Annotated in this window: 39 protein-coding genes; 25 read left to right on the top strand and 14 right to left on the bottom strand. The window is 39.4% G+C overall.

What is annotated here, in order from left to right; translation table 11 throughout:
• Positions 1 to 272 precede the first annotated feature (272 nt).
• From CXF64_RS05770 to CXF64_RS05750, 5 genes are all read right to left on the bottom strand, one after another.
• Entirely contained in the window at positions 273 to 932 is a 660-nt protein-coding gene (locus CXF64_RS05770) for a flagellar brake domain-containing protein (RefSeq protein ID WP_007584185.1), read from the bottom strand.
• A 44-nt stretch (positions 933 to 976) separates the two neighbouring features.
• Entirely contained in the window at positions 977 to 2428 is a 1452-nt protein-coding gene (locus CXF64_RS05765; RefSeq protein ID WP_007584186.1) for a TrkH family potassium uptake protein, read from the bottom strand.
• Between the two features lie 96 nt (positions 2429 to 2524).
• Positions 2525 to 3139 (bottom strand): YigZ family protein, encoded by a 615-nt coding sequence (locus CXF64_RS05760; protein WP_101216558.1) that lies wholly within the window; start codon positions 3137 to 3139, stop codon positions 2525 to 2527.
• Positions 3140 to 3227: 88 nt separating this feature from the next.
• Positions 3228 to 4550 (bottom strand): Xaa-Pro dipeptidase, encoded by a 1323-nt coding sequence (gene pepQ, locus CXF64_RS05755; protein ID WP_008171989.1) that lies wholly within the window; start codon positions 4548 to 4550, stop codon positions 3228 to 3230.
• Between the two features lie 149 nt (positions 4551 to 4699).
• A complete protein-coding gene (locus CXF64_RS05750) occupies positions 4700 to 6586 on the bottom strand; it encodes a transglycosylase SLT domain-containing protein (protein WP_101216557.1) in 1887 nt (628 codons plus the stop codon).
• Positions 6587 to 6778: 192 nt separating this feature from the next.
• Here CXF64_RS05750 and fadB point away from each other — a divergent pair, with 192 nt between their 5' ends.
• The 3 genes from fadB (at position 6779) to tusA (ending at position 10645) form a co-directional block, all read left to right on the top strand.
• The gene (gene fadB / locus CXF64_RS05745; protein ID WP_101216556.1) at positions 6779 to 8938 is read left to right on the top strand and encodes a fatty acid oxidation complex subunit alpha FadB; all 2160 of its coding nucleotides are present in this window, start codon (positions 6779 to 6781) and stop codon (positions 8936 to 8938) included.
• Positions 8939 to 8942: 4 nt separating this feature from the next.
• A complete protein-coding gene (gene fadA, locus CXF64_RS05740) occupies positions 8943 to 10112 on the top strand; it encodes an acetyl-CoA C-acyltransferase FadA (RefSeq protein WP_008171997.1) in 1170 nt (389 codons plus the stop codon).
• A gap of 293 nt (positions 10113 to 10405) precedes the next feature.
• Positions 10406 to 10645 (top strand): sulfurtransferase TusA, encoded by a 240-nt coding sequence (gene tusA, locus CXF64_RS05735; RefSeq protein WP_004335190.1) that lies wholly within the window; start codon positions 10406 to 10408, stop codon positions 10643 to 10645.
• On the opposite strand, the gene CXF64_RS05730 is transcribed toward tusA, so the two are convergent.
• The 8 genes from CXF64_RS05730 to dnaA form a co-directional block, all read right to left on the bottom strand.
• Positions 10646 to 11863, bottom strand: coding sequence for a hypothetical protein (locus tag CXF64_RS05730; RefSeq protein ID WP_101216555.1), 1218 nt, complete (start codon positions 11861 to 11863; stop codon positions 10646 to 10648).
• 83 nt (positions 11864 to 11946) lie between these two features.
• Positions 11947 to 12396, bottom strand: coding sequence for a hypothetical protein (locus tag CXF64_RS05725; RefSeq protein ID WP_101216554.1), 450 nt, complete (start codon positions 12394 to 12396; stop codon positions 11947 to 11949).
• A gap of 75 nt (positions 12397 to 12471) precedes the next feature.
• Positions 12472 to 14541 carry a glycine--tRNA ligase subunit beta gene (gene glyS, locus CXF64_RS05720; protein ID WP_007584196.1) on the bottom strand — a complete coding sequence of 690 codons (2070 nt, stop codon included), beginning with the start codon at positions 14539 to 14541 and terminating at the stop codon, positions 12472 to 12474.
• 2 nt (positions 14542 to 14543) lie between these two features.
• Positions 14544 to 15446 (bottom strand): glycine--tRNA ligase subunit alpha, encoded by a 903-nt coding sequence (glyQ, locus tag CXF64_RS05715; protein ID WP_007584197.1) that lies wholly within the window; start codon positions 15444 to 15446, stop codon positions 14544 to 14546.
• A 142-nt stretch (positions 15447 to 15588) separates the two neighbouring features.
• On the bottom strand, positions 15589 to 18015 hold the full coding sequence (gene gyrB, locus CXF64_RS05710) for a DNA topoisomerase (ATP-hydrolyzing) subunit B (RefSeq protein WP_008172005.1): 2427 nt from the start codon (positions 18013 to 18015) through the stop codon (positions 15589 to 15591).
• A 12-nt stretch (positions 18016 to 18027) separates the two neighbouring features.
• Positions 18028 to 19122: a DNA replication/repair protein RecF gene (recF, locus tag CXF64_RS05705; RefSeq protein ID WP_008138030.1), complete on the bottom strand. Its 1095-nt coding sequence runs from the start codon at positions 19120 to 19122 to the stop codon at positions 18028 to 18030.
• Between the two features lie 15 nt (positions 19123 to 19137).
• A complete protein-coding gene (gene dnaN / locus CXF64_RS05700) occupies positions 19138 to 20241 on the bottom strand; it encodes a DNA polymerase III subunit beta (RefSeq protein ID WP_010555149.1) in 1104 nt (367 codons plus the stop codon).
• 13 nt (positions 20242 to 20254) lie between these two features.
• Complete coding sequence (dnaA, locus tag CXF64_RS05695) at positions 20255 to 21643, bottom strand: chromosomal replication initiator protein DnaA (protein WP_010555148.1); 1389 nt, start codon at positions 21641 to 21643, stop codon at positions 20255 to 20257.
• A 518-nt stretch (positions 21644 to 22161) separates the two neighbouring features.
• Here dnaA and rpmH point away from each other — a divergent pair.
• The 20 genes from rpmH (at position 22162) to glmU (ending at position 41281) form a co-directional block, all read left to right on the top strand.
• Entirely contained in the window at positions 22162 to 22296 is a 135-nt protein-coding gene (gene rpmH, locus CXF64_RS05690; RefSeq protein ID WP_004335215.1) for a 50S ribosomal protein L34, read from the top strand.
• 7 nt (positions 22297 to 22303) lie between these two features.
• Positions 22304 to 22726 carry a ribonuclease P protein component gene (gene rnpA, locus CXF64_RS05685; protein ID WP_007584204.1) on the top strand — a complete coding sequence of 141 codons (423 nt, stop codon included), beginning with the start codon at positions 22304 to 22306 and terminating at the stop codon, positions 22724 to 22726.
• Positions 22727 to 22855: 129 nt separating this feature from the next.
• Positions 22856 to 23131, top strand: a complete 276-nt coding sequence (yidD, locus tag CXF64_RS05680) for a membrane protein insertion efficiency factor YidD (RefSeq protein WP_101216553.1) — start codon at positions 22856 to 22858, stop codon at positions 23129 to 23131.
• A gap of 8 nt (positions 23132 to 23139) precedes the next feature.
• Entirely contained in the window at positions 23140 to 24777 is a 1638-nt protein-coding gene (yidC, locus tag CXF64_RS05675) for a membrane protein insertase YidC (protein WP_024607967.1), read from the top strand.
• 135 nt (positions 24778 to 24912) lie between these two features.
• Positions 24913 to 26277, top strand: a complete 1365-nt coding sequence (mnmE, locus tag CXF64_RS05670; protein ID WP_007584209.1) for a tRNA uridine-5-carboxymethylaminomethyl(34) synthesis GTPase MnmE — start codon at positions 24913 to 24915, stop codon at positions 26275 to 26277.
• Positions 26278 to 27381: 1104 nt separating this feature from the next.
• On the top strand, positions 27382 to 27831 hold the full coding sequence (gene mioC, locus CXF64_RS05665; RefSeq protein ID WP_024591277.1) for an FMN-binding protein MioC: 450 nt from the start codon (positions 27382 to 27384) through the stop codon (positions 27829 to 27831).
• Between the two features lie 428 nt (positions 27832 to 28259).
• The gene (gene mnmG, locus CXF64_RS05660; RefSeq protein WP_007585991.1) at positions 28260 to 30149 is read left to right on the top strand and encodes a tRNA uridine-5-carboxymethylaminomethyl(34) synthesis enzyme MnmG; all 1890 of its coding nucleotides are present in this window, start codon (positions 28260 to 28262) and stop codon (positions 30147 to 30149) included.
• A 15-nt stretch (positions 30150 to 30164) separates the two neighbouring features.
• Positions 30165 to 30785: a 16S rRNA (guanine(527)-N(7))-methyltransferase RsmG gene (gene rsmG, locus CXF64_RS05655; RefSeq protein ID WP_101216552.1), complete on the top strand. Its 621-nt coding sequence runs from the start codon at positions 30165 to 30167 to the stop codon at positions 30783 to 30785.
• A 14-nt stretch (positions 30786 to 30799) separates the two neighbouring features.
• The gene (locus CXF64_RS05650; protein ID WP_004335235.1) at positions 30800 to 31585 is read left to right on the top strand and encodes a ParA family protein; all 786 of its coding nucleotides are present in this window, start codon (positions 30800 to 30802) and stop codon (positions 31583 to 31585) included.
• A 20-nt stretch (positions 31586 to 31605) separates the two neighbouring features.
• On the top strand, positions 31606 to 32529 hold the full coding sequence (locus tag CXF64_RS05645; RefSeq protein ID WP_024607965.1) for a ParB/RepB/Spo0J family partition protein: 924 nt from the start codon (positions 31606 to 31608) through the stop codon (positions 32527 to 32529).
• A 142-nt stretch (positions 32530 to 32671) separates the two neighbouring features.
• On the top strand, positions 32672 to 33052 hold the full coding sequence (locus CXF64_RS05640; protein ID WP_007585983.1) for an ATP synthase subunit I: 381 nt from the start codon (positions 32672 to 32674) through the stop codon (positions 33050 to 33052).
• A gap of 15 nt (positions 33053 to 33067) precedes the next feature.
• Positions 33068 to 33925 carry a F0F1 ATP synthase subunit A gene (gene atpB / locus CXF64_RS05635; RefSeq protein WP_024592268.1) on the top strand — a complete coding sequence of 286 codons (858 nt, stop codon included), beginning with the start codon at positions 33068 to 33070 and terminating at the stop codon, positions 33923 to 33925.
• 67 nt (positions 33926 to 33992) lie between these two features.
• Complete coding sequence (atpE, locus tag CXF64_RS05630; protein WP_007585980.1) at positions 33993 to 34235, top strand: F0F1 ATP synthase subunit C; 243 nt, start codon at positions 33993 to 33995, stop codon at positions 34233 to 34235.
• A gap of 41 nt (positions 34236 to 34276) precedes the next feature.
• Positions 34277 to 34747, top strand: coding sequence for a F0F1 ATP synthase subunit B (gene atpF / locus CXF64_RS05625; protein WP_004335264.1), 471 nt, complete (start codon positions 34277 to 34279; stop codon positions 34745 to 34747).
• Positions 34748 to 34763: 16 nt separating this feature from the next.
• Complete coding sequence (atpH, locus tag CXF64_RS05620; protein WP_007585978.1) at positions 34764 to 35297, top strand: F0F1 ATP synthase subunit delta; 534 nt, start codon at positions 34764 to 34766, stop codon at positions 35295 to 35297.
• Positions 35298 to 35311: 14 nt separating this feature from the next.
• Complete coding sequence (gene atpA, locus CXF64_RS05615) at positions 35312 to 36853, top strand: F0F1 ATP synthase subunit alpha (protein WP_007585976.1); 1542 nt, start codon at positions 35312 to 35314, stop codon at positions 36851 to 36853.
• A 60-nt stretch (positions 36854 to 36913) separates the two neighbouring features.
• Positions 36914 to 37774 (top strand): F0F1 ATP synthase subunit gamma, encoded by an 861-nt coding sequence (gene atpG / locus CXF64_RS05610; protein ID WP_007585974.1) that lies wholly within the window; start codon positions 36914 to 36916, stop codon positions 37772 to 37774.
• 33 nt (positions 37775 to 37807) lie between these two features.
• A complete protein-coding gene (gene atpD / locus CXF64_RS05605; RefSeq protein ID WP_007585971.1) occupies positions 37808 to 39193 on the top strand; it encodes a F0F1 ATP synthase subunit beta in 1386 nt (461 codons plus the stop codon).
• A gap of 13 nt (positions 39194 to 39206) precedes the next feature.
• Complete coding sequence (locus CXF64_RS05600; RefSeq protein WP_007377666.1) at positions 39207 to 39629, top strand: F0F1 ATP synthase subunit epsilon; 423 nt, start codon at positions 39207 to 39209, stop codon at positions 39627 to 39629.
• A 293-nt stretch (positions 39630 to 39922) separates the two neighbouring features.
• Complete coding sequence (gene glmU / locus CXF64_RS05595; RefSeq protein WP_101216551.1) at positions 39923 to 41281, top strand: bifunctional UDP-N-acetylglucosamine diphosphorylase/glucosamine-1-phosphate N-acetyltransferase GlmU; 1359 nt, start codon at positions 39923 to 39925, stop codon at positions 41279 to 41281.
• Between the two features lie 27 nt (positions 41282 to 41308).
• Here glmU and CXF64_RS05590 read toward each other — a convergent pair whose 3' ends face one another.
• Positions 41309 to 42151 (bottom strand): LytR/AlgR family response regulator transcription factor, encoded by an 843-nt coding sequence (locus CXF64_RS05590; protein ID WP_101216550.1) that lies wholly within the window; start codon positions 42149 to 42151, stop codon positions 41309 to 41311.
• A 144-nt stretch (positions 42152 to 42295) separates the two neighbouring features.
• On the opposite strand from CXF64_RS05590, the gene CXF64_RS05585 reads away from it, so the two are divergent.
• Positions 42296 to 43525, top strand: coding sequence for an acyltransferase family protein (locus CXF64_RS05585; protein ID WP_101216549.1), 1230 nt, complete (start codon positions 42296 to 42298; stop codon positions 43523 to 43525).
• Between the two features lie 83 nt (positions 43526 to 43608).
• On the top strand, positions 43609 to 45402 hold the full coding sequence (locus CXF64_RS05580) for a choice-of-anchor I family protein (RefSeq protein WP_101216548.1): 1794 nt from the start codon (positions 43609 to 43611) through the stop codon (positions 45400 to 45402).
• Positions 45403 to 45633: the final 231 nt, after the last annotated feature.

The following is a 45633-nucleotide window of genomic DNA, read 5'->3' as shown; positions in this document are numbered from 1 at the left end:
TTTAAAAGGTTTACATTTAAACCATTAAAAACCTAAAAGTTTGTTTTTATTAAAAGATACATTTTTAAATGTTAGGGTTTAAAAGGAGGGATTTAAAAGAATAATTGAGATAAATTTTAACGAGGAAGCTTTAATAACAAAAAATAAGCTGTAAAAAATAATACGTAATCATTTGTTTTATTTGAATAATAATTTTAATTATGAAAGAGAAAAAAACATTTTATAAATACTGACGTAAAATGCCTTTTTGTTGCAAATAAGCGAAAACCTATTTATTCAACGGTAGGCTCAAGCGCAGAAGGGTCTATAAAATGCTCTTTCATAAAGGCTTTCATTTCATCCTCGCTTGCTAGTAGCTTAATTCCACAGTGCACACCTGCGGCATGCTCTTTAACACTGCAAATTTCACCTTCAAAATCTTTATCACTGCTATTAAGTACGACAGTGCATTGCATATCTTTAATACTTTCAACTTGCTGATCGCCTCTAATATCAAACATTACACCAGTGAGTGAAATGTCTTTAATAAGGCCTTCAAGTACCCTATCGTCACTTAGCTTTAGCTTTGCAGGTAATAAGGTAGGTATGCGTGTTTGTGAGCGTAGCGCAAATAACTGCACTTGCTTTGGAAAGTTTATAAACACGAGTTTAGCGGGATGAGAGGCTACCGACATAATTTGCTGGCGAAACGCAATAACTTGCCCACCACTACCTTCAATAAGCGCTCTTACAACAACCATTACGCCATCACGTAAATAGTCACTCGCCGCAGGTAAACGCTTTGCATTGGGATAATTTAAAATAATAAACTGTTTATCGAGTAAACCAACTAATTCAGTTTTAACACGCTTACTGCTTGTAGGTGTTAATATTTCTAGGTCGACTAAGCTGCCTACACTTATATGCTTTAGCTTTTCTAAATTTGTTGGCATATCCCTTTCCCAATAGTTCGTAATTTAAAACTTAAGCCGCTCGTTTATCCACGCCAAAAAGTAGGCGTAAATAGCACTAATAAAGTAAATATTTCTAAACGACCAAACACCATTGCAATGGTAAGCAACCATTTAGCACCATCGGTTATAGCGCCATAATGCGATGCTACATCACCCAGACCTGGACCTAAGTTATTTAAACAAGCCGCAGTGGCTGAGAACGCAGTTATGTTATCCATACCCGTGCCCATAAGCGCTAACATAATAATAATAAACACCAACGCATACGCAGAGAAAAATCCCCACACGGCTTCTACTACTTTGTCTGGCAACGCCTTTCGACCCAGCTTGATTGAATATATAGCCCGTGGGTGCACCAAACGATTAAGCTCACGCACACCCTGCAAGTAAAGTAAGAACACGCGCACTACTTTCATACCACCACCGGTAGAGCCTGCACAACCACCAATAAAGCTCGAAAATATAAGTAAAATAGGTAAAAACAAAGGCCATGTTGAAAAGTTATCCGTAGCAAAGCCTGCTGTTGTACTCATAGAAACAGCTTGAAATAATGCCTGATCGAGGGTTTCATCGCCATTAGCAAATATTTCATTAGAGGAAAGTACGGTAAAACAAATAACCACCAGCGCTAATTGAATACACAAAAACACCTTAAACTCAGGGTCTCGAATATAAACTTGTATGTTACGACTGGCCACTGCGGCGTAATGCAGGGAGAAGTTAACAGCGGCAATAATTAAAAAGAACACACAAATAAAGTTAATTACAGGGCTGTCAAAGTGCCCCATAGAAGCATCGTAAGTAGAAAAACCACCTATCGCGACCGTTGAGAATGCATGACATATCGCATCAAACCACTCCATCCCGGCTGCCCAATAAGCCAGCATACAAGCAATAGTCAGTGACACATAAATATACCAAAGGTGCTTTGCTGTATCGGCAATTCGCGGGGTCATTTTGGAATCTTTTACAGGCCCAGGTATTTCAGCGCGATATAACTGCATACCACCAACACCTAGCATGGGGAGTATAGCGACAGCGAGTACGATTATACCCATACCTCCAAACCACTGGAGTTGCTGGCGATAAAACAACACCGACTTAGGTAAGTACTCAATACCGGTAAGCACTGTAGCGCCGGTGGTTGTTAAGCCAGAGAATGCTTCAAACACCGCATCGGCGAGCGATAAATTAGGTTCTTGTAAAAATATAAGCGGCAAGGACGCAAACGCCCCAAGTACCAGCCAAAACAAAACAACAATTAAAAAGCCTTCACGTGCTTTTAAGTCACCGTTTTCATGGCGGTTTGGGTAATAAGCCATCATGCCAATAACAACACTAAAGATAAATGCTAAAACAAAAGGAACACCACCACCGTCTTTATATATTAAAGACACCAGTGCCGGAGGCACCATGGTAATACTAAACAGCGCAACAAGTTGGCCAAGAATTTTTATGATGGTACGAAATTGCATTTAGCTTGTCGCTTTTATTATTAGTAAATTCAGGCTGAGTAGTATCAACCAAATTAAATAGGGTCAGTATGCATTACATGCAATTTGTGTAGGTTATTACTCTTTAATAGTTAACTCAACTGCGCCGTGACTTAAATCAAAAATATCTTTGATTGCTTGCTGAGCTTCGCGGCTATCTATTGTAATCACCCATTCAATATTAGCAGTAAATTGCTTATCAATATTAAGCACTTGATACTTTGTTTTTAATAACTGCTCAATCGCACCTTGCATGCTGTACTCGCTACTCCCTGTAATTTCAACACTGGGAACTTTAAGTACCGTTTGCAATTTTACTAATGCATTATTTAATGAGCCACCATAAGCACGTACTAATCCGCCCGTGCCTAATTTTATTCCGCCAAAGTAACGTGTGACTACAGCTGTGATTTCGCCAAGGCCTGAACCCACCAGCACATTTAACATAGGTTTTCCTGCAGTGCCATTTGGTTCACCATCGTCCGAAAAACCATAAACATGGCTGCCACCGGGGTTGCCTGCCACATGTGCCCAGCAGTTATGACGCGCATCGCTATACTTTTCTTCAATGCTTTTAATAAATGCTTTAGCTGAATTTAAATCGGGGGTATGTGCAATGTGAACTATAAACGTACTTTTTTTAATTTCTTCTTGATGAAAAACGTCAGCAGCGGGATATTTATATTCAGGCATATTTTAAACTTGTAAAAAGGGGGCCAAAAGGCCCCTTTAAATAATGTACGTATTTTAACGTGTATAAACTAATTAGTGTTAACTAGAATTAATCGAGCGCTAAATCTCGTGTCATATTCTCTAAGCTATCTTCGTGAACAATAATGTTATCTTCAATACGAATACCGCCAAATGGTTTAAATGACTCAATCTTTTCCCAATTAATAAACTGCTTATTATCGGTTTGCGCTAAATCACCAAGCAGTGAATCAATAAAATATAAACCTGGCTCAATAGTAAATACTTGGTTTTTTTCAATCAGGCGAGTACAACGCAAGAACGGATGCCCTTCAGGCGATGGCTGATGTGTGCCCTTTTCGTCACTCATAAAACCACCCATATCATGCACTTGTAAACCTAGGTGATGCCCTAGTCCATGCGGGAAGAAAGTAGAGGTAATTTTACGCTCAACAATTTCCTCAGCGGGTAGGTTAACAATTTTAAAGTCACTGAGTATTTGTGCAATACGGTTATGGCACTCAACGTGTAAGTCACCATAAAGCATACCCGGCTTTAAACCTTTACCTAACTCGATTTGTTGAACCGTCATCGCTTGTACAAGCTCAGCAAACTCACCCTGCTTTTTAAAATCATACGTACGAGTAATATCAGCAGCATAACCATTAAAGTTTGCACCGGCATCAATTAAAAATGAGTTATGAGTGTGTGGCGCTTTTGGATCAAAGTGCGTGTAGTGCAAAATAGCGCAGTTTTCGTTAAGCGCAACAATGTTGCCGTACGGCATTTCATTTTCGCTTTGACGTGTTGCCATTAAGTACGCTTGCTGAATATCGAACTCGCTACCACCATTAAAAAATGTGTCGCGTGCGGCTTTATGCCCATCTACTGCAATGCGGTTAGCGTTGCGTAAACATTCAAGTTCGTACTGCGTTTTATAAGCGCGGTGGTAATGAAAATAGTTAAGTACAGGCTCAGGGTTCATAATACTAAAACCAAGAGCTTGCGCTACTTCAATGTATTCACCCATGTAAGCATATTTAGCTTTATCGTATGGTAATAACTTTTCTACTTGATCAGGCTGAAGTAGTAGCTCTATATCAAAGTACTCAGCCCAAAAGTCGCGAGGCTCGTCTGGTACTTTATGCCAAAAATCTACTGGACGATAAAATATGAGTTTTGGCTTGTCGCTACCATTTACCACAATCCAGCAATGAGGATTATCAATAACCGGTAACCATGCTTTAAACTGTGGATTAACTTTAAATGGATAATACATATCATCTAAAAACTGGCGCTTAGCTTGGCCTGAATGAATTACTAATCCTTCTAACCCTTCGCTATTACAAATTGTACGAGTACGCTGTTGCAGTGTTGCAATATGTTCGGCGTATAAAACGGCTAATTTATCCATTGTTAATCCATCTGTTAAATTTAACTTGCTCTGAGTCTACCACTTAAACACTAAGCGCTCAAAAAAGGGGGATATTTAACATGTAAACATCCCCCTTATTAATACCTATACCTATCGTGTTAAGTTATTGGTCGATTGGTATCATATATTCAACCGCCCATTTTCATTTCGAGTAGCGGCGCTAATACATTACCTTCTCGGCCCATTCTTGTATGGTAAACCTGCCTGTACGCAAATACATTTTTTACGTAATCGCGGGTTTCGCGATACGGAATAAGCTCTACCCATAACTCAGCCGGAATAGCGTCATCAGGTAACCAACGCTTTATACGGTGATAACCCGCATTATAAGAAGCTGTTGCCAGCACCTCATTGCCATGGTTTTTCTTTTTTAAGTACTGTAAGTAACTAGTACCTAACCTAATATTTGTTTTAGGTTGATATAAACGACTACTTGTCACACTGCCTTTATTTACATATTCAGCAGTACTAGGTAATAACTGCATTAAACCACGTGCATTAGCATGCGAGCGTGCATCTGGCGCAAAAGAGCTTTCGCGCCTTGCAATAGCAATACTCCAGGCAACATCTATCTTGCTACGTTTACTGTAGCGCTCAAAAACATCTTGAAACGCAAACGGAAAACGTTGCTCTACGTTATCCCACGCTTTAATTTTTGCTAAAGTAAAAATAGTACTGTCGTGCCAACCTAAATCGGTAGATAGTTGTGATGCTGCTAGCTTTTCTTCATTGCTAGACGTATCCGTTAAATAATTCCACTCACGGCGCGCCGACGTAAAGCGCTCAATATCATAAAGTGCTTTTGCACGCTTAAAGCCAGGTGCATTACTTACTTTATCTACAAGCACCTTATCGACTGCTAAAGGTTGATTATTTAAATCAACGGGCAAACCTAAACGTGCTGCTGCTAAAAAGCCGTAATAATCACGATTAGCCGCTACTTTTTTCCAAATATCGTCTGCTTTTTGTTGCTCGCCACGTTTAGCATAGCTATAAGCTAACCAATATTGCTGGCCAAGGCTTAAATCCTCTTTTCCTGTAAAAAACGCAGCAATCCCTTCCCAATCTTGGGTTTTGAGCATATTGCCCAGTTGCCATTGAATAAGCTTGCTGTCTAGTCGCTCTTTCGGCACTTTATTTAGCCAAAAGCTCGCTTGCTTATGCCCGCTTGAAGCAAGTGACAACGCAAAGGTGTAATACACGTCAGCTTTATCTTCATCACTATACTTAAATATTTTTTCTAGTTTTTCCCATGCTTTTAAAGCAAGCTCTTTATCGCGCCAAACCAAACGTTTAACACCATAAATTGCTATTTGGCCTTCTTTAGCCGACTTATTTTTATATCGATATAATCCAGCTGCCGTGCTTGGATCTTTTCGCACTTTTAAGTATAAATCAGCTAAGTAACGCTCCTTACTTGGCAGTAAAGTTTTTAAGTAAGGCAATAAGCTTTGCGTCCCGCCTTGTGCAGCAAGTGTTACACGCTTCCAAACCGTTTCTTCTTTCATGTAGCCTTTTTTACGCCACGTAGAAAACAAACTATCACAGCCATTAGGTTGCGATTTACCAACGGCCCATAAGTCGGTCACCTGATTTAGAATCGCCTTTTCAGGCGCGCCCAAGTCGAGCTGAAAATCTAAATAAGTACAGGTAAGCCCAGTATTAGAAGTTTCACGGTAGTTGCGTATGTACGCCGCTTTTTCATTGTTCTCTTTTAAATACTCCAACCACGCTTTGCGCACCGGCCACTCAAGCGGTGTATGCTGATATATATTTAAATAGTCTTCTATCTCTGCCTGATGCTTAATACTCGGGTGACGTTGCCAATATGTTTTTTCAACATACGGTTTTAACGGATGATTTAGGTTACTAACCGCTTGTTTAAAGTCTTGGTAACTTCCGTACCTTACTTTTTTTTCGGCATCTAAAAAGGCATCGTTATCGATACTTGCCTCGGCAGAGTGAAGAGGGAAAATGAATGCAGCTGCCGCAACACTTAGTAAATATTTTTTCATAATGTCCTTTAATAAAAATTAAAGTAGTGAATAAAAACTTTTCAACCACCTTAGCACCAAACCAGCTATATTTTAACCAGTCGATTGTAACCGAGTTAAATTTTTCGTTGCATTTTTAATTTAAAGCAAGCACACTGATTGAAATGCAAACTCATCGTACCAGTCTTAGTTCGTCAACTAGGGAGAATAATAATGTTATATAAAAGCGATTCCTTTGAAGTTAGCTTCCTAAAGGAAAACATCGCCGAGTTTAAGTTTTGTGTTGCAGGTTCTGTAAACACATTATCTCAAAAAACTCTTTCAGATTGCGCAGCAGCATTAAAAGAATTAGCTGCCAATACTGATATCAAAGGCATGATTTTTACCAGTGATAAAGACCACTTTATTATTGGTGCCGATATCTTCGAATTTTTACCTACATTTACTAAACCTGAAGAAGAATTAGTAGTGTGGATCAAAAACGCAACCGACGTTTTTGATGCAATCGAAGATTTACCATTCCCAACTCTAAGCGCTATAAACGGTATGGCACTTGGCGGTGGTTGTGAGTGGGCACTTGCTACCGATTATCGTGTGGCAAGCGAAACAGCTAAAATGGGCCTACCAGAAGTTAAACTTGGCATAATGCCTGGTTTTGGTGGCACAGTGCGCTTACCACGTATCATTGGCGCCGATAACGCAATGATGTGGATTACCTCAGGCGCAGAAAATCGCGCTGCAGATGCCCTTAAAGTAGGTGCGCTTGACGCAGTAGTTAGTGCTGACAAACTTTTAGAGTCAAGTGTATCAACACTTGAGCTAGCGATTTCTGGCAAGCTAGATTGGCAAGCAAAACGTAACGTAAAACTACAGCCACTTAAATTAAACCGTGTTGAGCAAGGCATGAGCTTTGCTATGGCAGAAGGTATGGTAATGGGTAAAACCAAAGGCCACTATCCTGCACCGGTTATGGCTGTACGTACTATTAAAGCAGCGGCAAACTGTACTCGCGATGAAGCAATGGCAATCGAAAATGCTAACTTTGCTAAATTAGCACGTACACCAGAAGCAGCTGCACAGACAGGTATATTCCTAGCTGACCAATACATTAAAGGTAAAGCACGTAAATTTGCTAAACAAAGCGATGTAGAAATTAAACAAGCCGCTGTATTAGGGGCTGGTATTATGGGTGGCGGTATTGCATACCAGTCTGCTTATAAAGGCACACCTATTATAATGAAAGACATCCAACAAGATGCGCTTGATTTAGGTATGGGTGAAGCGTCTAAGTTATTAGGCGCAAAAGTTAAGCGTGGCCACATGCCAATGGAAAAAATGTTGGCAACACTTAGCAAAATTAAACCAACACTTAACGAGTCAGACCTACAAAGTGCCAACATTATTGTTGAAGCCGTTGTAGAAAACCCTAAAGTTAAGCAAGCAGTACTCGCTGATCTTGAAAAGACCATGCCAGAAGGTACGGTACTTACTTCAAACACATCAACTATTTGTATTGATTTACTAGCACAAGCGCTAGATAAGCCAGAAAACTTCTGTGGTATGCACTTTTTCAACCCTGTGCCAAAAATGCCATTAGTAGAAATTATCCGTGGCGCAAAAACCTCAGATAAAACAATTAATGCAGTAGTTGATTACGCACTTAAATTAGGTAAATCGCCAATTGTTGTTAACGATTGCCCAGGCTTTTTTGTAAACCGTGTTTTATTCCCTTACTTTGCAGGTTTTAGCAAATTAGTGGTTGAAGGCGCTAACTTTGCAAAAGTAGATAAAGTAATGGAAAACGTATTTGGCTGGCCTATGGGTCCGGCTTACTTACTTGATGTTGTAGGTATTGATACAGCATTCCATTGTACTGGCGTAATGGCTGACGGTTTCCCTGAGCGTATGGCGCGTGCTGATAAAGACCCTGTGACTATTTTTGCCAACGAAAAACGTTTTGGTCAAAAGAACAAAGCTGGTTTTTACAAATACGAAACAGATCGTCGCGGTCGTCTTAAAAAGTCTCATGACGAGACAGCAGTTGAGCTACTAAGCCCAATTACAGACGCACCAAAAGAATTTGATAAACAAGAAATCATCGACCGTTGTATGATTCCAATGATTAACGAAGTGCTACTGTGTTTGCAAGAAGGCATTGTTGCCTCTCCGCAAGAAGCAGATATGGCATTAGTTTACGGTGTTGGTTTCCCTCCATTTAGAGGCGGCGCGTTCCGTTACTTAGATCAAACTGGTTTAGCTAACTTTGTTGCAGCAGCAGACAAATACGCTCACCTAGGTGCGATTTACCAAGTATCTGAGCAAACTCGCAAGTGGGCCGAAGAAGGTCGTGTTTTCTATAAGGTGGAAGGTTAATATCATGAATAATCCAGTAATTGTAGATTGTATCCGCACACCAATGGGTCGCTCTAAAAGTGGTGTATTCAAACATAAACGTGCTGAAGACTTAAGCGCACATTTAATGAAAGGCTTACTTGATCGCAACCCAGCAGTTGATCCAGCATCAATTGACGATATTTATTGGGGTTGTGTACAGCAAACATTAGAGCAAGGCTTTAACGTAGCACGTAACGCAGCATTACTTGCCGGTATCCCACACAGCGTACCTGCTGTAACGGTTAACCGTTTATGTGGCTCGTCTATGCAAGCATTGCATGACGCAGCACGCGCAATAATGACAGGCGCTGGCGACACTTACCTAATTGGTGGTGTTGAGCACATGGGCCACGTACCTATGACTCACGGCAACGACTTTCATCCAGGCTTAGCAACATCAATTGCACAAGCGTCTGGCTCAATGGGTTTAACAGCAGAATACCTTGCAACGCTTCATGGCATTAGCCGTGAGCAACAAGATGAATTTGCTTATCGCTCACATCAACGTGCACAAGCGGCAACTGTTGAAGGCCGTTTTCGTCGCGAAATTTTAGCAATGGAAGGTCACGCAGCAGATGGTTCGCTTATATTAGTTGAAGACGACGAAGTAATTCGCCCAGAAACAACAGTAGAAGGCCTATCAAAACTTCGCCCTGTATTTAATCCTGCATCGGGTACGGTAACAGCCGGTACGTCTTCTGCACTTTCTGACGGCGCATCTGCAATGTTAGTAATGAGCGAAGAGAAAGCAAAAGAACTTGGCTTACCAATTCGTGCGCGTATTAAAGCAATGGCAGTCGCTGGTTGCGATCCATCAATTATGGGTTACGGCCCAGTACCAGCAAGTAAAAAAGCACTTGCACAAGCCGGTATTACAATTGATGACCTAGGCGTAGTAGAACTTAACGAAGCCTTTGCAGCACAATCATTACCTGTAATGAAAGATTTAGGGTTAATGGATGTTGTTGACGAAAAAGTGAATTTAAATGGCGGCGCAATCGCACTTGGTCACCCACTGGGTTGTTCGGGTTCGCGTATTAGCACATCGCTTATTCACTTAATGGAAGACAAAAATGTACGATACGGTTTAGCAACTATGTGTATTGGTTTAGGCCAAGGCATTGCAACTGTATTTGAACGTGTTCAAGACTAATTAGTTTAAACATGTAAAACCATCTTGGTGATTAAAAAGGCGAACTGATTTTATTCAGTTCGCCTTTTTTATTAACTTCAATTTATGAAAACGACCCTTTATGAAGTAAGTATGTAACAGCGTAATTATGTGATCGGGCGTATTATTAAATAAAGCATTTTGAAACTGCTAAAAGCATTAAGTAAAATAGTTAAATTACATTTGAAATTGCGTTAAACTGCCAAACTTATTAATTGCTATACCTAAGCACTCACGTACGCAGTAATCACTTTAATTAAACAGGCCAATTTATTATGAGCTTTGATAATCCCGATCACCAATTAGATGCCATAGGCCTTCGCTGCCCAGAGCCAGTAATGATGGTACGTGCTGCTATTCGTAAAATGAATGATGGTGAAACGTTATTAATAACTGCTGATGACCCATCAACAACTCGCGACATTCCGAGCTTTTGTACGTTTATGGATCATACGCTGGTGGCTAAAGATGCAGAAGAAGCACCGTATAGATATGTGGTGAAGAAAGGGTTGTAATTACAAACTTATTTTAATAGGTTGCTTATTTTTTATACTCCAATACTCTTGTTCTACTTTCGGCAACGCTTCATCAAAGCTAGTCTCGTTACTTATATCACTATGATAAATTAATACATCTAAAAACACCTTGCAAAGCTCTTGGCACATGTATTTAGCATAATCGCTTTTATAAGTATCGTGTGTAGAAATATTCCTAATAATACGCGCGGAGTGTAATAGCAATCCCTCATCTCGATTTATGCTTTTGCAACACCTCAAAATTGCACTTTTTGCCGTATTTTTTTCCTCAACCCCATTTTTACCAACAGTCTCTTTCGACACACCTTTTGGTCTCTCTTTTTTATTCAATAATTCAATAACAGCCCAAAGTTCATTCAGTAAGCACATGTTATTAAAAGCATTAGCAGCTGTTAGATAGTTACAAGTAGTGTTAATTATTTTTTGCGCATATTTTAGTTTATACAATTTGCGTTCTAAAATAATGCTTTCTGATAAAATTTTATTAGAAATGTTTGAGTAAGAAATTAACCATGGTGGCTTGGAAACGAAGTCTGGTTCAATATAATTACTTACTTCTTTACCACTACTTTTAATATGCAAAGTATGTAACTTGCCAAGCCCAAAGGGATTGAGAGATTTTTCATCTTCTAAGCTAAAAATACTTTTTGTATATAACAAACTCCATATAGCTATTTTAGTTAATAAGAATTGATGTGCTTTATGGAAGGCTATATCAGGTGAACCTGCATCTAAACATATAAGTACTTTTTTATAGCCATCTCCTTCTATTCTTCTAAATTTTTCTGGATATAGATTAACAAAACTGAATTTATACCCTTCAACAGTATCTAATTCATGCTGCTCAATTGGAAAGTCCTCCGGAATGTTTATAGCTGTTAAATAACAATAACTAATAATCCCATTTTCTAAATTCTCGAATTTATCTTTAATATCCTGATCCAATTGTTCAAAGCAACTACATTGGACCCTTTTATGTATGTAATCTCTTAATACATCCTCAATTAAATTCGATAAACAATATGATGGAACTTCTTTATTCGTGTCATAAAAAGCAGCTATTACACTAGCGGCTACTTTTAAATTTTTTTCACTATACTTTCCATCATAGATTGGTGTAGCTTTTTTAGCCCAATCTAAAACCAAAGCCTCTATATCTGATTTTCTCTCTCGCTCTATCGCTTTCAATTTAATCATTAAAAATTCCTTTTAGATAAGACTACGATACCAAAATACAATAGTCTCCGAAAAAGCTTTAAACACAAAAATAGGTAGCGAACTTACTTTTTGGTTATCGTCACTTGTGGCTTGTCGTAGTCACTATAATCAATACTTACTATGTATATGCCTTTTATTGCTGGTGTGAAACTAAAGTAGTTATAAATAGTATTACAGTCTGCGATAGCTGGTTGGCCGAGTGTTAGGCTTTGCCCTGCTGGTTGTGCGTCGCTGTAACCACAGTTGTAACCTTCACTAAAGTCGGCATCGGCTATTTTAAATTCGTACACTTTACCAGGCGTCGAAAATTTAACTTGTGCTTGATAAAGCGCTGGTCCAACTGGCGCAAACTGATACTGGGGCTCTGCATCCCACAGTGTAAAGTCGCCACGTAAGTAAATTGTGCGATCAAGCTCTTGCTGAGGTAATACATCGTTAATCGAAATTTGGCTTGTACAGGCAGTAAGTAAACCAGCAATTGCTAAGGTTAAAATTCGTTTCATAGAAATCATCAATGGGGTTTCCTTTGCATACAGTGAAAACTAAAAAGCCAGCAAAACGCTGGCTTTTAAAATTGTTAATCGGTGTTATTTTTGTAAAACAGAAATATCTGCAATACCTAAAAACAATCCGCTTAACTGGCTTAGCAGCGCAAGACGATTTTGCTTAACAGCTTCATCGTCGGCCATAACCATTACGTTGTCAAAAAAGTTATCAACACTTTCGCGAATACCTGCCAATTGGCTTAATGCTTCTTGGTAGTTTCCATCTGCGTAAAGTGGTGCAAGGTCAGTGGCAAATTTTGCTACTTGTGATGCTAATACTTTTTCAGCGTCGTCGCTTAATAAGCTCTCATCAACACTACCTTGGCTGGTAATGTCGTTTTTAGCCAGAATATTACCTACACGCTTATTAGCTGCTGCAAGCGCTTCTGCTGCGTCTAATGTACGGAAGTGGCTTACGGCTTTAACACGGCGATCAAAATCAACAGGTTTAGTCGGACGACGTGCAAGCACTGCTTGAATTACGTCTACTTCAATACCTTCGTCTTGATACCAAGCACGAAAGCGCCCTAGCATAAATTCAAATACGTCAGTTGATACATTTAAGTTAGTTAACTTGTCGCCAAACAATGTTTGCGATTTAGCTACTAGGTCTAAAATATCAAGTGGTAGTTCTTTTTCTACCATAATGCGAAGTGCACCAATAGCAGCACGACGAAGAGCAAATGGGTCTTTGTCACCTTTAGGTGCCTGGCCTATACCAAAAATACCCACCAGCGTATCAAACTTATCAGCAATAGCTACTGCACAGCTAATTAAGTTTGTAGGTAAGTTGTCGCCTGCAAAGCGTGGCATGTACTGCTCGTTTTGCGCTACGGCTACATCTTCGGCTTCACCATCGTGGCGAGCGTAATGCATTCCCATTACACCTTGCACGTCGGTAAATTCCATTACCATTTCAGTCATTAGGTCAGTTTTACTTAATAAGCCTGCACGCTGTGCTAGGTCTTTATCAGCACCTAATTGCTCAGCAATGTAACCCGCAAGTTCACTAATACGCTGAGACTTATCTTTAAGCGTACCAAGTTGCTTTTGGAACAATACGCTATCAAGCGATTCTAATCGGCTTTCTAGAGTTTTCTTTTTATCTGTTTCAAAGAAGAACTGTGCATCGGCTAAACGCGGGCGCACTACTTTTTCGTTACCAGAAATAACCACACTTGGATCTTTACTTTCTATGTTAGATACAAACAAAAATTTATTTAAAAGTTTGCCGTTTTGATCTAATAACGGGAAGTATTTTTGATCGTCTTTCATGGTATAGATTAACGCTTCGGCTGGTACATCTAAAAATGCTTCTTCAAATGTTGCCGTTAAAGTAACTGGCCACTCTACAAGTGATGTTACTTCTTCTAGTAAATCTTCATCCATAGCAACAATAGCGTTAACTGCTTTTGCAGCTTCTTCTATTTGTGTACGAATTTGCGCTTTACGTTGTTCGTAATCAGCAATAACGTAAGCAGATTTAAGTACGTCAAAAACGTCATCTGCATGGTTTATACTAATTTTTTCTGGGTGGTGAAAACGATGACCCTGAAGCTGGTTAGTTATTTTCTTACCAAGGATCTCACCTTCAAGTAACTCATCACCAAACAAAATAGTTACCGTATGCACAGGACGAATAAATTGTGTTTTATTCGCGCCCCAACGCATTGGTTTAGGAATTGGTAATTTAGCCAACGCTTTAGTAATTGCACCTGTCATTAGCGTTTTAGTTTCTTGCCCTGCAACTTTAGCAATGTGCAATAACCATGCGCCTTTGTCTGTTTCGAGTGTTTGTGCGTCTTTTACTTCAATACCACAACCACGTGCCCAACCCATTGCTGCTTTTGTTGGGTTACCGTCACCGTCAAATGCGGCTTTAGTTGCTGGACCGCGTTTTTCAACTTCTTTGTCTTGTTGCTTAGCTTCAAGCGCTTTTACTTGTAAACCTAAACGACGAGGCGATGCATACCAGCTTACGCCTTGATGTGCTAACTCTAGTGTTTCAAGCTCTGCAGTTAAGTTTGCAGCAAAGGCTTCTGCTAATTTACGCAGTGCTTTTGGTGGCAACTCTTCTGTGCCAATTTCTACTAATAAATTTTGTGCTGACATACTTACTTATCCTTACACAGCGGGAAACCAAGCGCTTCGCGTTTGTCATAGTAACTTTGTGCACACGCTTTTGATAACGCACGAACGCGTAAAATATAACGTTGACGTTCGGTTACCGAAATTGCGTGGCGTGCGTCTAGTAAGTTAAATGCGTGCGATGCTTTCATTACTTGCTCGTAAGCCGGTAGTGGTAAGTTTGCTTCAATTAACTTTTGGCTCTCTGCTTCACATTTATCAAACTGAGCAAATAAGTCTTCTACGTTTGCGTGTTCAAAATTGTAAGTAGACTGCTCTACTTCATTTTGATGGAACACGTCGCCGTAGGTTACGCGCCCTAGTGGACCGTCTGCCCATACTAAGTCGTAAATACTATCTACGCCTTGAATGTACATTGCTAAACGCTCTAGGCCGTAAGTGATCTCACCCGTTACTGGTGAACACTCAATACCACCAACTTGTTGGAAGTAGGTAAACTGCGTTACTTCCATGCCGTTTAACCAAATTTCCCAACCTAGGCCCCACGCACCTAACGTAGGTGATTCCCAGTTGTCTTCTACAAAGCGAACTTCGTGAGTTAGTGTATCGATACCCATAGCCGCTAAAGAGCCTAAATAAAGCTCTTGGATGTTATCTGGCGATGGCTTTAAAACTACCTGAAATTGGTAGTAGTGTTGTAAGCGATTTGGATTTTCACCGTAGCGACCATCGGTAGGACGACGACACGGTTGCACGTATGCACTCGCCATTGGCTCTGGACCAATAGACTTTAAAAAAGTTTGCGGGTGAAATGTCCCTGCGCCCACTTCCATATCAAGTGGTTGAATAATGACACAGCCTTGCTGCGCCCAATAATCCTGTAAAGCCAGGATCAAACCTTGAAAGGTTTTTACGTCATATTTTTGCATATTTGGCTTTTTACTATCTAAGAAGTAGCGTGAAAATTACCCTTAGTATACCGTGTGTACACTCAGGTTTTAAGCAGTTTGTGTAATTGAAGAAAATAAAAAAGGAGCCATTAGGCTCCTTTTTCTATGTAAGCAATATTTTTTACACGTCTAAGTTAACTACACGTAGTGCGTTCTTTTCAATAAACTCACGACGAGGCTCTACTTGGTCACCCATTAAGGTCGCAAATAATTGATCCGCGCCAACAGCATCTTCGATCGTTACTTGTAACATACGGCGAGCACTAGGATCCATTGTGGTCTCCCAAAGCTGGCTTGGGTTCATTTCGCCCAGTCCTTTATAGCGTTGAATATAGATCCCGCGCTTCGATTCTGTGATCAACCATTCCAAAGCATCCACAAAGTTATCAACAGGTTTTGTTTTCTCACCACGTTGAATATATGCACCTTCGCTAAGGATGTTTGCGATGTTAGTACCAGTCACAGCAATGCGTTGGTAGTCACGTGACGCAATAAAGTCATAATGAAGTACGTGTGCTTTATCTACACCGTGCTGACGAATATTCACAACCGGGTAATACATATTACGCTCAGCATCATGCTCTGTACCAGCATGGAAAATAGTCGCATCTTCATCACGTGCAATCAGGTCGTCAACCAACACTTTAGTCCAAGCAATTACTTTAGCTTCATCTGAAAGGTCATCAGTTTTCAATTCTGTTTGATAAATTAAGCGTTCCATTACCGTGTTAGGGTATTTACGCTTTAAACGCTCAATTACTTTAACTGTGTTTTGATAATCGTGAACGATTTCTTCTAGCGCCTCACCTTCAAGAGCTGGTGCATCTGTACTTGCATACAACGCTGCACCATTAAGAGCAAGCGATGTTAGGTATTCAACTAATGCAGGGTCATCTTTAATATAACGCTCTTGCTTACCTTTTTTCACTTTATAAAGTGGTGGTTGAGCAATGTAAATATAGCCGCGTTCTACAATTTCAGGCATTTGGCGATAGAAGAATGTTAATAGTAACGTACGAATGTGAGAACCATCCACGTCCGCATCGGTCATGATTATAATGCGATGGTAACGTAATTTCTCAGGGTTATATTCGTCACGACCAATACCACACCCTAATGCAGTAATTAGTGTTGCTACTTCTTGCGAAGATAACATTTTATCAAAACGTGCTTTTTCTACGTTTAAGATTTTACCTTTAAGCGGAAGAATAGCTTGGTTTTTACGGTTACGTCCCTGCTTGGCTGATCCGCCAGCAGAGTCCCCTTCCACTATATATAGTTCAGATTGGGCAGGATCTTTTTCTTGGCAATCAGCTAGCTTACCAGGTAAGCCTGCTAAGTCCATTGCACCTTTACGACGTGTCATTTCACGGGCTTTACGCGCCGCTTCACGAGCACGTGAGGCATCAATAATCTTACCTACAACAATTTTGGCATCAGTTGGGTTTTCTAATAAAAACTCAGTGAATTTTTCAGCCATTGCTTGTTCAACTGCAGACTTAACTTCACTTGAAACAAGCTTGTCTTTAGTTTGCGATGAGAACTTAGGATCAGGAACTTTAACACTAACAACAGCCGTTAAGCCTTCACGGGCATCATCACCGGTAGCATTGCTGGTTGTTTTAGCTTTTTTGTTAAAGCCTTCTTTTTCCATGTAGTTATTAAGTGTACGTGTTAGCGCTGATCTAAAACCGGCTAAGTGAGTACCACCATCACGTTGTGGAATATTATTTGTGAAACAGTAAATATTTTCTTGGTATGCATCATTCCACTGCATTGATACTTCAACGCTAATACCATCTTCTTCACGTTCGTGAGTAAAATGGAATACACCTTTATGTATAGGTGTTTTATTACGGTTTAAGTATTCAACGAAAGCTTGAATACCGCCTTCGTATTTAAAGTGGTCAGATTTATTTTCTTCACGTTCATCATTTAAAATGATGCTCACACCTGAATTTAGGAATGAAAGCTCGCGTAAACGCTTAGCTAAAATTTCGTAATGAAAATCTAAGTTTGTGAATGTTTCACCACTTGGCCAAAAACGCAGTTCTGTACCAGTCGTGTCTGATTCACCAATAACAGCTAAAGGTGCATCTGGAACACCCATAGTGTAAAACTGCTCATGAAGTTTACCTTCACGGCGAACTGTAAGTTTTAGCTTTTCTGAAAGTGCATTTACAACAGAAACACCAACACCGTGTAAGCCACCAGATACTTTATAAGAGTTATCATCAAACTTACCACCGGCATGAAGTACCGTCATAATAACTTCGGCTGCTGATACGCCTTCTTCTTCATGGATAGAAGTTGGAATACCACGACCGTTATCTCGTACTGAGACAGAACCGTCTAAGTGAATCGTTACATAAATATCATCACAATGACCTGCTAAGGCTTCATCGATCGAGTTATCAACGACCTCAAACACCATGTGGTGTAAGCCTGTGCCATCATCGGTGTCCCCAATATACATTCCAGGACGCTTTCTTACTGCGTCTAATCCTTTAAGTACTTTAATACTCGACGAGTCATAATTCTCAGACATGGTTAATCCCACTTATCTTGTTATTAGGTTGCCATGTTTCACGTGGAACATTTGTAGTTCTCGTTGCATGGGTTCCACCACAGCAGAAATACTTTCAGACAAAATTGAAGAGATAAAAATTTGAGAACTGCAGTGAGCAAGTAATTGTCCCACTTTCTCTTTTGTATCTTCGCCTAACTCTGAAGGTAGATCATCTATTAGCAATATAGATTGCTTATCTGTCTCTGACTCAATTAAGCTATTTTGCGTAACTTTTAACGCATATAATAGTAACTTCAATTGACCGCGTGAGAATGTATTCTCCACACTGTTGCCAGCGACACTAAAACTAAAATCGGCCTTATGAGGGCCTTTACTTGTAAATCCTTGGCGAGCATCTCGCTCAAAGTTTTGCTCTAACGCATCTGCAAGAGATTCGGTCTCTTTCCAGCCTGCGTTAAAGGTCATTTCTAAATCACGTACAAGCGTTAATTCTGCACACATTTTATCAAAAAACTGCTGCTTAAACCTACTTATATACGCCAATCTTAATTTATTTATTTCTTCAGCCAGTCTAACAAATTCTTTGTCCCAAAACTTAATTTGGTCAAAATAATTCTTGGGCTTAGTTTTTAACAATGCATTACGTTGTTTAAGTACTTTATTGAACGATTGCCATAAAAAAAAGAACTCATGTTCCACGTGGAACAAACCTAAATCTAAAAACTTTCTGCGCTCTTTAGGCCCACCAAAAAACAAAGAATAGCTCTCTGGTGTAATAATTTGCACTGGCATGAGTTGAGCTAGTTCGGATATTTTACGGCTCGCCTTACCTTGAATTTTTAAATTAGTTTCACCCGTTTGGGTTTTACTAATACCAATTGGAATAGATAAGTCGTGTATTGTTTTGCGCCCGTGAATTACAAACTGCTCTTGCTGATGCGCGATAATACTTTTGTGTTTTGGAGTACGAAAAGATTTGCCGTGAGAAAGGTAATAGATAGCCTCTAAAAGGCTGGTTTTTCCGCTGCCATTTTCACCATATATTATATTAACGCCGTTAACTGGTTCTAGCGTCAGCGCCTCAATATTGCGAAAATATTTGAGGCTCAAATGACTTAAGCTCATTATGTATTTATAGTCTTATAAACGCATAGGCATAACAACGTACATTGCTTCTTCATCGCCTGCACCTTCAATTAATGCACTGCTGTTTGAGTCGGCTAATGTAAATAGTACGTCTTCTGTTTTTAATGTGTTTAGTACGTCTAATACGTAAGACACGTTAAACCCTATTTCTAGGTCGGCACCTTCGTAACTTACTTCAACAACTTCTTCAGCTTGTTCTTGCTCTGGATTGTTGGCCGTAATTTTTAATAAACCATTTGATAAGTTTAAGCGTACGCCACGAAACTTTTCATTAGATAAAATAGACACTCGTTGGAACGCATTACGTAACCATTCTCGGTTAGCTGTAATTACTTTGTCGCCACCACGTGGTAATACACGACGGTAATCTGGAAAACGCCCATCAACCAGTTTACTTGTAAATGTAAACTCAATATCAATAATACGGATATGGTTAGCACCAAACTGAATTGTTACCAATTCATCGTCAGCTACCATAAGGCGCATAATTTCTTGCACACCTTTGCGAGGTATAATTAATTGACGTTGTGTATTAAGCGATTGCGTTAATTGCTTTTGCGCTATAGCTAAACGGTGACCATCTGTTGCTACTGTTTTTATATCGGTATTATCTACTTCAAACGACATACCATTTAAGTAATAACGTACGTCTTGATTTGCCATCGAAAAATGCGTGCTTTCGAGTAACTTACGAAGCTCTAAACGAGTTAGTTGAAATTCAACCTCTCCGTCCCACTCTTCTAAATTAGGAAAATCATCAGCAGATAAAGTCGTCAATGAAAAACGGCTTTTACCACTGGTTAAAAGTAATTGATGCTCTTGCAAGCTTAAAGTAATGTCTGAACCATCTGGTAGACTTTTACAAATATCGAGTAACTTTTTAGCGGGTAACGTTAGTTTTGTATCGGCAATATCATCACCTACAAATACGCCAGAAACTAGTTCAATTTCAAGGTCAGTACCCGTCATTGAAAGTTGTCCGTTTTCTACCACTAACAAAACGTTAGATAAAATTGGCAACGTGTGTTTGCGCTCTATTGCGCCCGACACTTGCACCAATGGCTTTAAAAATTGTTGTCTTGATATTGTTATTTGCATAATAAAGTCAGCCCTAAGATGACAATGTTCTTATTAAGTTTTGGTAATCTTCTTTAATTTCGTGGCTTTCGTCACGTAGTGATTTTATCTTACGACATGCATGTAATACGGTCGTATGATCGCGTCCACCAAATGCGTCACCAATCTCAGGTAAGCTGTGATTAGTTAATTCTTTAGATAACGCCATAGCTACCTGGCGCGGCCTCGCTATAGAGCGGCTGCGGCGCTTAGATAACAGGTCTGATATACGAATTCGATAGTACTCAGCAACAGTGCGCTGAATATTGTCTATGGTAACCAGTTTATCTTGCAAGGCAAGTAAATCGCGTAGCGCTTCTTTTACAAAATCGATTGAAATAGGACGACCGGTAAAGTTCGCATTAGCGATTACACGGTTAAGTGCACCCTCTAGTTCACGAACATTTGAACGTAATTTTTTGGCAATAAAAAAAGCAACTTCGTGTGGTAAGTTAATCTTACTTTGCTGGGCTTTTTTCATTAAAATAGCAACGCGTGTTTCAAGCTCTGGTGGCTCAATCGCAATTGTTAATCCCCAACCAAAACGTGATTTTAGCCTGTCTTCAACGCCTTCAATCTCTTTAGGGTAACGGTCAGAGGTTAAAATAATTTGTTGGTTGCCTTCAAGCAATGCATTAAAGGTATGAAAAAATTCTTCTTGTGAACGCTCTTTGTTAGCAAAAAATTGAATATCATCAATCATTAATGCATCAACACTGCGGTAATAACGCTTAAATTCTTCTATCGCATTATTTTGAAGTGCCTTTACCATGTCTTGAACAAAGCGTTCTGAATGCATGTAAACAATTTTAGCATCTGGCTTGTTTGCCATAATGCCATTACCTACTGCATGTAATAAGTGAGTTTTACCTAAACCAGTGCCACCGTATATAAATACAGGGTTAAAAGCAGAGCCAGGATTGTCGGCAACCTGTGTGGCCGCAGCTTTTGCTAATTGGTTTGATTTACCTTCAACAAAGCTATCAAAAGTATAGTTTTCTTTAATGTTAGATTTGTAACCTGACTTAGGTGCAGGTTCAACAACTGGCTTTTGCTCGCGAGGCTGTTGTTTTGCTGAAGCGTGTGCACTTGGTGCCGATTGAGTTTCTATAACCGGTGCAGCTTGTGCATTTAATAAAGGTTTACTACCTACATCAAAACGTAGTTTTGGTGCTTCAACACCACAAATCTCTACTAGTAATTCGTTAATTCTATTTAGGTACTTTTCTCTCACCCAATCAAGCACAAAGCGATTAGGTGCATAAATCGTCAAGGTATCTTCGGTACTTTCTGCTTGTAGCGGTCTTACCCACATACTGAATTGCTGCGAAGGCAGCTCATCTTGCAATACATATAAACAACTTTGCCAAACCGACAGATACACAGTTAAACTCCCAGAGATATAATTTTTATTCCCGCACATCATTAATGATTATAAATCATACATTTATTGCGTTCAAATGGTCCAATAAGCGACCCAAGACCGCGTATTATGAAGACACTTTATCCACAAGTAAAAGATTGATTTTTATAAAATTGTTGATATCGATGTATAAAATCATTAACAAGCTGATTTAAAACAGTTTTTATTTTAGATCCTGAGAGGAGATCATAACAAAATAACACCAATATCGCGAACCAAATTTACGATCCAATTTACTTTTCCCCCGCTTTTATTCACTTTTTATACAGGGGCTGTGGAAAACTTCTTATTTATGATGATCCTAACAGATCGCCTTATATGATCTCTTATATAGTAGTAGGTCGGTTATATACCCTTAACGTAATTATGATTGACTTTACATTACTTACTCTATAATATCTCGCGCTCGCAATGGCACCTATGCCAGGATCGCGACCTGTATAGGATGTTTTAACTTTAACCGATCGGATGAGATTGTTATGAAAAGAACTTTTCAACCTAGCGTTTTAAAACGCAAACGTGCACACGGCTTCCGTGCTCGCATGGCAACTGTAAATGGCCGTAAAGTATTAGCACGTCGCCGCGCTAAAGGCCGCAAAGTTCTTTCTGCTTAATTTATAAGTGGAAGACTTTAGCTTTGGCAGGGAGTTACGTCTGTTAACTCCCTCGCATTACTCTCGCATATTTAATGAACCCGCTCGGGCTGCAACTCCTTTCTTTACTCTATTAGCTAAACCAAATGACCAAGAAAAACCTCGGTTAGGTCTTACTGTTGCTAAAAAACGTGTAAAAAAGGCATGCCAACGAAACCGTATTAAACGTCTCGCTCGCGAAAGTTTTCGTTTAAATCAACACAGCATCGATAATATTGATATTGTGCTTATGGTTAAAAATGGTATTGATGAGCAGTCTAATGAAGAAATAACCAAACAACTTACTAAATTATGGCGAAAAATTAACGAACGCTGTAAACCAGGTGCACCTAAACCGCCACCTTTTAAGAAACGCCCAAACAAATCAGCTAAATCTAACAAACAAACCTAATTGCAATAGAATTGCAGGGTTAATTAATGTATCTTTAGCTCACCTTTTAATCATGCATTTAAATTTTCTAATTGAGTCTTTAAATACATGATATCTATCTCACTAAACTTAAGTAGGGGCATAAACATCATGAGGTTACTTAAACCACTTGTTGCTTTACCAACTTTTTGTTTAGTGTTATTTATCCGCGGTTATCAAAAGTGGATTAGCCCGCTGTTAGGTCCGCATTGTCGTTTTAATCCAACCTGTTCTAGTTATGCTATTCAAGCAATTAAATTGCATGGATCGGTAAAAGGTAGTTGGTTAGCTTTAAAACGCATATTAAAATGCCATCCTTTACATTCAGGCGGAAACGACCCCGTTCCTGAAAAATTAACCCATATTAACCACCAACACGAGAAATAAGAGCTGTTATGGAATCGCAACGCACGTTTTTATTAATTGGCCTAATGCTAGTGTCGTTTTTATTGTTCCAAGAATGGGATAATGATTACAACAAGCCTAAAGTCGATCCAAGTGCCACAACACAAACACTACAAGCAAATTCACCAGAGTCGGATGATTATATTCCTTCATCGTCAGATTCAGAGTTACCTGCTTCAGCAACTTTAGCTAAGCGTTCAGTTATTGAAATTACAACTGACGTTTTTAAAGTTAAAATTGACACCAAAGGCGGTGACATTGTTGAAACAGACCTTCTTCAATACGAAGAGACAAAAGGCAGTGACACGCCTTATATGCTTCTTGGTCAGCTTGATGGTGGCAAACAATACTTTTCACAAAGTGGCTTAATTGGTTTAAATGGCCCTGACGGATCAGCTAATGGTCGCCCTACTTATAGTACCGAACAAAAATCATATACCTTAACGGGTGATGAGCTTCGCGTTCCACTTCAGTTTACTGATAGTAATGGTGTTAGTTTTACTAAAACGTATGTATTCAAAAAAGGTCAGTATGACGTAGGCTTAGAATACAAAATTAACAACACTACCAGCGCACCTCTTCAAGTACAGCTATACACGCAAATTAAGCGTACCGTACAAGAAAAAGGTAGCATGGTTGATCAAAACTATTTAGGTGCTGCATACGGTACTGATGAAGAAAAATACGAAAAGTATAGTTTTTCAGATATGGCTGATAAAAACCTAAATAAAAGCACACAAGGTGGTTACGTTGCCTTTATTCAACATTACTTTGTAAGTGCTTGGGTCCCAATGCAGGATCAATCAAATACACTTTATAGCTTAATTACAAAAAGTAATGCCGCTATTATTGGTGCTAAAGATCCCGCTGTAAATATTCAAGCTGGTAGTGAGCAAACACTAACAGCTACTTATTATATGGGCCCGAAAGAGTCAGATATTCTTGAAGCGATTCACCCAGACCTAGACCTAACCGTAGATTACGGTTGGTTATTCTTTATCTCGCAACCTTTATTTGTATTGCTAAAATGGCTACACAGCATTTTAGGTAACTGGGGTGTAGCAATTATTGCCATCACTATTATCGTTAAATCGTTAATGTACCCACTTACTAAAGCGCAATACACTTCAATGGCAAAAATGCGTGCCCTACAGCCTAAAATGGCAGCCCTTAAAGAAAAGTTTGGTGATGACCGTCAAAAGTTCGGCCAAGCAACTATGGAAATGTACAAAAAAGAAAAAGTTAACCCAATGGGTGGCTGTTTCCCTATTTTGCTACAAATGCCAATTTTCTTAGCCTTGTTCTACGTATTCTTAGAGTCTACTGAACTTCGCCATGCTGAATTCATTTTTTGGTTAACGGACCTTTCTGCGAAAGACCCATACTACGTATTACCAATATTATTTGGTGCGAGTATGTTTGTGACGCAAAAGCTACAACCTATGACGGTTACTGATCCAATGCAGCAAAAAATGATGACCTTTATGCCGGTTATCTTCTCTGTATTCTTCTTATGGTTCCCATCTGGTTTAGTTCTTTACTGGTTAGTGTCTAACCTTATTTCTATTGTCCAGATGTTAATCATCTACCGTGGCATGGAAAAGAAAGGAATTAAAGTAAGAGGCTAACTAAGCTCCTACTTATATAAAGGCGACTTCGGTCGCCTTTTTTATTGCCTGTTTTTCACCACAGCTATTCGCTACAAATAAATCGATAGGTTACAATACGGGCATAAAGTTACTCATCGTTGGCAAATTAATAGCATGATCAATCAAGATACAATTGCAGCACAAGCAACAGCACCTGGACGTGGTGGTGTTGGTATTATTCGCGTTTCAGGTAGCCTTGCTAAAAGTGTCGCCGAAAAAGTAGTAGGTAAAATACCTAAAGTTCGCTACGCCGATTATGTGCCATTTAAAAGCCTTGCTGGCGAGCAACTTGATCAAGGTATTGCCATTTACTTTGCAGGTCCTAACTCATTTACTGGTGAAGACGTACTTGAATTACAAGGCCACGGCGGTCCTGTAGTACTGGATATGTTACTTAAAGAAATTAGTAAAATAGAGGGCGTTCGTTTAGCAAAGCCTGGTGAGTTTTCTGAGCGCGCATTTATGAATGACAAGCTTGATTTAACACAAGCAGAAGCCATCGCCGACTTAATTAATGCTACGAGCGAGCAAGCCGCTAAAAGCGCCCTACAGTCTCTCCAAGGTGAATTTTCTAAGCACATAGAAACACTCGTAGAAAAAGTAATTCACTTACGTATGTATGTAGAAGCGGCAATAGATTTTCCTGATGAAGAAATTGATTTTTTATCAGATGGTAAAGTGTCAGGCGACTTAGACGCGATTATTACTCAGCTTAACACTGTAACCAACCAAGCCAAGCAAGGCAGCATCATGCGCGAAGGTATGCGTGTTGTTATTGCAGGTCGCCCTAATGCGGGTAAATCAAGCCTGCTTAACGCTCTAGCCGGTCGTGAAGCCGCAATCGTAACAGAAATAGCCGGTACCACTCGCGACGTACTACGAGAACATATACATATAGATGGTATGCCACTGCATATTATAGATACAGCAGGCCTACGCGAAAGCCCAGACAGAGTAGAACAAATAGGTATTGAGCGTGCATGGGATGAAATAAACCAAGCCGACCGCGTTTTATTTATGCTTGATGGCACTGATACTATAGATACTGACCCGCACAAAATTTGGCCTGAATTTATGGCAAAATTACCAGAAGGTATGGGGGTTACGGTCATCAGAAATAAAGCTGATTTATCGGGCGACATAGTCGGAATGGAGCAAGAGCAACAATACCCGGTCATCAGCTTAAGTGCTAAAAATGCTGACGGTATTGAACTTGTTCGCGAGCATTTAAAAGCTTGTATAGGCTTTCAAGGCGCAACAGAAGGTGGCTTTATGGCGCGCCGTCGTCATTTAGATGCACTAGAAAGTGCTGCGTATCATTTAGAAACGGGTAAAACACAATTAGAAATGCACATTGCTGGTGAAATACTCGCTGAAGAACTGCGTTTAACACAGCAGTATTTGAATGAAATAACCGGTGAATTTACCTCAGACGACTTACTTGGCAAAATATTTAGCTCGTTTTGTATTGGTAAATAAACACCCTATTACAGATATATTTTTATTATAAGAGCACTTAGGTGCTCTTTTTTTATGTAAAATATTCTGCTGTAAAATATGTATTTATACACCTGATGTCTGCAAATTACTGCCAATAAAATCATATCCAAAACTACCTTTATTACGTGCCAAGAGAGGTCTGATTATATAGAGTAGACAATAATGAGAGTACTTATTGAGGAATTAATAGCACAAATCACACCTATTATTAAGGTTAAAATCGATACATTTTTAAACAACCGCACGCTTTAATAGCATTATATGTCATACAAAAAGTAGTTATAAATGGCTTCCTTATACTTACTTTAGCGCACAAAAATGCACTAAAACACACCTCATACACGCAAAAAATGATGCTATTCGCTCAATTAAAGAGCTAAAAAACACTGATTAGCACTCTAAAAAGCTTACTTTTGACAACATATAATTTGATGATCACTGTGATTTTTAAATAAAATAACTCAACTGCTAAGTATTCAAAACTTTTGATCTGCTAACTCCACCAGCAAAATTAATAAAAATAGCAGCTCTAAATTCGCATAAAATTAAAAATACCGAGATCACTTATCCACAATACCTAATTTTCAGCTCAAATAAATACCAAAACTAGGTAAATCAGCCGCAAAAACCTCATGATCAATTGAAATTTATCTATTTATGAACTTATTTTTAATTAATTTCATTAGATCTGCTTTATTAGATCATTTTTAAAAATTATTTTCGATCTAAATTTAAGGTTATCAACAGGCTTTATATCCACATTATGATCAACATGTATTTTTAATTGGGATATTTACAATTAATTTTTTACTGACAAGTAATATCAATAACTTAGCGAATATAAAACAACCTGAAAAAACAGTTTAAGCAGAGCTTTCCCCACTGTTATCAACAACTTGATCAGAAGATTACATTTAAAGATAATTTGTTAAACATCATATTATCAACAACTTAAAGACACAATTTTGAATGAGTGTAAAATTACCGCAAAAATAGTTATACAAAAAAGCACTCTTAACTTTACTGTTATCCTCACTCAGTTATCATAGGCGGCAATTAAAACCAATGTGATCACTAATATTCATGAGTTCAGTAAATCTTATTGTCGGCAGCCAAATGGGATCAGCCGAGTATGTTGCAGAGCAATTAAGCGACGCGCTTAATAACCTTGGTATTACTACGCAACTACATGATCAACCTGAATTTAGCGATATTGATCAGCAAAATACCATTTGGTTAATCTGCACATCAACTTATGGTGCAGGTGATTACCCTGAAAATCTTATTAGTTTTGTTGAAGATGTAACTCAAGCAGATGATTTATCTGAATTAAAATATTCAGTAATCGCTTTAGGCGATACTAGTTATGACACTTATAACCTAGCAGGACGTAATATAGATGCCTTATTAACTCAAAAAGGCGCTATAAAAGTAGCAGAACGTTTAGAGCTTAATATTCTCGATGAAGCACTACCAGAAGACACTGCATTAACATGGTTAGACTCTTGGATAGCTCAAACAGGCATAAAATAGATAGATCAAGTAAAAAGTTATATATAAAGTTACCCACAATTTACTAATAATTTAATAGGTTTTGTGGATAAAGATTGAATAAACTGCGTTTTAAAGCATGCTTATCCATTGGATAAGATCTAACTGATTCAACCCTGTGCATAAAGTGCCTTTTTGATCAGAGCTTATTTGCTGGATGATCCGATCATATTAACACCTTTAGATCTGATCTAATTTCATGTTTTAAATGAAGATCTAAACCTTATCAACAGAAAAGTCGATCAGTAGTAGTAATAGTAATAAAAGATCTCTTTAAAAGATCCTTTATATTATTAGAGATCACATACTTAGATCTTGCCCTTTGTTTAATCATTTATCTTCTGCCAATTTCTAGGTAGAATACGCTCCCTTTTGAAGTTTACCGGTTTGATTTAAGTAGGATCCCATTAATGATTTTTCACGAAAATTTTGACGTTATCGTAGTAGGTGGTGGACATGCTGGCACTGAAGCCGCATTAGCAGCTGCCCGTATGGGGATGAATACCCTGCTACTGACTCACAATATGGATACCCTTGGTCAAATGTCTTGCAACCCAGCAATTGGTGGGATTGGCAAAGGTCATTTGGTAAAAGAAATCGACGCACTTGGTGGTGCAATGGCACAGGCCATTGATAAAGGCGGGATCCAATTTCGTACACTAAATTCTTCAAAAGGACCTGCTGTTCGTGCTACTCGAGCACAAGCAGATCGCGCTTTGTACAAAGCGGCTATTCAAACAACATTACAGAATCAAGATAACCTTAAGATTTTTCAACAATCATGTGATGATCTTATTGTTGAAAACGATCGTGTTACTGGCGTAGTAACTCAAATGGGTTTACGTTTTAGTGCACCAAGTGTTGTTTTAACCGTGGGTACTTTTTTAGGCGGCTTAATTCATATTGGTTTAGAAAATTATAAAGGCGGTCGTGCAGGCGATCCTCCTTCAATCGCTTTAGCTGATCGCTTACGTGAACATCCATTTAGAGTTGATCGTTTAAAAACAGGTACACCGCCACGTATTGATGCACGTACTGTTGATTTTACAAAAATGGAAGCACAGCCGGGTGATACACCAACACCTGTGTTTTCGTTTATGGGTAAACAATCAGATCACCCACAACAGATACCGTGTTACATAACTTACACAAACGAAAAGACACATGATGTTATTCGTAAAAACTTACATCGCTCACCTATGTACTCAGGTGTTATTGAAGGTATTGGTCCACGCTACTGCCCTTCAATTGAAGATAAAATTGTTCGTTTTGCAGATAAAGATAAACATCAAATATTTGTTGAGCCTGAAGGTTTAACATCATACGAATTATACCCAAATGGTATTTCGACTAGTTTACCGTTTGACGTACAGCTTGAAATTGTGCAATCGATTACAGGTTTTGAAAATGCACATATTTGTCGACCTGGTTATGCAATTGAATATGATTACTTTGACCCACGTGATTTAAAACAGTCTTTAGAGACTAAATTTATTGAAGGTTTATTTTTTGCGGGTCAAATTAACGGTACTACCGGTTATGAAGAAGCGGGTGCACAAGGCTTAATTGCAGGTATGAATGCTGCACTAAAAGTACAAGGCAAAGATTCTTGGACACCACGTCGTGATGAAGCTTACGTTGGTGTATTAATCGACGACTTAGCAACACTGGGTACAAAAGAACCATACCGCATGTTTACCAGTCGTGCCGAATACCGTTTATTACTTCGTGAAGATAATGCTGATATTCGTTTAACTGAAAAAGGCCGTGAGCTGGGTTTAGTTAATGACGAACGCTGGCAGGCATTTAACGAAAAAATGGAAGTAATCGAAAAAGAGAAGCAACGCATTAAAGATACGTGGATTCATAAAGATCACGCCGTTGTAGATCAAGTAAATGCATTACTGAAAACACCGCTTACACGTGAAGCAAGTTTAGAAGAATTACTTCGTCGCCCAGAGATTCGTTATAACGATCTTATGGCTATAGAAGGATTAGGATCTGAATTTACAAACAAAGCGGCACTTGAACAAGTTGAGATCCATACTAAGTACGCAGGTTATATTGCGCGTCAACAAGATGAGATCAACAAACAGCTTCGTCATGAGCAAACAATTTTACCAAAAGAGTTTGATTATAAAACCGTATCTGGTTTGTCAAATGAGGTAGTTGCCAAGCTTATTGAGTCGCGTCCTGACACTATTGGTCAAGCATCGCGTATTTCTGGTATCACCCCAGCGGCGATTTCGCTATTATTAGTGTATCTGAAGAAGCAAGGCTTATTACGCAAATCCGCGTAACGGTAAGGGTACATAGTGTTACAGCAACAATTAACTACATTGTTAGCGCAAACTGATATTGCGCTAACAGAAAAACAACAGCAACAGCTAGTTCGTTACGTCGAGTTATTGAATAAGTGGAATAAGGCTTATAACTTAACCTCAGTACGCTTACCTGAAGAAATGATGATTAAGCATATAATGGATAGCTTAGTTGTTGCGCCTCACTTACCCGGTCATCATTATATTGATGTTGGAACGGGTCCTGGATTACCGGGTATCGTATTAGCAATTGCATTACCTAATACACATTTTGTGTTATTAGATAGCTTAGGTAAACGTGTACGATTTTTAATGCATGTTAAACATGAGCTTGGTCTTAATAATGTAACCCCGGTTCAGTCAAGAGTTGAAGAATATCAACCAAGTGTTAAATTAGACGGCGTACTAAGTCGTGCTTTTGCTTCATTACAAGATATGGTTGACTGGTGTTCGCACTTAATCGATCATTCGGGTAAATTTATAGCACTTAAAGGCGTGTTCCCTAGCGAAGAGCTAGAGTCACTACCTGTAGGCGTTAAGTTTGAGCAAAAAATTGCATTAGAAGTACCTAAGTTAGATGCACAACGACATTTAATTATTCTTTCTAAAGACTAGGGATCAGAGACACCGTGGCAAAAGTCATCGCATTAGCAAATCAAAAAGGTGGAGTGGGTAAAACTACAACCGCTGTTAACCTCGCTGCGTCTATGGCTGCAACGAAACGTAAAGTGCTGTTAATTGATCTCGATCCGCAAGGTAATGCGACTATGGGTAGTGGCGTAGATAAGTATGGCGACGTGCCAACTATTTACGACCTACTTATTGAAGATAAACCTATAGAAGACGTTATCATTAAAGAAACGTCTGGCGAATACCATATGATTGCTGCAAACGGTGATGTAACCGCTGCAGAAGTTAAATTGATGGAATTATTTGCCCGTGAAGTGCGTTTACGTAATGCACTTGAAAAAATTCAGGACCAGTACGAATTTATTTTTATCGACTGTCCACCCTCTCTAAATATGTTAACTGTTAATGCAATGGCCGCAGCTGATTCTATTTTAGTGCCAATGCAGTGTGAGTATTATGCACTTGAAGGGTTAACCGCATTAATGGATACGATTACGCAGCTTGCTAAGTTAGTGAATCCTAGCTTACAAATTGAAGGCATACTTCGTACTATGTACGACCCGCGTAACCGTTTGGCAAATGATGTATCAGAACAATTAAAACAACATTTTGGCGATAAAGTATACCGTACGGTGATCCCGCGTAATGTTCGTTTAGCTGAAGCACCTAGTTTTGGTACTCCTGCTATGTACTATGACCGGGCATCAAGTGGCGCTAAAGCATATTTAGCACTCGCTGGTGAAATGTTACGCAGAAAAGAAAAAACAGCGTCCGTTGTCGCCTAACTTTGAGGTAAAAAAATAACATGTCTGCTAAAAAACGAGGTTTAGGCCGAGGACTCGATGCACTTTTAAGTTCGTCAAAGCCTGCACCAAGCCCAAGCAAGGAACAAGACACATCAAACGTTTCTGAGGCTGTGCAAAATGCCGCGGCTAATAATAGTGAATTACAAAAACTCCCAATAGAGTTTTTACACTCTGGTAAATACCAACCTCGTAAAGACATGTCTGAAGAGGCGCTAGAAGAGCTTGCTAGTTCTATTCGCTCACAAGGTATTATTCAACCTATTGTTGTGCGCCCTATTGCACACAATAGCTTTGAAATTATTGCTGGTGAGCGTCGTTGGCGCGCAGCGCAAATAGCTAAGCTTGAAACAGTGCCTTGTATTATTAAAGATGTACCTGATGAAGCTGCCGTTGCGATTGCACTGATAGAAAATATTCAGCGTGAAGATTTAAATGCTATGGAAGAAGCAGTTGCACTTAATCGTTTACTAATAGAATTTGAATTAACACATCAGCAAGTAGCAGATGCAGTGGGTAAATCACGTACGACTGTAACTAATTTACTGCGTTTAAATAACTTAAATAGTGATGTAAAAATTCTGTTAGAACATGGCGATATTGAAATGGGCCATGCTCGTTGCCTGTTAGCCCTTGAAGGTGAAGCGCAGTCAGATGCTGCTCGTTTAGCTGTAGCTAAAGCATTAACAGTTCGAGAAACTGAAAAGCTCGTACGTTCAATTTTAGAACCTTTACCTGCTAAAGAAATAACCGAAAAAGATCCAGATGTTAAGCAGTTAGAACAACAACTCGCTGAAAATCTAGGTGCTAAAGTAGAGATTAACTACAATAAAAAAGGCAAAGGTAAACTGGTTATTTCGTATACTAACCTAGATGAACTTGACGGCATTTTAAATCGTATCAATCACGACAATACCCACCATTAGTTTTCTACATGTCTAAAAAGGGACATTTGTAGCTATTTCGTGTTACAAAGCATCTACTCAAGTTGCAAAACTGGCAGGATTAAGTATAATTTCGCCAGTTTTCACACCCTAACAATTAGAACGCAATAAAGGTTAACTAAACGTGACTGATAAGTTAGCGAGTCCATATCGACTTGCCGTATTAAAGTTAATTTGCCTTCAGGGTGTTGTAGCATTAGTTGCTGCTGTAATTATTTTTTTTAGTTCGGGAGTCAATGCCTCGCTTTCATCACTCGCTGGTGGAGCTGTAGCAGTACTTCCGCACTTTGTATTTGCACTCTATGCATTCAGATATATGGGTGCAAGTCGAGCAAATCAAGCGTATGCCTCGTTGAAACGCGGCAACGGATTAAAGTTTATGCTAACAATTGTATTGTTTGCGCTAGTACTGAAGCATTTTCCGGTAATTTTATTGCCCTTTTTTAGTACTTATATACTGGCGCTCTTTACTGGATTGTTCGCACCCGTTTTTTTTAAACATTAACTTTTGGGATATAACATGGCAGCAGAAGAAGTTACTCTATCTGGCCATATCCAGCACCATTTGACCAATGCTAAGATGTGTTCGACCGATACAGGTCTCGCCTTCAATAAAGCATGTACGGACAGTGGATTCTGGACATGGCATATAGATACCCTTGCATGGTCTATCGGTTTAGGTCTTATATTTTTATGGATCTTTCGTAGTGCCGCTAAAAAATCAACACTAGGTGTACCTGGAAAATTTCAGTGTTTTATTGAAATAATCGTAGAATTTGTTGGTGACAACGTACGCGATACTTTCCATGGTAAAAGCAAGCTTATTGCACCATTAGCCTTAACGATTTTCGTTTGGGTGTTCTTAATGAACTTAATGGATTTAATACCAGTTGATTTCCTTCCAGCATTTGCAGGTTTCGTTGGTGAGACTGCATTTGGTATGGATTCACACGATGTGTACATGAAAATTGTACCAACGACTGACATTAATATGACTTCAGCGCTAGCGCTGGGTGTATTTATACTAATGGTTGGCTTTTCAATCAAAATAAAAGGTATTGGCGGGTTTATTAAAGAGTTAACGCTTCATCCGTTCAACTCAAATAACGTGTTCGTTCAAATTATTTTGATACCATTTAACCTATTACTTGAACTGATTGCACTCGTTTCTAAACCGTTTTCATTAGCACTACGTTTGTTTGGTAACTTATATGCTGGTGAGTTGATTTTCATCTTGATCGGCGCTATCGGTTTTATGCAACTACCGTTGCACTTTGTTTGGGCTGTATTCCACATTCTAGTTATTACATTGCAAGCATTCTTATTCATGATGCTTACGATTGTATACCTAAGCATGGCAAGTTCAGATAATCACTAATTTTTAGATTTACAATTTTACTTTTACTTTTACTTTTAACTTTACAATTGAAACTTTGGAGAAATAAATGGAAGCTTTAGAATTATTAACAGGCTTAAAATACATCGCAGTAGCTTTACTAATCGGTTTTGGTGCAATCGGCACAGCAATCGGTTTTGGTAACATGGGCGGTAAATTCCTTGAAGCATGTGCGCGTCAACCTGAGCTTGCACCTTCGCTACAAGTTAAGATGTTTATTCTTGCTGGTCTAATCGATGCTGTAGCAATGATTGGTGTTGGTATCGCTATGGTATTGTTGTTCGTACTTTAATTTTATTCTTTGAACAGCTTACTATTTAAGGAGGAGCGGTTGTGAATTTAAACGCCACTCTTATCGGTGAATTGATTGCGTTTACGGTGTTCGTATTATTTTGTATGAAATACGTATGGCCACCACTAAACGGTGCAATTGAAGCTCGCCAGAAAAAAATCGAAGATGGTTTAGCTGCCTCTGATAGAGCCGAAAAAGACTTAGAACTTGCGCAAAAGAAAGCTGCTGAACAGCTTAAAGATGCAAAAGCTCAAGCGGCTGATATCATTGATCAAGCTAAAAAGCGTGCAGTGCTAATTGTTGACGAAGAAACACTTCGTGGTCAACAAGAGCGTGAAAGTATCATTGCTCAAGGGCACTCTGAAGTTGAGTCTGAACGTAATCGCATAACAGAAGAACTACGTAAGCAAGTAGCAACTCTGGCAGTGATTGGCGCAGAACGTATTTTAGAGCGTGAAATTAATCAAGCCGCACATAGTGACATCGTTGAAAAACTTGTCGCTGAGCTGTAATTAGGAGGGTATGAGCATGTCTAATTTGACTACTATCGCTCGCCCATACGCTAAAGCGGCTTTTGAACTTGCCGTTGAGAAAGGCACTCTAGAAAGCTGGAATGATATGTTGTTCTTTGCAGGCCATGTAGCCAGCAATGAGCAAGCATCGTCTGTTTTAGCGAGTATGCCTACAGCTACTGCACAAGCTGAATTATTTATTCAACTTTGTGCTGAGCAGCTCAACGAACAAGGTCAGAACCTAGTTAAGGTGATGGCTGAAAATGGACGTTTGACAGCTCTACCTGAAGTTGCACAGTTATTTGCTGAATTTAAAGCAGAATACGATAAAGAAATCGAAGTAGATGTGATTTCTGCAACTCCTCTTGTTGCTGCGCAACAAGAGTCATTGGTAGCGGCACTTGAAAAACGTTTCGCACGCAAAGTTAAGCTGAATTGTAGTGAAGACGCGTCAGTGGTTGGTGGACTTATTATTAGGTCTGGCGACACTGTAATCGACGGTACTATTCGCGGTAAATTAAACCGCTTAGCTACAACACTACAATCGTAATTGGGAAAAAGAGCATGCAACTTAATTCCACTGAAATTTCAGATCTGATCAAACAACGTATTGAGAAGTTCGAAGTTGTAAGTGAAGCTCGTAACGAAGGTACTATTGTATCTGTTACTGACGGTATCATCCGCATCCACGGTCTTGCTGACTGTATGCAAGGTGAAATGATTGAGCTTCCTGGCAGCCGTTATGCTATCGCACTAAACCTTGAGCGCGACTCAATTGGTGCAGTAGTAATGGGTCCGTACGCTGACCTTACTGAAGGCGTAAAAGTATATACAACTGGTCGTATTTTAGAAGTTCCTGTTGGTCCTGGTTTACTTGGTCGTGTTGTAAACACACTAGGTGCTCCAATCGATGGTAAAGGCGCTCTAGATAACGACGGGTTTGAACCTGTAGAAAAAATTGCACCAGGTGTAATCGAGCGTAAATCTGTAGATGAGCCAGTTCAAACTGGTTATAAATCTATTGATGCGATGATTCCAGTTGGTCGTGGTCAACGTGAACTTATCATTGGTGACCGCCAAACAGGTAAAACTGCACTAGCAATCGATGCAATCATCAATCAAAAAGACACAGGCGTTAAGTGTGTGTACGTTGCGATTGGTCAAAAAGCATCTACTATTGCAAACGTAGTTCGTAAATTAGAAGAGCATGGTGCATTAGCAAATACTATCGTAGTTGTTGCATCTGCTTCTGAATCTGCGGCACTTCAGTACTTAGCACCGTTCGCGGGCTGTACTATGGGTGAATACTTCCGTGACCGTGGTGAAAACGCATTAATCGTATATGATGATTTGTCTAAGCAAGCAGTTGCTTACCGTCAAATTTCATTACTACTTAAGCGTCCACCAGGCCGTGAAGCATACCCAGGTGACGTATTCTACCTTCACTCTCGTCTTTTAGAGCGTGCATCGCGTGTAAACGCAGATTACGTTGAAAAGTTCACTAATGGTGAAGTGAAAGGTAAAACTGGTTCATTGACGGCATTGCCAATCATTGAAACTCAAGGCGGCGACGTTTCTGCGTTCGTACCGACTAACGTTATCTCTATCACCGATGGTCAGATCTTCTTAGAAACTGACTTATTCAACTCAGGTATCCGTCCGGCAGTAAATGCTGGTATCTCGGTATCGCGTGTTGGTGGTGCTGCACAAACTAAAATCGTTAAGAAACTAGGTGGCGGTATTCGTCTAGCCCTAGCTCAGTACCGTGAATTAGCTGCGTTCTCGCAGTTCGCGTCTGACCTTGATGATGCAACTCGTGCTCAACTTGAGCATGGTGAGCGTGTAACAGAGCTAATGAAGCAGAAACAGTACGCGCCAATGTCTGTTGCTGATATGTCTTTGTCGTTATTTGCTGCTGAAAAAGGCTTCCTTCAAGACATCGAAATCGCGAAAATCGGTGACTTTGAAGCAGCTTTACTTTCGTATGCAAATAGCACATACGCAGAGCTTGTGGCTCAAATCAATGAAACTGGTAACTTGAATGCCGAGATCGAAGCGCAGCTTAAAGAACTTCTAACGAAGTTCAAGTCTACGCAAACTTGGTAATTTAGTTATTAATGGTGCGCTTTAGGAAACTAAAGCACACCTTGATTCGGAGAGAGAGTCATGGCCAGCGGAAAAGAGATTAAAAGCAAGATCGGGAGTATTAAAAATACTCAAAAGATCACTAGCGCAATGGAAATGGTTGCTGCGTCTAAAATGAAAAGGGCGCAAGAACGCGTTGCTTCAAGCCGTCCATACGCTGACAAATTACGTGAAGTAATTGGTCGTGTTGCTCAAGCAAATCTTGATTTTACTCACCCGTTCTTAAAAGATCGTGAAGTAAAACGAGTTGGTTATATTGTTATCTCTACAGACCGTGGTCTGTGTGGCGGTCTAAACTCAAACGAGTTTAAGAAAGTTGCACTTGATGTTAAAGCGTGGAAAGAAAAAGGTGTTGATGCTGAATTTGCTACTTTAGGTAGTAAAGCAGCTGGCTTCTTTCAACGTTTTGGTGGTCAACTACTCGCTAAAAAAGCGGGCCTAGGAGATAAACCTTCAGTACAAGACGTTATTGGTCCTGTAAAAGTTATGCTTGATGCATTTTCTGAAGGCAAAATAGACCGTTTATTCTTGGTATATAACAAATTCGTTAATACCATGAGGCAAGAGCCAATTATAGATCAGTTACTCCCTTTGCCAAAAGCTGAAGAAGAAGTATCTGCTCACACATGGGATTACTTATACGAGCCAAATCCAGAGGCTATTTTAGAGTCTTTGTTAGTACGCTTTATTGAGTCTCAAGCATACCAAGGTGTGGTAGAAAATGCTGCCTCTGAACAGGCTGCTCGTATGGTTGCAATGAAAGCTGCAACTGATAACGCAGGTGACCTTATGGACGAGCTACAGCTTGTTTATAACAAGGCTCGCCAAGCAGCAATCACACAAGAAATTAGTGAGATTTGTTCTGGCTCAGCAGCAGTTTAATGCTTCGGGTAAAGATTAACGAGAGGAATAGACATGAGTTTAGGTAAGGTCGTCCAAATTATCGGCGCCGTTGTGGATATTGAATTTCCACAAGATAGCGTGCCAGCGGTATACCACGCACTAAGAGTAACAGATGGCGATTTAGCTGGTTTGACTCTAGAAGTTCAACAACAGCTAGGTGGCGGTGTAGTGCGTACTATCGCTATGGGTACTACTGATGGTTTACGTCGTAGTGCTTTAGTTATGAATACAGGTGAATCGATTCAAGTTCCAGTTGGTAAAGCAACACTTGGTCGTATCATGAACGTACTTGGTGAGCCAATCGATGAAGCGGGTCCAATCGGCGAAGAAGACCGTATGTCTATTCACCGTGCAGCACCTTCATACGAAGAGCAATCAAGTTCAGTTGAACTTTTAGAAACTGGTATCAAGGTTATCGACCTTGTATGTCCGTTTGCTAAAGGTGGTAAAGTTGGTTTATTCGGTGGTGCCGGTGTTGGTAAAACTGTAAACATGATGGAACTTATCCGTAACATCGCAATCGAGCACAGCGGCTACTCAGTATTCGCAGGTGTTGGTGAGCGTACACGTGAGGGTAACGATTTCTACCATGAGATGAACGATTCAAACGTACTTGATAAAGTATCGCTTGTATACGGTCAGATGAACGAGCCTCCTGGTAACCGTTTACGCGTAGCGTTAACTGGTCTTACTATGGCTGAAAAGTTCCGTGATGAAGGTCGCGATGTACTTTTCTTCGTAGATAACATCTACCGTTATACTCTTGCTGGTACAGAAGTATCTGCACTACTTGGTCGTATGCCATCAGCGGTAGGTTACCAGCCTACACTTGCTGAAGAAATGGGTGTGCTTCAAGAGCGTATCGCTTCTACTAAGACAGGTTCAATTACATCAATCCAAGCGGTATACGTACCTGCGGATGATTTAACGGATCCATCTCCAGCAACTACCTTTGCTCACTTAGACGCAACAGTAGTACTTTCACGTGATATCGCGTCACTTGGTATCTACCCAGCGGTAGACCCACTTGATTCATCTTCACGTCAACTTGACCCACAAGTAATTGGTCAAGAGCACTACGATACAGCACGTGGCGTTCAAACAGTTCTTCAGCGTTATAAAGAACTTAAAGACATCATTGCAATCCTAGGTATGGACGAGCTTTCTGACGAAGATAAGCAACTTGTATCTCGTGCACGTAAAATCCAACGTTTCCTATCTCAGCCATTCTTCGTGGCAGAGGTGTTTACAGGCGCGTCTGGTAAGTACGTATCACTAAAAGATACAATTTCTGGCTTTAAAGGCATCTTAAACGGTGAATTTGATGATATGCCAGAGCAAGCGTTCTACATGGTTGGCTCTATCGAAGAAGCTCAAGAAAAAGCCAAAGGCATGTAACTAGGAGGGTAGTATGACAGCTATGACTGTACATCTTGACGTAGTAAGCGCTGAGCAGAGTTTGTTCTCTGGTCTTGTTGAATCGATTCAAGTATCTGGTAGTGAAGGCGAGCTGGGTGTAAACCTAGGCCATGCTCCACTACTAACTGCCCTTAAACCTGGTATGGTACGTTTAGTTAAGCAATTTGGTCACGAAGATGTGATATATGTTGCTGGCGGTACATTAGAAGTTCAACCAAATCACATCACGATTCTTGCAGATACTGCGGTTCGTGGTGAAGATTTAGATGAAGATTCTGTACAAAAAGCTAAACGTGAAGCTGAAGAACATATGGCGAATTCGTCAGCTGTTGAGTTTGATTATCAACAAGCGGCTACGCGACTGGCAGAAGCAGTTGCTCAGTTACGCGTAATTCAGCAATTACGTCATAAGTAAGCCTATCCGGTTTTAAAAAGCCCACTTTAAGTGGGCTTTTTTGTGTCTGTTACTTTTGTATTTACACTAAATACCTTAGTCAGATTATATTATCTACACTTATACACTTATACACTTATATCCTGCCGGAATCCTCGATACAATAACGCTATTCAATTAAGTGTGTTTTTCAGTCAAGATTCAGTACTAATAAACTAACCTACTGAGTATTTGCACAAGAAGTGATTTACGTAATCTTCTGATTAAACATAAGACTTATTTAGCTAAAACAACGAAAAAAGGAAATTGTTTTAATGGCTCTAACAACTATTATTCTTGCTGCGGGTAAAGGTACTCGTATGCGCTCTGCTCTACCTAAAGTTTTGCACAAAGTTGCAGGTAAACCAATGGTACAGCACGTTATTGATAATGCGATGGCATTAGGCGCAACGACTACAAACCTAGTTTACGGACACGGCGGCGAACTATTACAACAACAACTTGCCGATAACAATGTAAATTGGGTACTTCAAGCTGAACAACTTGGTACTGGCCACGCAGTAGCGCAAGCCAACTCTCATGTTAATGATGAAGACACGGTATTAATTTTATACGGTGATGTACCACTAACAAAACAATCAACACTAGAGCGTTTATTAGCCGCAACACCTAAAAATGGTTTAGCTGTATTAACGGTAAATTTGGTAAACCCAAATGGCTATGGTCGAATGCTTCGTGCCGGCGGTAAGTTAGTCGGTATTGTTGAGCAAAAAGATTCAAGCCCAGAGCAGTTACTTATTAACGAAGTAAATACAGGCATTATGGCTGTTAACGGTAAGCTATTAAAAACATGGTTAGGTAACTTATCTAACAATAATGCACAAGGCGAGTACTACTTAACAGATATCGTTGCAATGGCTCACAGTGAAGGCGTAGAAATCACTTCAGCTCAGCCAGACCATGCAATGGAAGTTGAGGGCGCAAATAACCGCGTACAACTTGCAGGCTTAGAGCGCGCTTACCAAGCATGGCAAGCAGAAGAGCTAATGTTAAATGGCGCAACACTTGCTGACCCTGCGCGTATTGATGTGCGAGGAACCGTTACCACCGGTGAAGATGTACTTATCGACGTAAACGTTATTTTTGAAGGCACAGTCACTCTTGGTAATAATGTACAAATAGGTCCTAACTGTGTCCTAAAAAATTGTAGTATTGGTGATAACGTTATTATTAAAGCTAATACACTGATTGAAGATGCCACAGTTGCAGATAAGTGTACGTTGGGTCCTTATGCTCGCCTTCGCCCAGGCGCTGTAATGGAAGAAGACTCACACATTGGTAACTTTGTTGAGATGAAAAAAACCCGACTAGGTAAAGGCTCTAAAGCCAACCACTTAAGTTATTTAGGTGATGCTGAGATTGGCGAAAAAGTGAATATTGGCGCTGGCACTATTACCTGTAACTACGATGGTGTTAACAAAGCAAAAACTATTATTGGCGATAATGCCTTTATTGGTTCTAATTCATCACTCGTTGCTCCAGTAAATATAGGTGCAACTGCAACAATTGGTGCAGGCTCTGTGATCACCAGTACCGTTGAAAATGACCAATTAGCAATTGCACGCTCTAAACAGCGTAATTTAACGGGTTGGAAACGCCCAGTTAAAAAATAACAATAGAGGCTACTTAGGTAGCCTTTTTTATTTTAGCTGAAGTTTAAATTGCTCTTTATAGCGTCTAGACAAGTTAAGTACTTTACCTGTTGTTAGTTTTATTTCACTGTCGCCACTGGGTAGTGGTGTAATGGACTCCACTTTATCGAGTTTTACGCCATGGCTGCGGTGAATTCTACAAAATCCCTGTACTTCAAGTTGTTTACTTAATGCTGTAAGCGTTGCCCTTAACGGATATATGCGTGAGCCTATATGTAGGTTTACATAATTACCCGACGATTCAAGCCAATCAACATCCTCTATTTTTATAATGAATTCTTTTCCGAGCTTTTTAACTAATAGGCGGTTTATGGTCAATGTTGTTTGCTGCTCACTTTCTTCAATTGAAGAGGCTTCACCTAGTAACTGCTGCACCACATATTGATATACTTTGATAAGTACGATGAAAAACACAAAGCTTATAGCGTCTTTCTGGTATTCATAAATAAGCTCAAACCAGCTAAGTCCAAAGTTGTAAGACCCATCATTCAACAAATATATGAATTTACGAACCCCTACCATAATACCAACGTGTAACACGCTAAATATAATAGAGGCACCAAAGTACATACCTAATGAAGCCGTAATATTTTGCCAATTAAAAGATAAGTGTCTTAAAAACCAAATTAAAATAGGGAATATAAGCAAAGTACTCAAGGCACTTGAATACTCCCAAACAAATGGCTCCCACATTAAAAAAGTTAAAGCCCCTTCTCTTTGGGCTTCCATTATTTGGGTTGTAGCGTTTACTGTATTATTAATTAATACGTAAGCACACAGTAATACTGATGCGTAAATGCTTTGAAAACGTTGAAAGTGCTGTAGGTTCATAAATGTATGCTTATTGCTGACGTGGCACGCTTATCCCTGTATACCACCTTTTATCACTATTGCTTGTAATATAAGCACTTATAGATAGTTTTAGCGAGAGCTTTAGGTATGAATAACGCATAACATACATAAAGTAGTAAAAGCATGAGCACTCAAGTACAACAACCTTCATTGGTTAATTCGCGTAAATATTATCTTGATTGGCTTAGGGTAATCGCATTTGCGTCGCTAATTTTTTATCACATTGGCATGTTGTATAGCGAAAACTGGGGATTTCATTTTAAAAGTAGCTATACATCACAGTATGTTGAATATTTAATGTTGGTGTTTTCACCTTGGCGCATGTTGCTCATTTGGTTTATTTCGGGCGTAGCACTGCGTTTTATGATTGATAAAGTAAGCAGCTTTAAATCTTGGTTACATTTCACCTTATACCGTTCTATTTTTTTACTATTACCCTTGCTGGTGGGACTATGGCTAATAGTGCCTTTACAGCTGTTTGCAGAAATGTCACAGCACGGTGTTATTGATATTAGCTATTGGCAATTTTATTTAGCTTTTATAGAGACAAACAATACGCTTTTTATTAATTATCAGTCTGGAGTGTGGCCGAATGTGGATGTAAATCACTTATGGTATTTGCGCTCGTTGTGGCAATTTATGCTGATCATTATCGTTTTAACTCTTTTTGCACGCTTGCCTTTTCTTACGCCTTTAAAAACATTTGTTAAAGGGGATATGTCATTTGGGCTTTTAATTACCTTGCTCACTATTGCCGTACTATTTACAAGCCATTACTTAACTGGCGATTCAATCAGAGAGACTAACGGCTTAATACTGCTACTCGCAGGATACATACTTGCCAAAAACACTTACTTTTGGAACTGCTTAAATAAAAACTTGGTATTACTAGCTTTGAGTTTTGCAGTTTTGTTTGTACTTATAATATTAAGTTATCAGAAGGTGTTTACTCTTCCTCATTTTATTTTAAGCGCTAGCTACAATATTCAACGTGTTGTAGGTGTATTTTTTGTACTCGCGTTCGCTCACCGATTTTTAAATTTTAATACTTACTATTTAAAACAGCTCAATGTATGGGTGTTTCCCTTTTATTTATTGCATCAAAGCATTTTGATTATTTTGTGTTTTTTACTACAGCCTTTAAGTTTAGGGCCTGTTGCTGAACCATTCATCATTATTACAGGGACTTGGTCTTTTTGCGGTGTTATTACATGGGGTATTACACGTATTGATGTACTTAGACCTTTGCTAGGGGTTGCAATTAAACGAGATTATTCCCCTACTGTAAAAATTCTTGGTTATACGGCTGCTTTAATTTTAATAACTCCGCTAGCGTATAAGCTAATTACTTAGGCTGAGGGACTGTATTAAAACTGCCATAATCTTGTCATGCCTGTGTGTTGATATTTAGCAAATACAATACTAAGGAAAATTACATGTTTAAAAAATCAATTATTGCGCTGTCACTTATATCTGTTCTTACTGGTTGCTCACTTGATGGTGACGATGGCCAAAACGGCTCTCAAGGATTACAGGGAGAACAAGGCACAGGTGGGACTAATGGGTTAAATGGTATAAATGCCAATTCAGCATTAAATATTAACCTTGTGGGTAGAGGTGTATTAAATGCACAAAGCCCAGAAGGTGCAGCTGAAATAGTTGCATATCAAGCATCTAAAAAATGGATTTACGCTATTAACAGTTCAGGTGATGACGCTGTTGTTAATATTTTACCCGCCGACACCTTTGATACTGCCGCACTCGTTAAAGATAACGAAGGGGTTATAAACGCCACAAATTTAACATCCGTTATTACGTTGCCTTTAAACGAGTTTACCCAAGGCGATGCAAACAGCATTGCTATTGATGAAAATAACAATCTACTTGCAGTGGCAATGGCTGCTGAAAGCACGGGTGATGCAGGTCAAATTGCTTTTTACGATATAAGCGGCGACTCACCTGTATTTATTAAAAATGTTACAGTCGGATTTTTACCAGACATGGTGACGTTCACCCATGATGGCGCAAAGGCAGTGGTTGCTAACGAAGGTGAACCAAGTGGCGACTACAGCGTAGATCCTGAAGGTTCTATTAGTATTATCGATATAACAAATAATGTAATAGCCGATACAGCAATAAATATTGATTTTAAAGCCTATAACAACAAACAAACCGAACTAGAAGCGCAAGGGGTAGTTTTTGCAAACCCAAATGGTCGTACTATTAACGGTAATCTAATAAATACTACAGTAGCTATGGATTTAGAGCCCGAGTACGTTAGCATTTCTAAAGATAACAAATATGCTTATGTATCTATTCAAGAAAACAATGCACTTGCAATAGTTAACCTACAAGACAACAGTCTTGAGCTAAAGGGCTTAGGCTTTAAAGATTGGTCAAGCTTACAACTTGATGCCTCAGATAAAGACGGCGGCGTGAATTTTAAATCATACCCAGGGCTCTATGGTATGTACCAGCCCGACACTATCTCAAGCTTTAGTTGGAAAGGCGCTAACTTTATAGTCACTGCCAACGAAGGTGACGCAAGAGAATACTTTTTTGATACAACGAATGAAGCAGACTGTATAGCAAAGGGCGGACTTGATTACGATGAAGACGATGGCTGCTTAGCTTATATAGATGAAAGCCGCGTTGAAGACTTAACTCTTGCTACTAATTTTGATTACTTAAATAATGACGATGATGATATTGGTCGCTTAAAAGTAACAACAATAAAAGGCGATACCAATAACGACGGACAATACGAATCGCTTTACGGCTATGGCGCACGTTCTTTTACTATTTGGGATAGCAATGGGCTGGTGGTTTTTGATTCAGGTGACGATATAGCACGTATAACAGCATCTGTGCATGGTGAATCATTTAACAATAATGAAGATGAAAACAAAGGTGACTCACGTTCAGATGATAAAGGCGCAGAGCCTGAAGCGCTGACTATTGGTAAAATTGACGATCGTACATTTGCTTTTGTTGGATTAGAACGTATGGGCGGTATTATGGTTTACGACATTACTAATCCATACAATGTGCAATTTGAAGACTACTTCTATAATAGAGGCTTAATTAAAGGAGCGAATATTACAGGCGATTTAGCACCTGAAGGAATGGTATTCGTTTCAGCAGAGCAAAGTGCAACAGGAAATCCACTCTTAATTGTTGGAAATGAAATATCAGGCTCTATTGCCGTATGGGAAATAGCATCTAAATAAATCTTTAATTTTAAATAAAGCTGTGTGTTGTTTGTTTAACATACAGCTTAGTTTAAACCTTACTAATACATCATCAATTGATACATAAATTATGAGTGTTTTTTAAACTAAAAGTATCCTGCAGCCCTTTATTTGTATAGCTTTCATACTAAATTCATTTAATTGTCAAAAAGCTGAAATAAAACATTGACCCCCGCTCGAATCTCCCTATAATGCGACCCCACTGAGACA

This window comes from Pseudoalteromonas sp. GutCa3 (assembly GCF_002836155.1).
Taxonomy (GTDB): Bacteria; Pseudomonadota; Gammaproteobacteria; order Enterobacterales; family Alteromonadaceae; genus Pseudoalteromonas; species Pseudoalteromonas arctica.
This window is presented reverse-complemented; position numbering and strand designations above follow the sequence as displayed.

Bases quoted from the DNA above. Each gene is read 5' to 3' on its own strand.
- CXF64_RS05770 (WP_007584185.1), bottom strand. From the start codon at position 932: ATGCCAACAAATTTAGAAAAGCTAAAGCATATAAGTGTAGGCAGCTTA.
- CXF64_RS05765 (WP_007584186.1), bottom strand. From the start codon at position 2,428: ATGCAATTTCGTACCATCATAAAAATTCTTGGCCAACTTGTTGCGCTG.
- CXF64_RS05760 (WP_101216558.1), bottom strand. From the start codon at position 3,139: ATGCCTGAATATAAATATCCCGCTGCTGACGTTTTTCATCAAGAAGAA.
- pepQ (WP_008171989.1), bottom strand. From the start codon at position 4,550: ATGGATAAATTAGCCGTTTTATACGCCGAACATATTGCAACACTGCAA.
- CXF64_RS05750 (WP_101216557.1), bottom strand. From the start codon at position 6,586: ATGAAAAAATATTTACTAAGTGTTGCGGCAGCTGCATTCATTTTCCCT.
- fadB (WP_101216556.1), top strand. From the start codon at position 6,779: ATGTTATATAAAAGCGATTCCTTTGAAGTTAGCTTCCTAAAGGAAAAC.
- fadA (WP_008171997.1), top strand. From the start codon at position 8,943: ATGAATAATCCAGTAATTGTAGATTGTATCCGCACACCAATGGGTCGC.
- tusA (WP_004335190.1), top strand. From the start codon at position 10,406: ATGAGCTTTGATAATCCCGATCACCAATTAGATGCCATAGGCCTTCGC.
- CXF64_RS05730 (WP_101216555.1), bottom strand. From the start codon at position 11,863: ATGATTAAATTGAAAGCGATAGAGCGAGAGAGAAAATCAGATATAGAG.
- CXF64_RS05725 (WP_101216554.1), bottom strand. From the start codon at position 12,396: ATGATTTCTATGAAACGAATTTTAACCTTAGCAATTGCTGGTTTACTT.
- glyS (WP_007584196.1), bottom strand. From the start codon at position 14,541: ATGTCAGCACAAAATTTATTAGTAGAAATTGGCACAGAAGAGTTGCCA.
- glyQ (WP_007584197.1), bottom strand. From the start codon at position 15,446: ATGCAAAAATATGACGTAAAAACCTTTCAAGGTTTGATCCTGGCTTTA.
- gyrB (WP_008172005.1), bottom strand. From the start codon at position 18,015: ATGTCTGAGAATTATGACTCGTCGAGTATTAAAGTACTTAAAGGATTA.
- recF (WP_008138030.1), bottom strand. From the start codon at position 19,122: ATGAGCTTAAGTCATTTGAGCCTCAAATATTTTCGCAATATTGAGGCG.
- dnaN (WP_010555149.1), bottom strand. From the start codon at position 20,241: ATGCAAATAACAATATCAAGACAACAATTTTTAAAGCCATTGGTGCAA.
- rpmH (WP_004335215.1), top strand. From the start codon at position 22,162: ATGAAAAGAACTTTTCAACCTAGCGTTTTAAAACGCAAACGTGCACAC.
- yidD (WP_101216553.1), top strand. From the start codon at position 22,856: ATGAGGTTACTTAAACCACTTGTTGCTTTACCAACTTTTTGTTTAGTG.
- yidC (WP_024607967.1), top strand. From the start codon at position 23,140: ATGGAATCGCAACGCACGTTTTTATTAATTGGCCTAATGCTAGTGTCG.
- mnmE (WP_007584209.1), top strand. From the start codon at position 24,913: ATGATCAATCAAGATACAATTGCAGCACAAGCAACAGCACCTGGACGT.
- mioC (WP_024591277.1), top strand. From the start codon at position 27,382: ATGAGTTCAGTAAATCTTATTGTCGGCAGCCAAATGGGATCAGCCGAG.
- mnmG (WP_007585991.1), top strand. From the start codon at position 28,260: ATGATTTTTCACGAAAATTTTGACGTTATCGTAGTAGGTGGTGGACAT.
- CXF64_RS05645 (WP_024607965.1), top strand. From the start codon at position 31,606: ATGTCTGCTAAAAAACGAGGTTTAGGCCGAGGACTCGATGCACTTTTA.
- atpB (WP_024592268.1), top strand. From the start codon at position 33,068: ATGGCAGCAGAAGAAGTTACTCTATCTGGCCATATCCAGCACCATTTG.
- atpE (WP_007585980.1), top strand. From the start codon at position 33,993: ATGGAAGCTTTAGAATTATTAACAGGCTTAAAATACATCGCAGTAGCT.
- atpH (WP_007585978.1), top strand. From the start codon at position 34,764: ATGTCTAATTTGACTACTATCGCTCGCCCATACGCTAAAGCGGCTTTT.
- atpA (WP_007585976.1), top strand. From the start codon at position 35,312: ATGCAACTTAATTCCACTGAAATTTCAGATCTGATCAAACAACGTATT.
- atpG (WP_007585974.1), top strand. From the start codon at position 36,914: ATGGCCAGCGGAAAAGAGATTAAAAGCAAGATCGGGAGTATTAAAAAT.
- atpD (WP_007585971.1), top strand. From the start codon at position 37,808: ATGAGTTTAGGTAAGGTCGTCCAAATTATCGGCGCCGTTGTGGATATT.
- CXF64_RS05600 (WP_007377666.1), top strand. From the start codon at position 39,207: ATGACAGCTATGACTGTACATCTTGACGTAGTAAGCGCTGAGCAGAGT.
- glmU (WP_101216551.1), top strand. From the start codon at position 39,923: ATGGCTCTAACAACTATTATTCTTGCTGCGGGTAAAGGTACTCGTATG.
- CXF64_RS05590 (WP_101216550.1), bottom strand. From the start codon at position 42,151: ATGAACCTACAGCACTTTCAACGTTTTCAAAGCATTTACGCATCAGTA.
- CXF64_RS05585 (WP_101216549.1), top strand. From the start codon at position 42,296: ATGAGCACTCAAGTACAACAACCTTCATTGGTTAATTCGCGTAAATAT.
- CXF64_RS05580 (WP_101216548.1), top strand. From the start codon at position 43,609: ATGTTTAAAAAATCAATTATTGCGCTGTCACTTATATCTGTTCTTACT.